Annotated in this window: 51 protein-coding genes and 7 pseudogenes (1 of these 58 running past the window's edge); 36 read left to right on the top strand and 22 right to left on the bottom strand. The window is 42.6% G+C overall.

Annotated elements, in window-relative coordinates:
- Window positions 1–186: the 5' portion of a hypothetical protein gene (locus C8U37_RS11135; protein WP_108033297.1), read on the bottom strand. The gene continues 111 nt to the left of window position 1, outside the view; 186 of the gene's 297 nt are visible here — the first part of the coding sequence; it begins with the start codon at window positions 184–186; its stop codon lies off the left edge, out of view.
- A gap of 223 nt (window positions 187–409) precedes the next feature.
- On the opposite strand from C8U37_RS11135, the pseudogene C8U37_RS14695 reads away from it, so the two are divergent.
- Window positions 410–618, top strand: a pseudogene (locus C8U37_RS14695) (hypothetical protein); the annotation flags it as partial.
- Between the two features lie 320 nt (window positions 619–938).
- On the opposite strand, the pseudogene C8U37_RS11125 reads toward C8U37_RS14695, so the two are convergent.
- Both C8U37_RS11125 and C8U37_RS11120 read right to left on the bottom strand, forming a co-directional pair.
- Window positions 939–1,145: pseudogene (locus tag C8U37_RS11125) on the bottom strand (PTS transporter subunit EIIB); the annotation flags it as partial.
- Window positions 1,146–1,186: 41 nt separating this feature from the next.
- Complete coding sequence (locus C8U37_RS11120) at window positions 1,187–3,391, bottom strand: alpha-galactosidase (protein WP_108033296.1); 2,205 nt, start codon at window positions 3,389–3,391, stop codon at window positions 1,187–1,189.
- A 129-nt stretch (window positions 3,392–3,520) separates the two neighbouring features.
- Between C8U37_RS11120 and C8U37_RS11115 the strand changes: the two genes are divergently transcribed.
- Window positions 3,521–4,429 carry a helix-turn-helix transcriptional regulator gene (locus C8U37_RS11115; protein WP_108033295.1) on the top strand — a complete coding sequence of 303 codons (909 nt, stop codon included), beginning with the start codon at window positions 3,521–3,523 and terminating at the stop codon, window positions 4,427–4,429.
- A 171-nt stretch (window positions 4,430–4,600) separates the two neighbouring features.
- On the opposite strand, the pseudogene C8U37_RS11110 reads toward C8U37_RS11115, so the two are convergent.
- The 3 genes and pseudogenes from C8U37_RS11110 to C8U37_RS11095 form a co-directional block, all read right to left on the bottom strand.
- Window positions 4,601–4,756: pseudogene (locus C8U37_RS11110) on the bottom strand (transposase); the annotation flags it as partial.
- Between the two features lie 472 nt (window positions 4,757–5,228).
- On the bottom strand, window positions 5,229–6,014 hold the full coding sequence (heR, locus tag C8U37_RS11105; RefSeq protein WP_108033294.1) for a heliorhodopsin HeR: 786 nt from the start codon (window positions 6,012–6,014) through the stop codon (window positions 5,229–5,231).
- Between the two features lie 1,322 nt (window positions 6,015–7,336).
- Window positions 7,337–7,621, bottom strand: a complete 285-nt coding sequence (locus C8U37_RS11095; protein ID WP_108033292.1) for a hypothetical protein — start codon at window positions 7,619–7,621, stop codon at window positions 7,337–7,339.
- Window positions 7,622–7,727: 106 nt separating this feature from the next.
- Here C8U37_RS11095 and C8U37_RS11090 point away from each other — a divergent pair, with 106 nt between their 5' ends.
- The 3 genes and pseudogenes from C8U37_RS11090 to C8U37_RS14495 all read left to right on the top strand — a co-directional run.
- On the top strand, window positions 7,728–8,273 hold the full coding sequence (locus tag C8U37_RS11090; protein WP_211306207.1) for a helix-turn-helix domain-containing protein: 546 nt from the start codon (window positions 7,728–7,730) through the stop codon (window positions 8,271–8,273).
- 242 nt (window positions 8,274–8,515) lie between these two features.
- Window positions 8,516–8,914 (top strand): transposase, encoded by a 399-nt coding sequence (locus C8U37_RS14850; RefSeq protein WP_108033291.1) that lies wholly within the window; start codon window positions 8,516–8,518, stop codon window positions 8,912–8,914.
- Between the two features lie 52 nt (window positions 8,915–8,966).
- Window positions 8,967–9,128: pseudogene (locus C8U37_RS14495) on the top strand (PTS sugar transporter subunit IIA); the annotation flags it as partial.
- 252 nt (window positions 9,129–9,380) lie between these two features.
- Here the strand turns inward: C8U37_RS14495 and C8U37_RS11080 are convergent.
- The 3 genes from C8U37_RS11080 to C8U37_RS11070 all read right to left on the bottom strand — a co-directional run bounded on the left by C8U37_RS11080 (window position 9,381) and on the right by C8U37_RS11070 (window position 11,279).
- The gene (locus C8U37_RS11080) at window positions 9,381–9,995 is read right to left on the bottom strand and encodes a DUF4867 family protein (protein ID WP_108033290.1); all 615 of its coding nucleotides are present in this window, start codon (window positions 9,993–9,995) and stop codon (window positions 9,381–9,383) included.
- Between the two features lie 166 nt (window positions 9,996–10,161).
- On the bottom strand, window positions 10,162–10,611 hold the full coding sequence (gene rpiB, locus C8U37_RS11075; RefSeq protein WP_108033289.1) for a ribose 5-phosphate isomerase B: 450 nt from the start codon (window positions 10,609–10,611) through the stop codon (window positions 10,162–10,164).
- 20 nt (window positions 10,612–10,631) lie between these two features.
- The gene (locus tag C8U37_RS11070; RefSeq protein ID WP_108033288.1) at window positions 10,632–11,279 is read right to left on the bottom strand and encodes a ribulose-phosphate 3-epimerase; all 648 of its coding nucleotides are present in this window, start codon (window positions 11,277–11,279) and stop codon (window positions 10,632–10,634) included.
- Window positions 11,280–11,492: 213 nt separating this feature from the next.
- Here C8U37_RS11070 and C8U37_RS11065 point away from each other — a divergent pair, with 213 nt between their 5' ends.
- Window positions 11,493–12,503, top strand: a complete 1,011-nt coding sequence (locus C8U37_RS11065) for a LacI family DNA-binding transcriptional regulator (protein ID WP_108033287.1) — start codon at window positions 11,493–11,495, stop codon at window positions 12,501–12,503.
- A 553-nt stretch (window positions 12,504–13,056) separates the two neighbouring features.
- Here C8U37_RS11065 and C8U37_RS14690 read toward each other — a convergent pair.
- Complete coding sequence (locus C8U37_RS14690) at window positions 13,057–13,266, bottom strand: hypothetical protein (RefSeq protein WP_245879826.1); 210 nt, start codon at window positions 13,264–13,266, stop codon at window positions 13,057–13,059.
- A 41-nt stretch (window positions 13,267–13,307) separates the two neighbouring features.
- Window positions 13,308–13,922: pseudogene (locus C8U37_RS11055) on the bottom strand (transposase); the annotation flags it as partial.
- Window positions 13,923–14,253: 331 nt separating this feature from the next.
- On the opposite strand from C8U37_RS11055, the gene C8U37_RS11050 reads away from it, so the two are divergent.
- From C8U37_RS11050 to C8U37_RS11020, 8 genes and pseudogenes are all read left to right on the top strand, one after another.
- On the top strand, window positions 14,254–15,453 hold the full coding sequence (locus tag C8U37_RS11050) for a helix-turn-helix domain-containing protein (RefSeq protein WP_108033286.1): 1,200 nt from the start codon (window positions 14,254–14,256) through the stop codon (window positions 15,451–15,453).
- A gap of 128 nt (window positions 15,454–15,581) precedes the next feature.
- The gene (locus C8U37_RS14570; protein WP_211306205.1) at window positions 15,582–15,761 is read left to right on the top strand and encodes a hypothetical protein; all 180 of its coding nucleotides are present in this window, start codon (window positions 15,582–15,584) and stop codon (window positions 15,759–15,761) included.
- A 21-nt stretch (window positions 15,762–15,782) separates the two neighbouring features.
- Window positions 15,783–16,763: pseudogene (locus C8U37_RS11045) on the top strand (IS110 family RNA-guided transposase); the annotation flags it as partial.
- 285 nt (window positions 16,764–17,048) lie between these two features.
- Window positions 17,049–18,509, top strand: a complete 1,461-nt coding sequence (locus tag C8U37_RS11040; RefSeq protein WP_108033285.1) for a PTS transporter subunit EIIC — start codon at window positions 17,049–17,051, stop codon at window positions 18,507–18,509.
- 12 nt (window positions 18,510–18,521) lie between these two features.
- A pseudogene (rpiB, locus tag C8U37_RS11035) lies at window positions 18,522–18,968 on the top strand (ribose 5-phosphate isomerase B).
- A gap of 101 nt (window positions 18,969–19,069) precedes the next feature.
- A complete protein-coding gene (locus C8U37_RS11030) occupies window positions 19,070–20,536 on the top strand; it encodes a glycoside hydrolase family 1 protein (protein ID WP_108033284.1) in 1,467 nt (488 codons plus the stop codon).
- Between the two features lie 28 nt (window positions 20,537–20,564).
- Window positions 20,565–22,109 (top strand): carboxylesterase/lipase family protein, encoded by a 1,545-nt coding sequence (locus C8U37_RS11025; protein ID WP_211306203.1) that lies wholly within the window; start codon window positions 20,565–20,567, stop codon window positions 22,107–22,109.
- 22 nt (window positions 22,110–22,131) lie between these two features.
- Window positions 22,132–23,019, top strand: coding sequence for an ROK family protein (locus C8U37_RS11020; RefSeq protein WP_108033283.1), 888 nt, complete (start codon window positions 22,132–22,134; stop codon window positions 23,017–23,019).
- Between the two features lie 473 nt (window positions 23,020–23,492).
- On the opposite strand, the gene C8U37_RS11015 is transcribed toward C8U37_RS11020, so the two are convergent.
- Window positions 23,493–24,083 (bottom strand): recombinase family protein, encoded by a 591-nt coding sequence (locus tag C8U37_RS11015; RefSeq protein ID WP_108033282.1) that lies wholly within the window; start codon window positions 24,081–24,083, stop codon window positions 23,493–23,495.
- A gap of 462 nt (window positions 24,084–24,545) precedes the next feature.
- Between C8U37_RS11015 and C8U37_RS11010 the strand changes: the two genes are divergently transcribed.
- The 4 genes from C8U37_RS11010 to C8U37_RS10995 all read left to right on the top strand — a co-directional run bounded on the left by C8U37_RS11010 (window position 24,546) and on the right by C8U37_RS10995 (window position 27,451).
- Window positions 24,546–25,124 (top strand): histidine phosphatase family protein, encoded by a 579-nt coding sequence (locus tag C8U37_RS11010; RefSeq protein ID WP_108033281.1) that lies wholly within the window; start codon window positions 24,546–24,548, stop codon window positions 25,122–25,124.
- Between the two features lie 139 nt (window positions 25,125–25,263).
- A complete protein-coding gene (locus C8U37_RS11005) occupies window positions 25,264–26,247 on the top strand; it encodes an aldo/keto reductase (RefSeq protein ID WP_108033280.1) in 984 nt (327 codons plus the stop codon).
- 176 nt (window positions 26,248–26,423) lie between these two features.
- A complete protein-coding gene (locus tag C8U37_RS11000; protein ID WP_170100267.1) occupies window positions 26,424–26,984 on the top strand; it encodes a general stress protein in 561 nt (186 codons plus the stop codon).
- 218 nt (window positions 26,985–27,202) lie between these two features.
- Entirely contained in the window at window positions 27,203–27,451 is a 249-nt protein-coding gene (locus C8U37_RS10995; RefSeq protein ID WP_108033278.1) for a GlsB/YeaQ/YmgE family stress response membrane protein, read from the top strand.
- A 222-nt stretch (window positions 27,452–27,673) separates the two neighbouring features.
- Here the strand turns inward: C8U37_RS10995 and C8U37_RS10990 are convergent, their stop codons facing one another.
- A complete protein-coding gene (locus tag C8U37_RS10990; protein ID WP_108033277.1) occupies window positions 27,674–28,522 on the bottom strand; it encodes a VOC family protein in 849 nt (282 codons plus the stop codon).
- Window positions 28,523–28,799: 277 nt separating this feature from the next.
- On the opposite strand from C8U37_RS10990, the gene dnaX reads away from it, so the two are divergent.
- The 12 genes from dnaX to C8U37_RS10930 all read left to right on the top strand — a co-directional run bounded on the left by dnaX (window position 28,800) and on the right by C8U37_RS10930 (window position 40,142).
- Window positions 28,800–30,743 carry a DNA polymerase III subunit gamma/tau gene (dnaX, locus tag C8U37_RS10985; protein ID WP_108033276.1) on the top strand — a complete coding sequence of 648 codons (1,944 nt, stop codon included), beginning with the start codon at window positions 28,800–28,802 and terminating at the stop codon, window positions 30,741–30,743.
- Window positions 30,744–30,809: 66 nt separating this feature from the next.
- Entirely contained in the window at window positions 30,810–31,124 is a 315-nt protein-coding gene (locus tag C8U37_RS10980; protein WP_086986555.1) for a YbaB/EbfC family nucleoid-associated protein, read from the top strand.
- 117 nt (window positions 31,125–31,241) lie between these two features.
- A complete protein-coding gene (gene recR, locus C8U37_RS10975; protein WP_106450961.1) occupies window positions 31,242–31,838 on the top strand; it encodes a recombination mediator RecR in 597 nt (198 codons plus the stop codon).
- A gap of 35 nt (window positions 31,839–31,873) precedes the next feature.
- Window positions 31,874–32,185 carry a YaaL family protein gene (locus C8U37_RS10970; RefSeq protein WP_108033275.1) on the top strand — a complete coding sequence of 104 codons (312 nt, stop codon included), beginning with the start codon at window positions 31,874–31,876 and terminating at the stop codon, window positions 32,183–32,185.
- A gap of 464 nt (window positions 32,186–32,649) precedes the next feature.
- Window positions 32,650–34,131 (top strand): MFS transporter, encoded by a 1,482-nt coding sequence (locus C8U37_RS10965; RefSeq protein WP_211306198.1) that lies wholly within the window; start codon window positions 32,650–32,652, stop codon window positions 34,129–34,131.
- 143 nt (window positions 34,132–34,274) lie between these two features.
- The gene (locus C8U37_RS10960) at window positions 34,275–34,715 is read left to right on the top strand and encodes a MarR family winged helix-turn-helix transcriptional regulator (RefSeq protein ID WP_108033274.1); all 441 of its coding nucleotides are present in this window, start codon (window positions 34,275–34,277) and stop codon (window positions 34,713–34,715) included.
- Complete coding sequence (locus tag C8U37_RS10955) at window positions 34,715–36,532, top strand: ABC transporter ATP-binding protein (RefSeq protein ID WP_108033273.1); 1,818 nt, start codon at window positions 34,715–34,717, stop codon at window positions 36,530–36,532. Before C8U37_RS10960 ends, C8U37_RS10955 begins: the two co-directional genes overlap by 1 nt.
- A gap of 343 nt (window positions 36,533–36,875) precedes the next feature.
- Entirely contained in the window at window positions 36,876–37,517 is a 642-nt protein-coding gene (gene tmk / locus C8U37_RS10950) for a dTMP kinase (protein ID WP_108033272.1), read from the top strand.
- 64 nt (window positions 37,518–37,581) lie between these two features.
- On the top strand, window positions 37,582–37,911 hold the full coding sequence (locus C8U37_RS10945; protein ID WP_108033271.1) for a cyclic-di-AMP receptor: 330 nt from the start codon (window positions 37,582–37,584) through the stop codon (window positions 37,909–37,911).
- Window positions 37,912–37,925: 14 nt separating this feature from the next.
- A complete protein-coding gene (gene holB / locus C8U37_RS10940; RefSeq protein WP_170100266.1) occupies window positions 37,926–38,915 on the top strand; it encodes a DNA polymerase III subunit delta' in 990 nt (329 codons plus the stop codon).
- A gap of 25 nt (window positions 38,916–38,940) precedes the next feature.
- On the top strand, window positions 38,941–39,732 hold the full coding sequence (locus tag C8U37_RS10935; RefSeq protein WP_108033269.1) for a PSP1 domain-containing protein: 792 nt from the start codon (window positions 38,941–38,943) through the stop codon (window positions 39,730–39,732).
- 59 nt (window positions 39,733–39,791) lie between these two features.
- Window positions 39,792–40,142 carry a DNA replication initiation control protein YabA gene (locus C8U37_RS10930; protein ID WP_068562380.1) on the top strand — a complete coding sequence of 117 codons (351 nt, stop codon included), beginning with the start codon at window positions 39,792–39,794 and terminating at the stop codon, window positions 40,140–40,142.
- A 202-nt stretch (window positions 40,143–40,344) separates the two neighbouring features.
- Here the strand turns inward: C8U37_RS10930 and C8U37_RS10925 are convergent, their stop codons facing one another.
- The 3 genes from C8U37_RS10925 to C8U37_RS10915 form a co-directional block, all read right to left on the bottom strand.
- Window positions 40,345–41,814 (bottom strand): glycoside hydrolase family 1 protein, encoded by a 1,470-nt coding sequence (locus C8U37_RS10925; RefSeq protein WP_108033268.1) that lies wholly within the window; start codon window positions 41,812–41,814, stop codon window positions 40,345–40,347.
- Between the two features lie 26 nt (window positions 41,815–41,840).
- On the bottom strand, window positions 41,841–43,700 hold the full coding sequence (locus tag C8U37_RS10920; protein ID WP_108033267.1) for a beta-glucoside-specific PTS transporter subunit IIABC: 1,860 nt from the start codon (window positions 43,698–43,700) through the stop codon (window positions 41,841–41,843).
- Window positions 43,701–43,797: 97 nt separating this feature from the next.
- Window positions 43,798–44,634, bottom strand: coding sequence for a PRD domain-containing protein (locus C8U37_RS10915; protein ID WP_108033266.1), 837 nt, complete (start codon window positions 44,632–44,634; stop codon window positions 43,798–43,800).
- A 238-nt stretch (window positions 44,635–44,872) separates the two neighbouring features.
- Between C8U37_RS10915 and C8U37_RS10910 the strand changes: the two genes are divergently transcribed.
- The 6 genes from C8U37_RS10910 to C8U37_RS10885 all read left to right on the top strand — a co-directional run bounded on the left by C8U37_RS10910 (window position 44,873) and on the right by C8U37_RS10885 (window position 50,831).
- A complete protein-coding gene (locus C8U37_RS10910) occupies window positions 44,873–45,670 on the top strand; it encodes a MerR family transcriptional regulator (RefSeq protein WP_108033265.1) in 798 nt (265 codons plus the stop codon).
- A gap of 68 nt (window positions 45,671–45,738) precedes the next feature.
- The gene (locus tag C8U37_RS10905; RefSeq protein ID WP_108033264.1) at window positions 45,739–47,664 is read left to right on the top strand and encodes an oxidoreductase; all 1,926 of its coding nucleotides are present in this window, start codon (window positions 45,739–45,741) and stop codon (window positions 47,662–47,664) included.
- Window positions 47,665–47,860: 196 nt separating this feature from the next.
- A complete protein-coding gene (locus tag C8U37_RS10900) occupies window positions 47,861–48,613 on the top strand; it encodes a tRNA1(Val) (adenine(37)-N6)-methyltransferase (protein WP_108033263.1) in 753 nt (250 codons plus the stop codon).
- Entirely contained in the window at window positions 48,600–48,872 is a 273-nt protein-coding gene (locus C8U37_RS10895) for a GIY-YIG nuclease family protein (protein WP_108033262.1), read from the top strand. The genes C8U37_RS10900 and C8U37_RS10895 overlap by 14 nt, the downstream gene beginning before the upstream one ends.
- Window positions 48,873–48,919: 47 nt before the next feature.
- Complete coding sequence (gene rsmI / locus C8U37_RS10890) at window positions 48,920–49,792, top strand: 16S rRNA (cytidine(1402)-2'-O)-methyltransferase (RefSeq protein ID WP_108033261.1); 873 nt, start codon at window positions 48,920–48,922, stop codon at window positions 49,790–49,792.
- 16 nt (window positions 49,793–49,808) lie between these two features.
- The gene (locus C8U37_RS10885) at window positions 49,809–50,831 is read left to right on the top strand and encodes a YdcF family protein (protein WP_108033260.1); all 1,023 of its coding nucleotides are present in this window, start codon (window positions 49,809–49,811) and stop codon (window positions 50,829–50,831) included.
- A 312-nt stretch (window positions 50,832–51,143) separates the two neighbouring features.
- Here the strand turns inward: C8U37_RS10885 and C8U37_RS10880 are convergent, their stop codons facing one another.
- From C8U37_RS10880 to C8U37_RS10855, 6 genes are all read right to left on the bottom strand, one after another.
- Window positions 51,144–52,034 carry an HAD family hydrolase gene (locus tag C8U37_RS10880; protein ID WP_170100265.1) on the bottom strand — a complete coding sequence of 297 codons (891 nt, stop codon included), beginning with the start codon at window positions 52,032–52,034 and terminating at the stop codon, window positions 51,144–51,146.
- Window positions 52,035–52,258: 224 nt separating this feature from the next.
- Window positions 52,259–52,654 (bottom strand): large conductance mechanosensitive channel protein MscL, encoded by a 396-nt coding sequence (mscL, locus tag C8U37_RS10875; RefSeq protein WP_108033258.1) that lies wholly within the window; start codon window positions 52,652–52,654, stop codon window positions 52,259–52,261.
- 89 nt (window positions 52,655–52,743) lie between these two features.
- Window positions 52,744–53,871 (bottom strand): NAD(P)/FAD-dependent oxidoreductase, encoded by a 1,128-nt coding sequence (locus C8U37_RS10870; protein WP_108033257.1) that lies wholly within the window; start codon window positions 53,869–53,871, stop codon window positions 52,744–52,746.
- A 100-nt stretch (window positions 53,872–53,971) separates the two neighbouring features.
- Window positions 53,972–55,222, bottom strand: coding sequence for a glutamate-5-semialdehyde dehydrogenase (locus C8U37_RS10865; protein ID WP_108033256.1), 1,251 nt, complete (start codon window positions 55,220–55,222; stop codon window positions 53,972–53,974).
- Window positions 55,223–55,235: 13 nt separating this feature from the next.
- The gene (proB, locus tag C8U37_RS10860) at window positions 55,236–56,051 is read right to left on the bottom strand and encodes a glutamate 5-kinase (protein WP_108033255.1); all 816 of its coding nucleotides are present in this window, start codon (window positions 56,049–56,051) and stop codon (window positions 55,236–55,238) included.
- 307 nt (window positions 56,052–56,358) lie between these two features.
- Window positions 56,359–57,204 (bottom strand): Cof-type HAD-IIB family hydrolase, encoded by an 846-nt coding sequence (locus C8U37_RS10855; RefSeq protein ID WP_108033254.1) that lies wholly within the window; start codon window positions 57,202–57,204, stop codon window positions 56,359–56,361.
- Window positions 57,205–57,671: the final 467 nt, after the last annotated feature.

Raw genomic sequence — 57,671 nt, 5'->3', positions numbered from 1 at the left:
ATACTGTTCAAGTAAAAGGAGAAGAGAAATCGAAAGCTGAGCAATCACCAGAAGGATATTCATTTTCATATCATTCCTAAAATACTCAACGCCCCCTATAATAAACAAGGCCGTGACAGTAACAAATAAAGTAATCTTAGCAGATTTATTCGCTACCCGCTGCTCCATTTCATCTTTTTTCCGCATACGATCAGCCCCCTTATGTCAAAAGTTCTTTTACATTTCAAGTGTACCTAATACAAGCGATAATGTCGAAAACTTTTTTACATTTTTGAACGGTATGTCGTTTGAGATGCTGTATTCATAAAAAAGAATGGAGGCCGTCACACTACGATGCTCTTCCCAAATTATTTTTAATATGGAGACGTTAGCGATATACTAAGAGGGTCTTAGAAAACGTTTGAATTTGTTGGCGAAGGCAGATCCAATCAAACAGAAAGAATTCAAAGAAAAGACCTTTCCAGATTAAAAAAACTGCTCAAGGAGGAGATTGACTACCTTCTGTTTCAAGATGAAACCATGATTCGTGATTATCAAGCCATTCAATGTACCTGGTTTTTAAGAGGGCAACAAAGAATTATCCCCACTTACGGAAAACATCAGGGTGTCAATCAAGTGCTCAATGTAGTAATTGACCGCTTGCGCGTCAAAATGTAAATCATAGATTCAACTTATATAGCAGTTTTTACATTTGAAAAAATAATGACTCAATTTACGCACTTGAAAACTGTCTAAATCCTTGATGTATTGTATTAATGCTTTGAAAAATTCAATGTCACAAACAATAGTAAAAATATAAATCGCATGAAATCAACGTTCTTAGTTTGATTTCATGCGATTTTTTCTATTTTATATTTTCCTAGTCAAATTAAGTAAGCAGTCTTAATCTGACGTAGTTGTTATTTTCGTAACGCTTTCTCGGATGAGGAGTTCATTTTTTATACTGATAGAAACGCTGCTTTTTTTACCATCTTCTTGACGTAATTTATAATCTGAAACTGTCCGCTATTTGCGAACTGTCCCTTTACCAATGGCACATTCAGAATAGCATCTACATCTGCTTTCTTTTCATCTTTCAGAACAAGACGAAGTCTCGTCGCACAGTGGCCTGCGCTTATAATGTTATCCTTTCCGCCCACAAATGTGAGAAGTTGTTCAGCCGCTTCCTGTTAACGTTCTTCTTTTGTCATCTCTCTTCCTCCTGTAATTTATGAAACACATATATATAACTTACAAAGTCTTGTCTTACCCTTGGACTTGTAATCCCTGCGTTCATCAGTTCATCTCCCCCAAAACAGATGTCATTAGCTTCCAGCCTATAAACACCGTTTTCATCAAGCCCCTGCATTTGTACGGGAATTCCAGTATAAACTGGTTCCGCAAGAATACAAAAATAACACAATAAAGCAGTTTCTCCGTCTTCCGACACAAAATTCCAAGCTGCTTCATTCCCTTCCTGTGGATTCTTCAGACGATAGAATGTTCCGTTCTGTATTACCTTACGAATGAGTTTATAAAACGTAATCTGTCTTTTTATTTCCTTTTTTTCTTCCTCTCCAATAAAACGCAAATCCATTTCATATCCCAGATTCCCGGACATTGCCACAGCGAACCTTGTCTCCAAAGGTGTTGTTCTTCCGACCTGATGATTCGGTACAACCGAAACATGCGCTCCCATGGTAATAGGTGGGAAGAGAATGCTTGTTCCATATTGGATACTCATTCGGCACACTGCATCTGTATTATCACTTGCCCATGTTTGTGGCATATAATAAAGCATACCCGCATCATATCTCCCCCCTCCGCTGGAACAACTTTCAAACAGCACTTCCGGAAACCGTCTATTCAGTTCTTCCAGAATATGATATAAACCAAGCACAAATCTATGTGACAACTCTCTCTGATTATTTTGAGCCAGATAGAAGGAACCAAGATCCGTAAGATGCCGATTCATATCCCATTTCACGTAAGATGCCCCTGTTTCAAACAGCACTTTCCCAACTGCTTCAAGCACATACGCACACACTTCCGGGTTTGAAAGATCTAACACATACTGATTTCTGGACAACACCGGCTCATAATAAGGACTTCTTATTATCCAATCAGGATGTGCTCTGAAAAGATCGCTCTCTGGCGATATCATTTCCGGTTCAAACCATATTCCAAAATCAATTCCGAGTTTTCTTACCTGCTGTGCAAGTCCTGAAATTCCACTCGGGAACTTTCCTACATCCGCTGTCCAGTCCCCCAGTGCTGTACAGTCTGTATTACGATTTTTAAACCACCCATCATCAACAACAAACAATTCAATTCCCAGTTCTGCTGCCTGTTTCGCCATCTCAAGACAATTTTTTTCATTGATATCGAATTCAAAAGCCTCCCAGCTATTGAGGAGAATTGGCCTTTCCTTGTCACGCCATGAACCTCTGCACAGTCTTTTTCGGTAAAGTCTGTGAAAAATCTGTGACATTCCATTGAGTCCGCTGTCAGAATATGCAAGAACTGTTTCCGGTGAAACAAAACGCTTCCCCTGCTCAAGTCGCCATCCAAAAGTAAGGGGATTCATTCCTATCTGCACTCTCGTAGTCTGATACTGTCCCACTTGCACGCTTGCCTGAAAATCACCGCTATATATATAATTGACTCCAATGACTTCTCCTTGTTTTTCATTTGCATCTTTATCCATCAGAATCACACACGGCGTTGACTGAGGACTGCTTGTTCCACGGATACTTTCTATTACTACAGAATCTCCTTTCACTGCTCTACGGTTTAAATTTTTCTCGTTTGTGTGGGAACCACACAGCGTCAGCACATCATAGTCTGCCTTTGGGAGATCGATACTCATACTCATCAGACGTTCAACATATAGTTCCTGTTTACCAAGATTTACAATTTCTGTATGGCGGCAGATTACGTCATAATCTTCAAACACCGTATAATATAGGTGAATTTCCGCTTCCATAACTTCATCTGCTAATATAATGCAAAGTGTTTCTGCCTCACTATTTTCTTCTGCATAAATAGCAGGCAGATCTTCCATGCTCGGTTTCCCTGGCAAAATTTCGTGGCTCTTATAATAGAATCGGCTGACTCTTTTCCCGTCTCCTGTCTGTATTACATATGCCGGATTCCGAAAATCTCCCTGATTCATATCGGGAAATTCCTGTGGAAGAGCGTCCAGAGAAAATGTTCTGTCTGTAGGTATCGGATTAGAACAGAATCCACGGTCATACATAAAAGCTTGATTAGATCCCCTGTATTCTTTCACACCTTTCCCAAAATACTGATGCATTAAATACCGTTCTTTTTCGACTCCAAAACAATAACTAATTCTTCCATTCGTGAGATGAAATGTATTATCTTGCTTGTTGAATTTAATTTGAATCATAATTCCTCCCCCTTTCATACACATTTTATCTCTACTTTTCTCATTAAAATATAGTAACTACATGCCATTCATAGTAAATTATTGCCTTTATATTTTTTTGTGTTAAATTAGTTAAAAAGGAGGTCTTTTATGATTCAGTCATTACCTCATCACTCTGTTGGTTTTCGTTTCAGCTCGGATCTTTCACTCTTAACATTGAAAGGTGTCGGACTCAATTATATTGATTCACACGCCTATTCATGGGATAACCGTACAAGAAAAGATACACACTGTCTGATTCAGTACTGTATTGATGGGGAAGGAACACTGGAAATAGATAATATCTATCATCCGATTCTTCCGGGAGATGCGTTCATCATAAACATTCCCGGCAAAAGTCGATATTTTCTTCCGGAACACTCTGACCATTGGGAATTTCTTTATCTTGAGTTTACAAAAGAATGTCTTCCGCTTATGTTGAAAATTCACAGAAATATAGGGCCGGTTATTCATCTGAAAAATCCTTCCGGAATAACGGAACAAATGTTCTTGATATATAAGAAAGCCTTGAACAACGAACTCAAGACTTTTTTTGAAAATGCGAAACTCGCTATGACTTTTTGGCTGGACATAACTGAATATGTCCTTACGCTGGCAACTGATGAACTTTCAAAAATAGATATTGCAAAATCGTATATAGATCAGAATTATTTCCATGAGAATCTGAATCTTGATATGATTGCAGAAAATTCCAATCTTTCAAAATACTATCTTTGTAAGGAATTTAAAAGAAAATATGGCATTCCCCCGGGAAAATACCTGAAAGAACTGCGGATTTCTCAGGCATGTCGTCTATTGAGTACTTCCTCAGATTTTTCAATGATGGATATCGCTCATATGATTGGCTATTCCAATGATAGTTACTTCGGGAAAGTTTTTAAAGCGGTAAAGGGAATCACTCCGGACCAATTCAGAAAGCAGACTACTCAGTATGATTTGGTCCGTGATCTCTACGAAACACCGAAATATATCTCCTCACAAAATAACACGAAACACTAGGATGATAAATCAATTTTTCGGCTTGAAATATGCGAGTAAGAACAAAAGCTCGTATTGCTGGAGGATAATTCGTACTTTAATTGTTTTGCTTTGAGATTAAAACAGAAGGTTGCGTAATGACTCCGGATTTGCACGTATGCCAATGAACATGAGGACAAATTCAATCGTATTTTCTACACCTTTTCTTTCGCATAACTGCCTTAGTATGACTCCTATATCTTGTTTTATCTTTCCGTAAATTACTTGTCTCCGATATTTGGGTGCAAAAACTATGTGATACTTACAGTTCCGAGTGGTATGTGCTAAACTATTTTTGTCTTGAGACATATAAAGAATCCTCCTAAGTCATGAATATTGGTTGGCGAACCAAATATATTCTAGTACTTAGTGAGGATTTTTTAACCTAGATTCCCAAAAAATTATAACGTGGTCGGTGGCACAACACCTAAGGTGTTATATAATTGCGACTGCTTCTTTTCTTTATCCCAATAGTTGGTTGATTCGTAAACATAGGTAGTGCCGTTATTTTTGTTTGTTACATACACTAAACTCATTAGATCATGCCTTTCCACGTTATAATTACAACGCGGAAATTGCGAAATTCCAATAGGAATATCCAGGTAAATACTTTTATATCAACGTTTTTGAGCATTCCTCGTTATAATTAACACGGGGATGAAGGTTTTAAGAGTCCAATTAATCCTGCATCTTCTTTTTCAGTAAAAGGTTGCTAGAAAAATAAAAAATAAAAAAGAAGATGCTCAGGCCAGCACCTTCTCCCAATTTGTTATAGATTTGGTTATGAAATGAGCGACGCAGCGAAAATCTGCCAAGCCAACAGGGACTTCGCCACAAGGCTGAGTACCAGATAAGTCTTCTCACCAAACGCATAGTTGGCCCAGCGGCCGATTTCTTGGTATTGAAGCCACTGGTTGAGTCCGAAACAGAAGAACAAGACTCCTTGAACGCCCAGGATGATGAATATGTAATCCGGCGCGTCCGAGTAAAGTGGAATATTGATGCCCATTGCAACCCATGGAGTGATTCCCACGAGCGAGCCAAACCAGAAGGGAAGCATCGTGGTTGAGGTTCGGCCGGGAGGGTTCATCCGTTCTTGCAAGTATCCAAAAAGAATCATCGCTACATTGGCACCAGCGACCACGATGAGCGCATTGATCGTGACAATTCCCCAATACAGCGCAATCACGATAACCATAGCCGTTGCGCTAAAGGAGTACTCAACCCAACGGAATCGATTCATCCCTTGTTTGAGATCACGCTCATAAACTTTGCGTCCGAAGGTTGCCGTCAGTAAATGATCCAAGCCGGCCAGGGAAAGAAAGAGCACAACGACCCAGCCAATCCTCAGGTCAAAAAGCGTTGCAGAGACAAGGGCGCCATCTCCTGGAGGGCCATCAATGTAAGAACTAATCACCGGAATTGCAAAGTCGGTCGTCAGGAACAGAATCACAGCAGCCTGTCCAAGGTGCAGGATCGCAAGTCCAATGTTCCAAATGCGAAGGTTGCTCAGGCGTTCGGGAGTCACTCCCGTTGCAAGTGGCGTTTGTTTCGTGTTGGCAGTCATCGTATTCCTCCTAGTCATCGTATTTTGTTGTCATTTGTTGAAGGGAACTTTGTGATGACGTCTCGGGGGTGATGGAACTCACATCAATTAACATCCTAAGATGCCGTTGGCTTTCCTGAGGTTTCGCCATTTCTTCCTGCTGTAAAATCCCTGCTCGTCGACCACAATTTCCTTGTAGTCAGCAATTGGAACAAATTTATAAGGTTTCTAACCGATTCTATAAGTAATTTATATAACTAAACCCTTTTTTTGTCAAATCCTTTGATTTCTTCGTAGATTTCCTTTATTCATATAAAATATTTCCGGAGCGATTTACCTTCATTTATGTCGCATCTGCTTGCAGATGCGGAGCAAGGGTGTCGTGCGGCAAACTTTGAAAAACACGAAGTTCTGATGAATCTCTACGCAAATTCCTTTATTATTTTATTTGTTATTTAAAATAAAGGGCTATATTGAGGGACAAAATGCTCAAAATAACCAAACAATTTATCAATTGACTCAACTGAGAAAAGAAGCTAAGGGAAGTGAAGAAAGGAATCGAGAAGAGTAGCTGCTTGTATCTGTCCATGGTAATCGCAGGGAGGGTGAACTTCCCGACTGAGAATTAAGGAGTGGACAGATTGCTGCGCATCCAGGACCCTCTCGGCTTGAAAGCAAACCTCGTTTTGCTTTCTGCCTACCGGCTAGGGGGGAAAGGTTTGAAAACTCGTTTTCAAACCGTCGGAGACGACTAAAAGTTTTGGCGTTTGTCCCTTTTTTAAAAGGGGCAAGGTCTGAGGTTTGAACTTCGTTTTTGAAGGTTCGCGCTGAAACATCCCGTAGGGTGTGTAAGTGCGCCCTTTATTATTTTTGTTTTAGGTGTTTTTTCTAGCAATGATTTCAGAATTGGAGTTGCTGCGGTTGAATAGCGAGAAGAGCATAAAGAGATTCTGGCGCCAGATTGTCAAAAAACGATGTTTTTTTTAATTTATAAAAAAGACTTAGTACCAACGGTTACAGAGGTTTTTAGGAGGATTTTTGCTCTTTTTTTACAGAAAAATAAAAAAAAGTAGAGGTCAAATTATTTTTCAATCCCTGCTTTTTTAGTTTTATTTATGTAATTATTTTTTAAGATAAATGAGATCTATTTTTGTCAGAAATGTTGTCTAATTCAATTATTATTTCATTAGCTTTTTTTACTTCATCCTTATATATAGCGGAATTTGTTTTTGTTTTGCCTAGAATTAATGGGATCCGTTGAGTAGTCTTTTTACCAGAGTGTAGATCTAGTTTGATTTCCGCCATCAGCATATTAACGTAGCTAGCATCTTTTTCTGTACCTGTTAGCGCTCCAACGACAGACCAGCACCACCAAATAACGCTCCGCCTACTAAGGCTCTACCTACTCCAGAACGTTTTACTAGTTCTTTACCATTTTCAAAGAGACTATAACTTTCTAATTCGTTAAATTTTGATAAGTATTTAGGTTTTATGCCAACCTTTGTTTTTATCATAAACAATTCATTTGTGTAATCTATCCATAAAAGGTTATTCATATTCTTTTCTACTCTAAAATTCTTCAAATCTTGTGTATCGGTTTCGTTATTCTTTCCAAAAAAGCTAAACAATATAATCTCTCCTCTATATTAAATAATTTTATTGTACCCTAGTTTAGTGTCTCATTGAAAAATAAGTAAGCTATTGAGTCTGCATCTATGTAGAGTTCCCCTCGTTGTGGCGTATAATAAAAATAAAACGGCGGTGTTTAAAATGGGCAGAAACAAGAAGTATGTTATCTCATTAACAGATGCTGAAGTCCGCAAATTGGAAAGCGTCAAGCGGAAGAAAACAACTACTAAGACCATAAAATGTAGATGCCAAATTTTATTAGACCTCGATGAAGCGAACGGGAAACCGTCTACCCAACAACAATGCGTCAAAACTATAGGTGTTTGTTACGCGACTGTTTACAATGTGATTATGTACTTTGTTGACGGTGGCATTGAGAGAGCGCTCTACACAGGCCGGAGTGTCAACTCGGACAACGCCCGCCGAAAAGTCGATGGACGCGCGGAAGCGAAACTTATTGAAATCGCCTGCGGCCCAGCTCCGGACGGTCGTTCCAGATGGACGTTGCGTCTTTTGGAAGAGCAAGCGAAAGTTGAACTTGCCATTCCGGTTGGCAAGGATGCCATCGGAAGAGCCTTAAAAAAAACGAATTGCGACCTCACAAAAAAGAATACTGGTACATCCCGCCAAAAGAAAACGCAGCATTCGTAGCCTGCATGGAAGATGTCCTCGACGTCTATGAACTGCCGTACAATCCTTGTCAGCCGGTCGTTTGTATGGACGAAAAACCTTATCAACTTCTGGGTGAATCAAGACAACCCCTTCCCATGCGGGAAGGCAGTGACCAAAAAATTGATTCTGAATACGTGAGACAGGGGACTTGTAGCATCTTCGTTTTCACCGAACCACTTGGTGGGACCCGTCACGTGAACGTCCGCACGTAGCGAACTGCAATAGATTGGGCCGAGGAGATTCAATACCTTGTAGATGTTCGTTATCCGGCTGTCGAAAAAATCATTTTGGTTCTGGATAACCTGAACACCCATACAATCGCTTCACTCTATAAAGCATTTCCGCCCGAAGAGGCACGGAGAATAGCTCGGTGTTTAGAAGTTCATTTCACGCCAAAGCATGGCAGTTGGTTGAATATTGCCGAAATAGAGTTGAACGTGATGACCAAGCAATGTTTATCTCGCAGAATTGATAATATCGAGACACTCGGTTCGGAGTTGGCTGCATGGGAGAGAGGACGGAATGCCCGATCAGCAAAAATTCGATGGCATTTTACAAATACTGAAGCACGGACAAAAATGATCTCTTTGTATCCTAAAACTGTTCTTTTGAACGTTTAAAAGGAATTGAGAATAGAATTTTTATTTCTAAATATCAACGAGACACTACACTAGGATGAATTTAGAGATGGTTAAAGAACTAAGTGAAAAGTCACTAACAATTTATGATGTGCCAATAGTTGAGGGATCCTATACCGCAGCAGCACTTTTACAAGCGGGAGTATCCCAAAGTGATATTGAAATACAATTAAAAGAATTACATATTGAGAAATGACGATAAAATATTTTATAGAAGATAATAAATTTAATGAAAATAAAAAAACTGATTATGCGACATCATAATCAGTTTTTTATTTTGTCAGGGTCCATAAATTAGACAGGTATAGTCATAACTTAAGAGTATTGACTTTTATTCCCTGGTCCAGCGAAACCAAGTGATGCAAAGTGCCATAACTAGGGTGATCCTATTTTAGTCAAAATATTTTATACTTTCATACCATAAAAACACACTAACATTAGTATATTTTTAAACACTCAACGTTGTGTTCACGAACCCAGGGATTGCGCCAGCTTCGACCTTGTCCATTCTTGAGGGATGAACAATCATATATTTATTCTTTTTTAACAACAATGGATTTTTACTCGGATTTTCTAGGTCCTCATTCGTTCCTTTCAGTAAGGCGACCAATGTAAAATACCCCTCAGAATCAGGTTCAATCGGGCTGTAATGCAATGTTGTGCCATACAGTTCAACTGCTTCGCCTTTCTTCAGGAAAAAAGGTTCCATCAATTCGGCATCATAAGTATTGCCATCCATATCATAGGTATGTCCTAACGGTAAAATACAATCAGTTATTGCAATGACAACCTCGCTTCCAGCATGATACTCCACTGCAGTTGTATTTTTATTGTGGCCGGCGCAAGTGCCTATTTGAATGTCGAGACCACCGTATACATTCGAGCGTATCCATTCAAAAGCTTCAAATTCCTCAAGCTTCTTTACGCTGGCGCGATAGACATTTCCCGAATGCGGAATGGAGATATCTACCGTCTTTCTTACTTCCTTCACATACTTTTCAAAATCAAAATTCTCTAGTTTTTTTCCGTATACTCTGAAGCTTCGATCTGCTACATTTTTCATGAAAAAACTCCTTTATTCAATTTTTTACATAATATAGAAACAGCAATCAGGGAATACCTGATTGCTGTTTCTATATCGCTTGCTGGATTATAAATCGTATCATATTTAGATGAAACATTAATTTTGTCACTTAGCGTATTTTGATGACTTCTTTATCATTCCGTTATTAACGGGAATATTCCATTTCAATATCCGCAATCATTTCAACGCGCTTTCCGTGTCGGCCGCCTTCAAATTCTGCTTCCAGCCACTCTTTCACAATCATTTTAGCTAACTCACTTCCGACCACTCGAGAGCCAAATGCAACAATATTTGTATTGTTATGTTCCTTAGAAAGTTTGGCTGAATAAGGCTCACTACAGACAACTGCTCTTATTCCGTCGACTTTATTAGCAGAAATTGAAATTCCAACACCTGTTCCGCAAATTAGAATTCCACCATCAAAATGGCCTGCAGCCACTTCCTCAGCTACTTTTTTCCCATAAATCGGATAATCAGTTCGTTCATCAGAAAATGGCCCAAAATCCTCCACTTCATGGCCTAACAATTGCACGTATTCAATAATTGTTGGTTTTAATTCGATGCCGACATGATCACTACCAATTGCTAATTTCATAAGTTATTCCTCCAAATAGTTTAATTCCTTAATTTTTCAAAGGTTTTTTCGTATGATATTTCTTTTCCGAATAAAGCTGAAGTCCCGAGGACAAATCCCGTAACGCCCATATTGCTGAGCAGATCTACTTTTTCAGGGGAAATAGCACCGTCGACCATTACTTTGAAATCAAATATCTTACCTAATTCAACCAATTTTTCGATTTTGGGGTTTACGTAATCCAAATATTTTTGGCCAGCAAACCCAGGATTTACAGTCATGACCATAATGTAATCAACTAATGGCAATAGTCCCTGAATAGTCTCTACAGAGGTTCCAGGGTTGATGGCAAGTCCTGCCTGCTTCCCTTTATTTCTAATCGTATCGAGTGTCCTAGCAACTTGTTGATCGGCTTCAGGGTGAATATAAATGATATCAGCACCTAAATCAGCAAACATTTCAACATATTTGCCGGGGTTTTGTATCATTAAATGAACATCGACTAATTTTTTTGTGGATGAACGAACTAGCTCGAAATCCTGCAGTCCCATTCCAAAATTGGGTACAAAACTTCCGTCCATAAAATCAATATGAAAAATATCTGTTCCTGCTTGATCCAACTCTTTCGTATCTTTTTGTAAATTTGAAAAATCAGCACACATCATTGATGGACATAATAATTTCCCCATCGTTACTCCGCCTCCTTGAGATATCGATTACTCACGTAATAAAAAAAATATTGGGTAATCGATTTACCTTTATGGATTTTATATTATCACTAATTACTTTAATTGTCAACGCATTATTCGCTAGTCTATCCTTGTCATTTATGACTATATATGAGAAAATATGAGTAAAATTACCGATAATTGAGTTATCGGTTACCCAAGGAGTAATACAGTATGAAAAAATATTCAATCAAGGACATTGCGGAACTCAGTGGCGTATCTGTAGCGACTGTTTCTAGAGTCATCAATGACAACGGCCGTTTTTCCGAAGAGACACGAAAAAGAGTTCTGCGAGTAATTGAAGAGACTGGTTATAAAATGAACTACAGTGCAAAAAGTCTTCGTATGAATAAATCTTTTTCTATAGGAATACTGGTCCCAGATATCAGCAATTACTTCTTTTCGGATGTCGTCCAAAAAATTGAAGAAATCCTTTTTGATAAGGGATATTCTACCATTATTTGTAACACTGCAAGAAATCAAGAAAAGGAAACTGCGTACTTGCACATGCTTGAAGGAAAAGGTGTCGATGGTCTGATTGTAATTTCCGGAGCAGAGGCATTCGAATTCGACTATTCACAAATAGAAAAGCAGATACCTTACATTTGTATCGACCGAGAACCGAAAGAAAAGAGCCGGACTATATTCATTTCTTCAAATCATTACCAAGGTGCTTTTGAAGCTACGGAACAGCTAATTCATTCCGGTTGCAAACAGCCCATCATTGCAGTTCATAATCGGAAATCAACCTCTACCAAAGAGCGGCTTAACGGGTTTAAAGATGCGTTAAAGAAAAATAATATTGCGTTCAACGAAAATAGTAACCTATTGAATGTGGACATAAGAAGTTCCTTATTTGAAGCGGATCTTATATCGTTTCTCGCAAGAAATCCAGCTGCTGACGGTATTTTTTCACTCAATGATTCTATTGCATTAGAAATACTGTTAGTTTTGAGAAAAAATATCCGTTCCGTCCCTAAATATATCAAATTAATTGGATTTGATGATATGCCCGCTGGTAGATATTCTTCGCCAACGCTTTCAACAGTTAAGCAAGACACTTCTAAAATTGCCTTAACTGCGGTAGAGAGCCTATTAAATTTAATATCGTTCCCTAGTGACACAGGTAAATCTATTATCATTCCAGTTTCTTTAACTTTACGGGAATCTACCCAAGGTAATTAACATCTATGGAGCGTGGTGCGGTTTTTAAAACTGAATTTAAATAATAATTCCTAGTAATTCTCTTTATATTGATAATGATAACCGCATTATAATGGACTATTGTGATGCGGTTATTTTAATGGAGATATTTTGTGAGCCTCGCTGTCGATATACATTTAGAACCCACGCCGATCAGCTGATTATGCTTGTTTAGAGGCGCTACACCCATATCTACATATACAAAAGTTTGATTATATTGGGTTATTCATGTGGATAATAACTGTCGGATAAACAAGGTAGTGCCAAAAATTCTATGGAAACTGCCCAAAATAACGAGGTGATGTGAAAAACCAAGCCTTGCTATTCAAAGTTAGGTGAAACAAACGCTCTTGACAACCGAGCCAATGGTTTCTTCCTGTGCCGTCAAGGGCGACGGTATACAAAAGGAGCAGCACAAAGTAGCCCTTGGCTTAAAAAATTTTAAACCATTGGCTTTTCGGATTGTAAAGAGTACGCTCCGCCGTTTGTTTAGTTTATTGGTTCTCTCTTTTTTAGAGGGCTCCGGTGCCAAAAGTTAAGGGGTTTGGTCCATCAGCCAATCTTGGGATAAAGAGATTAATTTTGTCCATTTACCTGGCATATTAGGAAGCTTATCCAACTCAGGCACAGTGTCCATCTTTTTGAATACTTCGCGCAATGCGTAAATGGCGGATTCTGTATCCCGATTTGGAGAAACATAACTCGACAAAATGATTTTCTTTACGGCATCAAAGAAGAAAAACAAGTAATTCCAGCGACCGCTTACTCGAATGTAGGTCTCGTCTCCACAAAAGCGCCAATGCCAGTAGACGTGTAGACATTGCCAGAACGAAGTTCTGCTTTTAAGAAATCTCCCGTCAATCCATCGAAAGCAACTAACGGATGGTAGCCATTGGTTTGATAATGCGCATTGTAATCAGTTTTCTCTTGGTTTCCATACGTATCTGAATGGGTCGAATCCAATTCGAAAATCATTTCCGTCGTATTTCTTGCCAACCGTACCTTGTCGATCATGGCTTGATTAAGCTCTTGCAGCTGAGAAATATTTTCTTCGCTTATGCGATCCCAGAATCGGGAAAGTGAAGCCTGCGAGGCAAGATTGGATTTATCCAAAACCACCTTAAAAATAGGGTCTTGCTTCAATAGGTTTGCGGAGGAGTCGGTCGAATAGCCGGCGATGTTTTGATAAATCAACTGTTCCATCAAAGAAAAATTATCATGGGTATGATAGAGTCGTTTGTCCTCTATTTCCAGGTGCTGTTTTGATAGGTCGGAAAAATTAAGGGAATCCATAAATTCTTTGACGAGAATCAGCCCAGAGTCGGTGGATAGATTTCCACCTGTATTTGAAACCGTCAATTTAGAGTTGAATTTCACCTTTTTTTCATGTAATGTAGCCATTGAGAGAACCCCTTTCTATGGTTGTGTTGTGGTGACTTAACCATATCAGATTGGGGTTCTTTTTGTACACCCAAAGGGTGTTTATCGAACAAGCGAAAAATGTTGTTGCAGCAATGCTAGTAATAGCTGTTTGAAATTGTATGAATTATTCAGGATATAGTGAGTATAGAAAAATAGTAATCTTAGATAAGAGTTTCTTATTTATTGCAGTCATTTGTTTTACTTTTAAATTAGTCTGTCACATCATCACTATATTTTCAAATATTTGAAAACCGCGAGAAATACTTAAGGCGCTATTTACAACAGCGGCTTATTTTTATAAGGAGACGAAATGATTAGTAAAAATGAATTAATGATTATGCTGAAAGTGATGCAAATTACTTTGGTACAAGTTTCTCACGAAAATGTAATCAATTATAATCCTCAAATTCAGCTTAATCCATTAACAACGGTTAGTTTCAGAAATAAAGTTGTTGATTTTCACAAAATCAATTCTAGGAAAAATCAAAATGTTAATAATGTTTTTCCGACAATTTTTCAAGATAATTTCGGTGTTTGCTTTGCCTATTTTCAGCAAGATAAAGCAAGTTATTACCTAGGACCAATGAGTTTAACTAATTTTTCGAATCAGAGTTTGCAGGTTTATGCGGATTATTATGGTTTGAACGTTGACCTAATCCCTCCAAAGGCTTTTTTGATGGAAGAAATTTTTGAGATGATAGGGTTAGTGTGTAGCTTTTTAACAGGGAGTTTTTGGACAGTTGATGAGTTGTTAAGAGCTAATCAACACTTGGCATATAATAATCAAGTAGCAATAAAAAAAAGAATTAGTTATGATATTCGCGTTGAGGAAGTATCACAGGCTCACCACACATTGAATGAAGAACGGTATCTCTTAGATTGTGTCAAACGTGGTGCTGTTGAGGAGGCTCTGGCCGCTCAAAACGCAATGGATACGTCAGTGGGGCGCTTATCAAATAGAGAAGTTAACCACTGGAAAAATCTAGCTATCGTTGCCATAACCTTAACGACTAGAGCGGCTATTGCTGGTGGCTTACATCCTGCTCTGGCATATAAAATTAGCGATAATTATATTCAACAATGTGATCGTCAGCAAACAATTGCTCAGCTTATTACGATACGAAATCATGCTGTTCAAGAGTTGACGGAAAATGTTCGTCAAAACCAGAAAATTCAAACCCAGTCTAGTTATATCAAGGCTTGTATGGCTTATATTGACCGTCATTATCGTGAGAAGATTTACCTGGAAGATGTCGCTAATTATATTGGTCTGAGCGATACTTACTTTTCGAAAGTATTTAAAAAAGAAGTCGGTATGACCTTTCAAAGCTATGTCATTCAAGTCCGATTAGAACATGCGGCTAACCTGTTGTGCTACTCAAATGAACCCATTCCTGTCATCTCAGAATATGTTAATTTTCCTACACAAAGTTATTTTGGACGCTATTTCAAAAAATATTATCATATTACTCCAAAAGAATACCGAAATTTGTACCATATTTATGATTAAAAACATACTAACATTAGTAGTACAAACCACGGCCATGGTTTGTGCTACTATTTTTTTATAGTAGAAGTGAGGGTAATGTAAAAATGAAGCATGTTATCGCACTTGATGTCAGTAAAGGAAAGAGCACTATGGTGCTGTACAATCACTACCAGCAGTGTGAGTTCGAAGGTGAGTGCCTGCATACGCGTGCTGGATTTGATCAGCTGCACCAACGGATTATCGAATTAACGAATCAAGACGGGCAAGCGCCTGAAATTGTGTTCGAAGCAACGGGCGTCTATTCAAAGGGATTGGAGAAATTTCTCTAAAACAATAATCACGCCTATTACCGTCTGAACCCATTGGAAGCAAATATTCAAATGGCCACCATGCGACGCAATAAAACAGATATCAGTGATGCCCATGAACTGGCAAAAAACCATTTTAAAATCGCGCGTACAATCACCTACCAACAAGATCACTATTACGAAGAAATGTGTGCTATGACGCGCTATTATGATGAAGTCGATGCGGAAATGACTCGCCTTCGCAGTCGCATGCATGCCATTCTGCAGCTTTCCTTTCCAGAATTAGAAACGCTGCTCACGCCCAGTTCTGCCTTGTTTTTAAATATTGTGCAACTTTACCCACGTCCATCGGATGCACTAGCCCATTCAAAAACGGTGATTAAAAATCGGTTAAAGCAGAACACAAGAAAAAGATTGTCGATGGCACGCGCGGAACAAAAAGAAATGCTGCTGTTAGAGGCTGCGGAAAACGCCTATCCGGCGATTGAACCTACAGATTTTCGTTGCGAACAAGTGAAGGACTATGCGCTGCGGTTGACAGAATTGAAGGAGAAAAAGGAACAGCTTGTGGCGCAAATGGTGGCAATCTCGGTGGATAGGAAAGAGTACAAAGTATTCCGCTCATTCCCAGGTATCGGGGATACAACAGCGTGCCGTTTAATCGGGGAACTAGGGGATATTCGCCGTTTCAAAAATGCCAAGCAATTGAACGCATACGTAGGCATCGATATCATGCGCTATCAATCAGGCAACACCTATTACAAAGACCGCATCAATAAACGCGGCAACAACAAACTGCGGAAAATTCTGTTCTTTATGATCAGTACGATGATTACCTTGCGGAAAAGGACGGATAATCATTTGGTCGATTATTACGATAAATTAAAAACGCAACCTCAGAGGAAGCCCCATAAGGTTGCGATTGTGGCGTGCATGAATAAGTTCTTGAAGATAGCACTTCACCTTATTAGACACGACCTGCTTTACGATTATGAGTCCGCACTACCAGCTCAGAAATCGTAAGAAAAGTTAACCTACCTATACCACAAAGGCCTTGCGAAAAAAATTGGAAATCGTTAGGTCTATTTGGCTTACGAAAATTTTTTTGATTGGGGAGGGGTATCCCTCCCCAATCAAAAAAAACTTCATCTCTCTTAATAAAGTTTTGATAAAACACTTGACTGAAGGTAAGAAGGGATAGGGATAAGATATAGCTAAAAAAAGCAAAATAAAAGTATATCCATGTCATGGAAAACGATACCATTGTTACATGAAATAAAAATAAATAATTAAGAAGGAGTTTTTCTCATGGCTAACAAAGATTATTCAAATTTAGCACAAGACATTATTGAACATACGGGTGGGGCAACTAACATTATTGATTTAAGTCATTGTGCAACTCGATTACGGTTTCAACTGAAAAACAGTGAAAAGGCAGACACAGAGTATTTGCGAGACTTGGATGATGTTATAACTGTTATTGAAGCTGGTGGTCAATATCAAATTGTGATTGGCCCACATGTTGCAGATGTCTATGATGCTGTATTGGCTCAAGGGATATCTGAAGAAGGATTACAAGAAGATAGCATTGAGAGGGCAGGTAAACGAAATTTACTTGAGGTATTTATCGATGTCATCTCAGGTATTTTTCAACCATTTTTAGGAATTCTAGCTGCTGTAGGGATTTTAAAGGGAATTGCTTCCTTACTAACGGTAGTTTTAGGCTGGAATATTAGCAATAACGGTGTTTTCATGATTATCAACATCATGGGTGATGGCCTGTTCCAATTCTTGCCAATTGTATTAGCGATTACAGCAGCTAGGAAATTTAGAGTAAATGAATTCACAGCTCTAGCGATTGCTAGTGCCTTGGTATATCCAAATTTAGCTACGATTGTAGCTACCTTAGGCGAAAACAATGCAGCGCATTTCTTCGGATTACCGATTCAACTACCACCAGGCGGAGGCGGTTACTTGATGACGGTTACGCCAATTATTTTGTCAATTTGGCTAACTTCTTATGTTGAAAGATGGATTAAATCTTGGATGCCTGATGTTATCAAGACATTTATGGTACCGTTTCTGACTTTACTAATCATAGTACCAGTGACTATTTTAGCTGTTGGACCATTGGCTAATGCAAGTTCTGAAGCTATTGCAAGTACTCTAACGGTTATTCGTCAATTTAGCCCATTGGTTTATGGTTTAGCAATTGGAACTTTATGGCAAGTCTTGGTAATGTTTGGTTTGCATTGGGGCCTAGTTCCGTTAGCGATTTTAGAGTTAACTCAAACTGGAACTATGGAAATTTTAATGCCTGTACAAATAATAAATTTTGCTCAAACAGGAGTATTGCTTGCTATTTTGATGAAAACTAAAGAGCAAAAAGTAAGGACTATTGGTATTCCAGCTCTTGTAACGACACTCTTTGGTGGTATTGAACCAGCGCTATACGGGATTGTTTTACCGATGAAAATACCATTCTATATTACATGTGGAGTAGGAGGTGTAGTTGCAGCCATTATAAGTGTCATGGGGGCCAAGGCATACGTTTTTGGTGCTCAAGGAATCTTCCAATACCCGGCCTATATTAATCCTGAGACAGGTAGTATGTACGATGTTGGTGTAATGCTTGCGGCAACTGCGATAGCACTCTTGCTTAGTTTTGTTATTCAACTAATTCTTCCGGTGCCAAAGATTTTTGCCAAAGAAAACATTGATAAAGTAAACTTTGATAAAGAAATCGTTGCAGAGCTAAGAGAACTCTAGAAAGAGGTAAAGATGAAGATTGCAATTGGTAGTGACCACGTAGGAATTGAATTAAAGCCTACTATTATTGATTATCTTAAAGAATTGGGCCATGAAGTTGAGGATTTTGGCCCCTATTCCTCAGAACGTACAGATTATCCTATTTATGGCAAAAAAGTTGCTTAAGCAATAGCCATTGGCCATTTTCACAAAGGGATTCTTATTTGTGGAACAGGTGTTGGTATTTCGATTACAGCAAACAAAATCAAGAAGATTCGTGCGGTTGTATGTAGCGAGCCATATTCAGCTAAGCTATCTCGTGAACATAATAATACTAATATTTTGGCTTTCGGGTCACGAGTAATAGGTAGTGAATTAGCCAAAATGATTGTTAAAGAATGGCTTGAAGCTGAGTATGAGGATGGACGACATGCCCAACGTATTGAGATGATCGCAAGTCTTGAAAATGAAACTGAATGATACAGTACATTTTATCAACGATTAATAAGTTAAGTATGACTATTATTGAGGTAAGGTAGTTAACATTCTTGCCTCATTTTAAAGGAAGGTAGGTAATAGCTATGGTTTTTCCGGAAAAATTTTTATGGGGTGGCGATATAAGTGCAGCGCAATGTGAAGGAGCTTGGAATGAGGGTGGCAAAAGCCCAATAGAAGTGGACTTTATGCTTAGTGGCAGTAAGGATAAGTTGCGTCAGGTTACTTATCAAAATCAAGACGGTAGTTTTGGCAAACAACCTGCTACGATCACAAGCAAGTTACCAGAAGGTGCAAAATATGCAATCATCGAAGGGGAATATTATCCCAATCACAAAGGTGTCGATCATTATCACTATATGGAGGAAGATATTGCTTTATTTGCGGAAATGGGGTTTAAAGCGTTAAATTTGTCTATTAGTTGGGCGCGCATTTTTCCTCGAGGTATCAAAAACGGGGTAAACCAAGAGGGATTAGACTTTTATAGACGCGAACTGGAAGAGTGTAGGAAGTATGACATTGAGCCCATTGTTACCTTATATAAGTATGATATGCCTGTCTATTTCATTGAAGAAATGGGTGGATGGGAGAATAAGTTATTAATTGATGAGTTTGTAGCTTTTGCCCAAGTTGTCATGGAATCTTATAAAGATCTTGTTCACTATTGGATTACTTTCAATGAAATCAATCTTATGCTATTAGCTTCTGCTGATTTGGGTGGTCATTCAAAACAAATCGCATTTCAAGAGTTACATCATCAACTTTTGGCATCGGCTAAAGTCGTTGAAATCGGGCATACAATAAGTTCACGATTCAAAATTGGTAGTATGAATGCTGGTATGCTTGATTATCCATTGACATGTAGTCCCGAAGATGCACTTGAAACACAAAAAGCCATGCAAGAGGGATTGTTTTATTCTGGGGATGTGCAGGTGAGGGGGCACTATCCATCTTATGCTACTCGTATTTGGAAACAACATGATGTTACTTTGAACATAACGGCAGAAGATAGGGAAAGTCTACAAAATGGTAAAGTTGATTTTTTTGCTTTTTCTTACTACATGACAAATTGTAGGACTACCCATTCAGATGTTGAAATGAGCGGAGGTAATCTGACATCAGGAGCTAAAAATCCTTATCTTGAACAAAGTGATTGGGGCTGGCAGATTGACTCACTTGGTTTAAAAAATGCTCTTCATATGCTTTATGATAGGTATCAAATTCCACTTTTAATAGTTGAAAATGGAATTGGTACGTATGATACATTGGAAAATGAAGGTGAAATTCACGATCAAGCACATATTGAATATTTGGCAAAGCATATCGCACAAATGAAAGAAGCAATCGAAGAAGGTGTGGATTTACTTGGTTACACCATGTGGAGTGCTATTGATCTTTGTGCAGCTTCTACAGGTGAAGTTTCCAAGAGATACGGTTTTATTTATGTTGATATCGATGATTTTGGAAATGGCACACTTCAAAGATATAAGAAAGATTCATTTTATTGGTACCAAAAAGTCATAACAACTAATGGTGGAGATTTATCATATTGACCAGTGATTTCTCAAATGGAGGAAAATAATGATTCAACGGCACATTGTAACAATTCAATCTGGCAAAGTCAGAGGCCATGAAAGAGATGGAATAATTGAATATTTAGGAATTCCATATGCTCAACCGCCACTCGGGAAATTGAGGTTTAAGCGGTCAAAACCAGCTTTACCATGGGAAGGTGTATATGACGCTAAAAATTATATAGCAGAGGCGGTTCAGCTTGACGGAGAATATATCATTGGGAATGAAGATTGTCTAAGTGTGAATATTCAAGCTCCAAAAGGTGCCAAGAATTTACCGGTTTTTGTCTATATTCACGGTGGTGGCTATGCTACAGGAGGTAGCAACGTTCCTCTATATAATGGTCGAGAATTTGCCGAAAAGGGGATTGTTTATGTTTCCTTTCAATATCGATTAAATATTTTTGGCTTTTATGATTTTACGACCTATAAGAATGGTCAAGAATTTGATAGTAACTGTGGTTTATCCGATCAAATCTTAGCGATGCAATGGATTCGTGATAATATCAAGAAATTCGGAGGAGATCCCACACGTACGACTATCTGTGGTGAATCAGCGGGTGGTTCTTCAGTTATCAATCTACTTGTAGCTCCATCTGCAAAGGGAACTTTTCAACAAGCTATCATTCAAAGTAGTTTGGTTAATTGTATCTCAACACATCAGCAAGCTAGAGAAAATATTGATTTATTCATCGAAGGTATGGGTTGGACAGAAGAAGATTTATTACAATTAAAAACTTTGGAGTCTAGTCAGCTTATGAAAGGGCATCAATATGTCAGTAAACATAGTCAAGCCAAAAATCCAGGCTATTTTTTGCCTGGTCCTGTCCAGGATGATTTACTTCCAATGCGTCCGCTTGAAGCCATTCAAAAGGGAAGTGTAAGAGGAATTAGGATTATTTTAGGATGTAATGCTCATGAGGGTACAACTTTTGTACGTCCTATTAGAACAGGATTTCCCAGTAGTTGGGAGATGGTCAGCGAAATGTTTAAGAACAATGACTTGTTACAGGAACTACCAAGCATTGTCCATTATTATTCACCGTCTGCTGAGGTGAAATGGCATGACAACAAATCTCTTCTAGAAGTCGTGGATAATAGTGATATTACCGAAAAAATTAATAATCCTTTTACACAGCTTGTAACAGATTATGTATTCCAAATGCCAACGCTTAAATTAGCAGAAACATTTAAAGATAATTCTAATGAGGTCTGGCTCTATCGCTATGATCTTATCACGGCATCTGGCAAACAGAATGGTATGGGAGCATCTCATGCATACGATTTACCAGCCATGTTCGCAAACCAAGACTTTGAATTTAGTCGCTATATTTTTGAGGGTGAAAATGAGGAAGTGGTTCATTCTATCATTGAAAACATGCATGGTGATTGGGTTAGATTTATAAAATCTGGTAATCCAAATCTTAACTGGGAGTGTTATAAAGGTTATGAGACCCCCCTACGTATTTATGATCGAGAGAGTTATTTTACTGACAAGAACTTTTCTAAATTAATGGAAGTATGGAAAGATATGAGATTTTATGAAGGATAGCAACACATAAGGGAGAGTTAAAATGCGATATTTAAGTATTGACATAGGAGGAACTTATACAAAATATGCCGTTATGAGTGCTCAAGGGAAGTTTCTTGAAAAAGGGAAATTGCCAACAGTAAAAACAGGCTTATCAGACTTTTTAGATAGTCTAAAGGGTTTGATAGTAGGATTCCAAGAGGTTATCGACGGAATTGCCATTTCAAGTGCAGGTGTAATTGACAGCAGTGTTGGTATAATGCGAAATGGTGGCTCGCTAGATTTCATTAAAAATTTTGCTATTGTAGAAGAACTAGAAAAAATTTATCATATTCCCGTCAGCATCGAAAATGATGCTAACTGTGCAGCCCTTGCAGAATTACAGCAAGGAAGTCTTTCTGATTGTCAAACTGCTGTTTCTATGATTATAGGAACAGCAGTTGGAGGAGCAGTTATCATTGACCGAAAGATTATCAAAGGGAAACATTTGCTTGCAGGTGAATTTTCCTATATTCTGACAGATGCGAGTGATAGCCTAAATGGTCAGAAAAACTTGGCAATCGCTGGGGGTGTCCCTTCTTTGATAAAACAGGTGGAAAAAGTCAAAAATTGTGCTACTGACACGCTTACTGGTGAGGATATTTTTGACTTGGCGAATTCAGGGGACAAAGAGGTATTATACACTCTTCGTACCTATGCTCATCTGATAGCCACTCAAATTATCAATTTGCATTTTACTATCAACCCAGATCGGTTTGCAATTGGCGGTGGAATTAGTGAGCAAGAACTATTTCTCAAGTTTGTTCGAGAAGAAGTTGATAAACTCATCTCTAATTATCCGTTTGAAGTAGCAACCCCTGATATCCGAGCTTGCCACTATAACAACGACGCTAATTTACTAGGTGCATTGTATAATCATCTAGAGAAGTAGCCTGGTGATTATGGGGTCACTGGAAGATCTATACAGAAAATAGAGCTATAAAACCGAACAACCACCTGAAAATCAGCTCTTTGTCAATAAGGGCTGATGAGTTGAATAAAATTAAACTTGGGACAGAATGAACGAGATTCTGTCCCAGGTTTTTTGTTATTTCACTTTGATTAATTTATTGATCAAAAACTAAAGTTTCTATTCAAGGAGATGACTACTCGATTATTTAGAACTAAAATCTTTAAAATTTCTTCCAATCTTTTATAAGAAAAATGAATTAAGGTAAATTTTGTCAAAGAGATACGAGCTAGCTTTGTCTCTATCTTTCGTAGATAATTTTACTTATACTCGTTCATAATATAAAAACATGACACCAGAATATATGCTTTTGGTTTTCAGTTAATCTTTTAGCTATCGAACATTCCTGGTGATCAGATTTCCACGGCAAACGATTTTTATCGAGCACAATATAATTAATTAGATGATAAATGGGGTTCAGCATTCGTTTCTTCTAATTTATTGAGGTAACGATAAATGGTTGTACGGGAAACATTCCATCTTTCGGCAATCGTTTTAATAGGCGTTCCATTATCGATTAACGTCTTCATTAGTTCCAAGTCACTTTTACTCAACTTTTCTGGGCGTCCACCAAATCTACCTCTTGCGCGTGCAGCAGCAAGGCCGGCTGCCGATCGTTCCAGAATCAGATTCTGCTCAAATTCCGCAAATGCTGCAAACAGATGGAACATTAATTGGCCCGTCGAACTTGATTTATCCATCGTGATGTTTTCTTGTAAGCTGTGAAAGCTCACGCCACGATTATTCAAACGATTGACGATCGTAATCAAGTCTTCCATATTCCGCCCAAGCCGATCTAATCGCCACACAACGAGTGTATCCCCTGATCGAACAAATTCAATTGCTGTTTCTAATCCTGGGCGATTGCTCTTTGCGCCACTCATGTGATCTGTAAAGATTTTCTCACAGCCAAATTTTTCCAGACTATCTTCCTGGAGATCCAAATTCTGTAATCCAGTAGAAACACGTGCGTATCCAATTTTCAAAAAATCACCTTCTTTTTTATTTCGTTGTACCATAACTTTATCCAGGGTGATCAATTGGACATAGAATTTGCGACGGGTTTATGGACACGTATTTCAGATCATTTAGAGAAAAATCATACCAAAAAAGAAGTGTCCAGAAATGAACCATTTTCTGGACACTGATTTTGCTTTTAAGACAAGACTCGCAAAAATGTCATTTTATCCACGCAAGACGCATTGAACGCGATTAAGCTTTTATTCGAGAAGGGCGTGAGGACTTAATCAAAAATAACGTAATAGTCTAAATTCCATCCGTTTCCTCCTATGCTTTTTAGGTATAGTTAAGCATTCAATATAGGTAATTGATATTTAACTTCTAGCGCCGTATGATTAGCTCGAAGAGACAAAGCAGTGTTCTTCGTTTTAATATGAGGGTACTTTAATCTAAAAACCTATAAAAAATAATATTTTAGGAGAGGTTAAATGGCAAAAAAATTGTATTTAATGAGACATGGACAAACACTTTTTAACATTCGAAGAATGATTCAAGGTGCAAGCGACTCTCCATTAACAGAAGTTGGAATTAAACAAGCACAAATTGCGAAACAATATTTTGAAAATAACGGTATTGTGTTTGACTATGCCTATTCATCAACGCAAGAAAGAGCAGTTGATACTTTAGAGTTAGTCACAGACATGCCGTATAAACGTTTAAAAGGATTGAAAGAATGGAACTTTGGCACATTTGAAGGTGAAAGTGAGGATTTGAATCCTAAGGTTCTATCAAATCAGGGTACCTACGGTGACTTTTTTACACATTATAATGGGGAATCTGATTTAGAAGTGCAAAATCGTATGGTTCAGACATTAACTGAATTGATGGAGAAAGAAGATCATCAAAATATATTAGCTGTAAGTCATGGTGGTGCATGCACTATGTTTAGAAAAAAATGGACAGGTACATTAGGTAATACCCGAAATTGTAGTATTTTAGTTTTTGAGTATGATGAAGGAGCATTTACTTTTCAAGAAGTAATTGACCATGATTTTAGTTTACTATAAAGTCATTGCCTAAATAGTGAAGAAGCAAGGAAAGCGCTTGCCTTAAAGTGAACTTTAACAAGTAAAATGAAGTTAAGTACTAGGAAAATGGTGCTTAGCTTCATTTTTTGTTCTACAAAAATAGAGGGGGAGTAACGATATGAATAAACGTACTTTAGGAATCGAAGGATTAGTGACATCGGAATTAGGCTTTGGCTGTATGGGATTGAATCATCACAGAGGACCAGTCAAGGATCGAAATGAAATGATGAAAGTTGTGCAGCGTGCTTTTGATGCCGGAGTGACAATGTTTGACACCGCAGAAGTATATGGTCCCTACACCAATGAAGAATTAGTCGGCGAAGCTATTCAAACATTTCGTAAAGAGATTCAACTAGCGACAAAAGGCGGCTTTGACATTAATGGAAATTCCTACTACCCAGACAGTAATAAAGAAACATTGAGAAATTCTTTAGAGGGCTCTTTAAAACGTCTGGGAACGGATTATATTGATTTGTACTATATTCATCGGGTGGATCCTAATATTCCGATTGAAGAAGTGGCCCGGACTATGCAGGAATTTAAGAAGGAAGGGAAAATTCTGCAATGGGGATTATCTGAGGCGAGTGCAGAAACAATTCGTCGTGCACATCACATCGAACCTTTAGCAGCTGTTCAAAGCGAATATTCTATTTGGTGGAGAGAATTAGAAAAAGAAGTGATCCCGACTTTGGAAGAGTTGAAAATTGGTTTAGTTGCCTACAGTCCTTTGGGTAGAGGATTTCTTACCGGAAAATTGACAAGAGATGCTATAGCTAGCGAAAATGATAATCGTGCAGAACTTCCACGTTTTACAGAAGAAGCTTTCAAAGCTAATCAAGTAGTTCTGGACTTATTACAAAAAATTGCCAATGAAAAAGAAGCGACGATTGCACAAGTATCGCTTGCGTGGTTATTGGCACAAAAAGATTGGATTGTACCCATTCCAGGAACAACAAAATTGAGTAGAATAGACGAAAATGTTGGTGCAACGTCCATTCATTTTAGCAAACAAGAGCTGAATGACATTAACCATGCAGTGGATCAATTAGAAATTGTAGGAGACCGTTATAATCAAGAACAAAACAAACGAACGGGTAAATAGTGTCTGCTGAATATATCCCTAATTTTAGGTTGCTGTAGATAGTGATTTCCCTCTAATTGGTTCGATTACTGAACTCTATTTAATTCTTGAAAAGAGTTAATCTTTGCTAGTGAAGCTAATTTTCTATACAATGAATCTGTAGTAGCGTAACGAAGAAGAAAGTGGAGGTAATGAATATGGCTAAGTTTGTAAAAGGCTCCTACCGCACCATTTCAGAAGTTCATACTGTTTTAGAGGGTTTGCGACAAGAAGGATACACTGAATCGAATATTACACTTATAACAAATGAAGCTAAGAAGTATGAGGAACTGATCAATTCTACAGAGGCTACAATAAAGTTAGATGACACTGTCGATGAGCATCTTACCCTCTGGGAGAAAATCATGCAGGCTTTCCCTATCTTCACCAGCAGTGATTATGCGAGCAACAAAGAGGACGCTGAATTGGAACCAGAAGAAGACACGCTACTGGAAGGGTATCAGAAGCAATTAGATGATGGTGAGATTGTTGTGATAGTGGACGACCTTTTTAACAAAGAAGCTTCACTGAATTTGGAACAAGTGGACGTAATTGCAACAGATACGGTTGATGCGGTTGAGTCCAACCAAATTCTTCAAGAGACACCGGAGACTGATTCTCATCCTGATGTTGAGTCAATCGCAGATGTTTTGGAGCAGGAAACAACAGTTGTTCCAGGTAACGCTGATACAGATGAAGATTCACGTATTGAAAGCTAAATAAGGCAAGCATCCAAAACTCCCGAATCCATTCTTCGGGAGTTTTTTATATTGCTGTAGGAGTTTAGTCTGAAAAGTTCAAGGTTCCCTTTTAAACCAGCTCGCTTCGAGTGCAAATACTTTATAATATAGGTCATTCCTTATATAATTGCAGTGTAACGAGTAAGGTATGGACACATGGTTACTGCAGGCTTCTTTATTAGAAGGAGGAGTAAAAAATGGACTTTCTTTGGTCTCTAATTGTCGGTGGTGTCTTAGGCGCACTCGCTGGAGCTTTTTTGGGTAAAGATGTTCCAGGTGGCATTATCGGGAATATCATTGCAGGTTTCGTTGGGTCATGGTTAGGAGTAACTTTATTCGGAGCTTGGGGACCTGCAATCGGAGGATTCTACATCGCACCTGCATTAATAGGAGCAATCATCCTGATCCTCATCCTTTCCCTTATTATGAAAACGATGAGAAAATAAGCTTGTTCTGCACATCAACCAGACGCGTAGTATCCGAACGAATTCAAAAGCACATAATATCAGTACTATAAACCATAGGCGTGGTTTGGGCTGATAGTATGTGCTTTTGAATTTTTTTAGAGTAAAAAAATTATCACATTGGACCCACCTGAATGCTCTATATCAAAAAGCGTAACCGGTAGGAATACCCACCGGTTACGCTATAAGATGCTGATTCAATGATTACCCTTGATGAATGGCAGCGTGGATTTCGATGCCGCTGTTGTCTTTGAAGATCAGTTCGTTCGCACTTTCCTCGAACGAAATCCCTTCATTATTCAATCTGCCTTTCAATGCTTCATAGGCAGCATGATCGGCAACCACCCACGTGAAGTAGGCCAAACCTGGTTGGTTCTCTTCGGCAGCCGGCAACTTTTTGCCAGCCCACATATTCGAACCAATGTGGTGGTGGTAGTTTCCGGCTGCGAAGAATTTTGCTTGCCCGAAGAAGTCCGACTTCAGTGAGATGCCGAGAACATTTTCGTAAAATTGTTGGGTTTCGACCAGATCGTGAACGGTCAAATGGACATGCCCCATTATGGAGCCGGAAGGGATACCATCATAAATTTTGACCATCGCACCGATTACGCCATCAGCGTCCATTGCTTCCGTAACGCCCTCTATTTTGCCATCCGGTCGGACATCCCAAATCGACCTCTCTTTGTCGCGGTAAATCTCGATGCCGTTGCCTTCTGGATCGGTTAAGTAAATCGCTTCGCTGTAGCCGTGGTCACTCGCTCCATCAATGGCATATTTCTTCGTCAGCAAATGATACAGGATGGATCCCAAGTCCGCTCGAGTCGGCAAAAGGATTGCCAAATGGAAAAGTCCGGTCGTCAGTTTCCGATCGGAGGGTGCATCGAGTTGGATCAATTCAACCAAAGGCGTGTTGTCCGCGGCAACCCCCAATACGGCTGCATTTTCTTTTTGCTCCAGCAGATCCAATCCGATCGCTTCCTGGTAAAACTGCGTCATTTTCTTCAGATCATTGACTTTCAAGGCAACCTTGCCCAAATCCCAAAATGCTGTCATGTTTTTTCCTCCATTATTGTCGTGTGTATTTTAAGTTCATTCTTGCTGGAATAGTATCACAAATTTAATTAATACGAATTCGAACTATCTGATAGGATTACTATAATTCATCGCTTACTTTTTGTCAAATGTTATTATTTTATCTGAGTTGAATACCCTCCAAACTAAGTAAAATCCAACCGTAAATTACACAGGAAAGCCATAGAGCGATGCCTTTCTATTTTACTGTTTTTCCCTTATAATAGATGGACGAAGCAAAAGTGAAAGAGGGAAACGGATGAGCTATCAAGCACTATATCGGGTTTGGCGCCCGCAGCGGTTCGGAGACATCGCAGGCCAGGAAGCGGTCACGCAGACGCTGAAGAATGCCTTAATACAGGGGAAAACGAGCCATGCTTACCTTTTTACCGGGCCGCGCGGAACGGGTAAGACGAGTGCAGCCAAGATTTTTGCGAAAGCCATCAACTGTCATCATCGCGTCGATGGGGAACCATGCAACGAATGTGAAACGTGCCGGGCCATCACCGAGGGACGCTTGAACGATGTTATCGAAATCGATGCCGCCAGCAACAACGGCGTGGAGGAAATCCGGGATATCCGCGACAAAGCGCGGTATGCGCCGACCCAAGCCGACTACAAAGTATATATCATCGATGAGGTGCACATGCTCTCGACCGGAGCCTTCAACGCGCTCCTGAAGACGCTGGAGGAACCGCCGGAAAATGTCATCTTCATTTTGGCGACGACGGAGCCGCACAAGATTCCGTTGACGATCATTTCCAGGACGCAACGATTCGACTTCAAACGGATTTCCTATCAGGACATCATCAACCGGATGGCCTATATCCTGCAGGAGGAGAAGATCGGCTATGATGAGCAGGCGCTGCATATCATCGCGCGCTCCGCGAACGGCGGGATGCGGGATGCGCTCAGCCTGCTCGATCAGATCATTTCCTATGGTTCGGATGCGGTCACTTTCGAAAATGCGGTGAAAGTGTCCGGCAGTCTGACGGAGGAAATGATGATTTCCTTCTCGAGCGCGTTGCTGCACGAAGAGACGGAATCGGCGCTGCAACTGTTGCAGGAAATTCTGAGTGCCGGCAAAGAGGCCGGCCGTTTCCTTGAGGAGATGATCCTGTTTGCGCGGGATGTGCTGGTCTATCAACAGACGAAAGGCAAGGCCTTTGCGGATAATACGCAACAATACAGCGAAGCCTTCCAGACTTTCTCGCAGGAGGCGCCGGCAACGTTCCTCTACGAGATGATTGAAGCCTTCAACGAGACCCAAGGGGAAATGCGCTTCTCGACGCAACCGGACATCTATCTGGAAGTGTTGGCGGTGAAGCTGTCCCAATCCAAGGCGCATGCACCGGCGGCAGCCCCAAGCGCACAAGCGGCACCGAACGGAGAGATCCAGAGGCTGGCGCACGAATTGGAGCTCGTCAAAAAGGAACTCGCGAAGCTGCAGGAACTGATTGCTTCGGGGAATATTGCCGTTTCTCAGGAAGGGGCCAAAGCGGCACCGGCCAAAAAAGAAACCACCCGTCCATCGAACACGTCAGTCGGATTCAAACCCAACATGGGGCGGACTTACCAGATTTTGGGCGAGGCGACGAAGCAGGATCTTGCCCGCGTCCGTGATTTCTGGACGGATATCCTGGACGTGCTCTCGGTCACTCAGCGTGCCGTGCTGAAGCAAGCCAATCCGGTGGCGGCTAGTCCGACCAGTTTTATCCTGTCGTTCCAGTATGATATCCTTTGCCAAAAAGCGACGGAAGATGCTGAACTGCAGGCGGCTGTGGATGCGGCAACGCAGCGGATGCTGCAGCGCCCCGGCGAATTGGTGTGCTTGACGGAAGAGCAATGGACTTTGGTACGACGCAACTACATCCAGAACCGGAACGACAGCCCGGCTGCTGAATCCGTTGGTGAACCGAAAAAAGCCGCGCCAAAGCAGGCGGCACCAACACCTACTGCGTCTAAACAGCCGGCTCCGGTAACTGTCGATGCGGATAAGCCTGTCGATCTGGATCTGCCGCCGGAACCGCCGATGCCGGAAATGGAAGACGGCTACCGCGGCGACTATCACCCCGGGAATTTCGCCGATGATTTTTCGGTCGAGACCGATCCGATTGTGATCGAGGAACAAAAGGAACAGGAAGTCATCGATCAGGCGCTGAGCCTTTTCGGGGATGAAGTCGTGACCGTCGTCAATGACTGACGGAAGCAAACAAGCAATGAAAATAAATAATAAAATAAAATACACAAACAGAGAGGGAGTCATTTAATGCGAGGCGGAATGGGAAATATGCAAGGCATGATGAAACAAATGCAAAAAATGCAGAAAGAAATGGAGCAGACACAAGCAGAACTCAATATAACGGAGTTTGTCGGTGCGGCTTCCAATGATTTGGTCAAAATCACGATGACCGGCAACAAGAAGGTGACCGATGTTGTCATCGCACCTGAAGCGGTCGACCCGGAAGATGTGGAAATGCTGCAGGATCTGATCCTGATGGCGACAAATGACGTGCTCAGCAAGATCGATGAGGCGACGAAAGCGAAGTTGGGCAAGTTTGCCAGTGCGATTCCGGGCTTCTAAGCCAGGCTGCAGGCAATAACCGAAATGAATGAGGGGAGCGAGGGTGAGACAAGTCGAGCAGTGTTGACTTTAGTCCCAGCCTCCTTTCTTTTGAGAGAAGAAAAGGGGATTTACTAAATGCAATACCCAGAACCCATAGCGAAATTAATCGAGAGTTTCATGAAATTGCCGGGCATCGGGCAAAAGACGGCAGCCCGGTTGGCCTTTTTCTGTCTGGATATGGACGAAGAGGCTGTGTTGGCGTTCGCGGACGCGTTGATCCGTTCCAAAAGGGATTTACACCAGTGCGCCATCTGCGGTAATATTACCGAATCAGATCCATGCAACATCTGTTCGGACAATACGCGGGACTTGTCCATTATCCTGGTGGTCGAAAATCCCCGTGACATCATGTCGATGGAGAAAATCCGGGAATACCACGGGTTGTACCATGTGTTGAATGGCGTCCTTTCGCCGATGGAAGGGACCGGACCGGAAGATCTGAACATTGCCAGTCTGATCAAACGGCTGCAGGATGAGACCGTCAAAGAAATCATCATCGCGACGAATGCGACAGCCGAAGGGGAAGCGACGGCCATGTACCTTTCGCGCCTGATCAAGCCGGCGGGCATCAAGGTGACGCGTCTGGCTTACGGGCTGGCGGTCGGCAGCGACATCGAATACGCGGATGAGATGACCCTCTTCCGTGCAATCGATGGACGCCGAGAACTGTAACAAGGGCAGGAACAACGGGGGGAACGGAAAACAAAATGGCATTCCATTTGAACAGCGCAAGCAAGAAGCAGGGACACTTAAAGCAGAAATACGACGAAAAGTTGATCGACTTGATCAGCGATGTCCATCAACATTACACCACCTTGGCCCAACTGCAGCAGAATGCCTATGATTTGCCGGAAGAGTTGCGCATCTTCGAGAAGATAGCAGAAGCGAAATATCTGTTCCTGCTGCGTGAAGCCAAAGAAAGACAGATCCAAGCGGATATTTCCGCACCGAAAAAAGCCAAGCAATTCCGTTGGCGCAAGCGTACGAACCGCGCAGAAGACATTTTCCATTCAGACTAAGAAAGAACCAGGCCAACAGCGGCCTGGTTCTTTTGTCGTTTTGTAGAGAAAAAGGGCGACGGCATAAATCAGGCCGCGAGTAATTGTCAGCACACGTTGGATTTAATACTCGCCAGCGCACTTACAATCAAGAAAATTACGACCAAAACGCTTACGGTCAATGGAATATTACGGAAATTTGAACACTAAAAATAATATTCAAAAAAATGAAAGCGTTGTATTGTTTTGGGAGCGCTTTTAATATATTATGTTGTATATCGGCTCTGAGTTTTACATTATGATACGTTGTATCGCTTGTTAGTAATTATATTCTGTTCCGTAAAACTCAGGGTACTTTTGATTTAGGGGAAGGTTGTGTGTGGGGGAGGCCAATGTGACCGGTGTGCCTGTCATACGGCAATTTGTAAACGTTTTTATTTGAAGGGTTTGCAGTTACAAGAAATAAAAAATTGGAGGTATTCATATTGGAAACTACAGTAAAAAAAGTGGAAATACCAAAAGAATCTCGCTACAGACGCGCAAAAACATGGCAAATAGGTGCTTTTGCATTGAATAACAGTGCAACAAACATATTCCTATATTTAATGATGTTCGTATCCTATTATGCAACCGGTGTTGTCGGCTTGGGTACCGTCATCGTATCTACCCTGATTACGATGAGCCGTATCTGGGATGGCGTCACGGATCCAATCATCGGACTCTGGATCGATAAGACGGACGGTAAATTTGGTAAATTCAGACCGTTCATGATTTTGGGTTGGGTGGTAATGACGATCATTACGTTATTGATGTTCTTCACGACGCACTTGGTTCCTCAAAATCTGCGTCTGATCTACTTCATTCTCCTATATCTGGTCTATATCGTCGGCTATACTTTCCAAACGGCCTGTACAAAAGCCGGTCAAACGGTTTTGACGAATGACCCGCAGCAACGCCCGTTGTTCTCGACATTCGACATGTCCTATACTTCGCTTTTGTTTGCGGGTGCTGCAGTGTATGTATCGAATTACATGGTGCCGAAACATGGCGGCTTCACAGAATCTTTCTTCCATGAATTTGTGATCACCGTGGTCATCATTGCCGGAATTATGACGGCACTTGCTGTAATCGGATTATGGGAAAAAGACAGAACCGAAAACTTTGGTACAGGCGGCGTCCAACAACAAATCAAGTTAAAAGATATGTTCAACATCATCAAAGGCAACCGTCCGTTGCAGATGCTTATCGTAGCAGCTTCAACCGATAAATTGGCAGCGACCGTTTCCAGTAACTCCATCGTAATGGTCATGCTGTTCGGCATCGTCATCGGTGATTTTGGTGTCTTTGGTTCCATTTCAGCCATCACGATGATCCCGGTTCTGATCCTGATCCAAATCGGAACGCGTTATGCCCGTAAATTTGGCTCCAAAAAAGCGCTCGTTGTTTCCACTTGGATGTGTATCGCCCTCTATACCGCAATGTTCCTGTTGCTTTGGTTGGGTGATCCTACCCAAATCCGCATGACGGATATGAACGCTATGTCCATCGCATTCATAAGCCTATACATTTTGGCGACAGGAGTTAGAAATGTTTCAGGAGGAATCGTTATCCCGATGATTCCGGACATCACGGACTATGAAGTATACAAAAACGACCTTTATGCTCCAGGTGTTATGGGGACCATCTTCTCCTTCGTTGATAAAATGATTTCTTCTCTTGGGCAAACAGTCATCGGCATACTGTTGGCATACATCGGCTTCAAAGAAGTGTTCCCTTCTGTGGATACACCGCCAAGCACAGCTATTTTCTGGGTAACGATGTTCCTGTTCGTAGGCATGATGATCTTGGGTTGGGTAGCTTCTCTGATTGCGATGAAATTCTACGAATTGGATGACAAACGCATGGCGGAAATTCAAACGGAATTGGCAGACCGCAGAGATGCAAAGAAAGCAGCAGCTGAACAGTAATTGAAAAGAATTAAATGTAATGCAAAAGAATGCGGTCGTGGACAAACTGTCCCGGGCGCATTCTTTTCTTTTGCATTTTAGTTAGGTACCTAGTATAATAGGCAAGATAGATAGGTACCTAATCATCTGGAGGAGGAATCATCATGAAAGAGCATAATGAAGATGTCATCAGCAGCGCGATGAAGCTGATGCGCACGTTAAGGCGCAAAGAGAATCCAGCCAAGCACGAATCGCGCGGCGCCGGACGGCTGTTGCGGCTATTGCAAGAGAATGATGGGATGAGCGCGCGGGAATTGGCGGACCGGATGGGGATCCGGCCGGCTTCCTTGTCGGAGATGCTGAACCGGCTTGAGGCGGACGGGATTTTGACGCGCCAGCCTGACCCGGCCGATCAGCGCAGAAACAGGATTTTTATCCAGGAAAAGGGGTATGTTTTATTGAAAAAAATGAAGGCGGTGCGCCAAACGGAACGGGAGCACATCAATCAAAGTTTGACGCTTGAGGAGCAGGAGCAATTCGTTGCGCTCTGTGAAAAACTGACAAAATCCGTGGAGGACTTCAGAAACAAAGCAGGTGAGTCCTAATGGGCGGCAACGGGTTCAAAGGGGGCCGCGGCGGCTTCTTGACGGAGGAGGAGAAACAGAACAGCCCCAAAATAACGGCGCCGTTATTGAAGCGGATGTTCAGCTATCTCGTGCCGTATTGGAAACAGCTCATCGTTTCCGTGCTGGCGATCATCATCTCTTCGGTATTCGGCGTGTTTCCGACGATCCTAACGGGCCGCATCATCGATGAAGGTCTGTTGCAGCAAGACCTGCCAGTGCTGATCCGTCTGATTGGGCTTTCGTTCGGGGTGTTGATCATTTCCAATTTGATCAGCGTCGTGGAGAGTTATGTCAATGTCTGGATGGCGGAAAACATCACCTATGACATGCGCAACAAGATGTACAGCCATCTGCAGCGGATGTCGCACCGCTTCTTCACGACCAGCAAGCAGGGCGACATCATCACCCGCATGACCAGCGATATCGGCGGCGTTCAGAGCGTTCTGACGGGCACGTGGACGAACATTCTGCAGAATTTCGCTACGTTGACGGTTGCGCTCGTCACGATGTATACAAAAAGTCCTTTGCTGGCGACGATCGGCATCGTTGTGGTGCCTCTGTTCATCCTGCCGACCAAGCGTGTCGGCAAAAGGCGTTGGGAGATCACGCTTGAGTCGCGGAAGCACAATGACGACATCAACCAAATCCTGAATGAGACCCTCAGCGTCAGCGGCCAATTGCTTTCGAAGCTTTTCGTCACGGAAAACTACGAGTTCGATCGCTATCAGGAAGCCAACAAACAGATGATTCGCTTGAACATCAAGGAAAGCATGGCGGGCAAGTGGTTCCGGGTCGTGATCAACATCTTCACGAGCATCGGCCCGATGCTGATCTATCTGGTCGGCGGGATCCTCATCATCGAATACGGCAACACCGACCTGACCATCGGGGACATCACCGTCATGGTGGCGCTCCTGGGCAGGATGTACGGGCCAGTCAATTCCTTGTTGAATATCCAGGTGGATGTGATTCGCTCGATGGCGCTTTTCGATCGCATTTTTGAATACTTCGATCTGCCTGTGGAAATCGACAACGATCCGGAGGCGCTCAAGCCTGAGACGTTTACAGGCGAGTTGGTTTTTGACGCTGTTTCCTTCCACTATGATCCGGAACAGCCGATCTTGAATAATGTCAACTTCGAACTGAAGCCGGGCTCATCCGTCGCCATCGTCGGGCCTTCGGGAGCGGGCAAGTCGACCATCATCAACCTGATTCCGCGCCTCTATGATGTGACCGGCGGCAGGGTTTTGTTGGACGGAGTCGATATCCGCAAACTCGATTTGGCCTATCTGCGCCAGCACATCGGCGTGGTGACGCAGGACACGTATTTGTTCAACGGTACGATCAAAGAGAATCTGCTCTACGCCAAGCCCGATGCCACGCAGTCCGAAATCGAGAAAGCTTGCCGCGAAGCCAATATCCACGCGTTCATCAGCGGGCTGCCGAAAGGCTACGACACCGTTGTGGGCAACCGGGGGATGAAACTTTCCGGCGGCGAAAAGCAGCGGCTTTCGATTGCCCGGATCATCCTCCGGAAACCGGGGCTGATCATCTTCGACGAAGCCACTTCCTCCTTGGACTCTATCTCCGAGCATGCCATCCAGGAAGCGATTGAGCCGATTCTCGCCAAAAGCACGAGCCTGATCATCGCCCATCGGCTTTCGACGATCCTGTCGGCTGATGAAATCTTGGTGCTGGAAAAAGGTAAGGTAGTTGAGCGAGGGGACCACGAAACGCTCGTCAAAAAAGGCGGCATCTATACGATGCTTTACGAAACGCAGATGAGGCACGCATAGGATTAATAGGAGGGCAGCCCGTATGCAACGATGCTGTCCTTTTTTAGTGCAGGCGGAGATTGATTTATGGAAAAGATGGATAAGTCGGAAGAATCCATGTTTTGGATCGGAATGTCGGTCGAAAAGATGGATAACCAACATTTATTCATCTTTTCGGCCTGACAGGATATGCCTAGCAGAGACATACATGGACCCGGACACATTTTCAGGGTTCAGTTTTCGGAAAAAGCCGACAAAGACAATTATTTGTTGCAAAATTGACAAGGCTATATCGGATTCGTCTGTATAAAAAAACTTTCATTTAGCGTATAATGGAAGTATTAGAATCGTAGGAGTGTGCAAAGTGAGAGGGATTTTCATCACAATCGAAGGGCCGGATGGCTCAGGGAAGACAACCGCGTTGCAGCAAGTAGTGCCGCGTCTGCAACAAGAGATGAACCGTAAAGTGGTAGCGACGAGAGAACCGGGTGGAAGCCCAATCGCGGAAAAGATCCGCTCGTTGATACTGGATCCTTCGCATACGGACATGGATTCTAGGACAGAAGCTTTATTGTATGCGGCAAGTCGCCGCCAGCATCTGATCGAAAAGGTGTTGCCCGTTTTGGAAAGTGGAGACGTCATTTTTTGTGATCGTTTTGTAGATAGTTCAATCGCTTATCAAGGTTACGCAAGAGGCATCGGTGAAGAGGGTATCCGTGAAATCAACCAATTCGCAACAGAAGGTCTCGAACCGGATGTGACGTTGTACATCGATGTCCCGGCCGAAGTGGGCATTCAAAGGATCCATGCGAATCTGGACGAACGGGAATACAATCGTTTGGACCAAGAAAAGCTCGCTTTCCATGAAAAAGTCCGAGCTGGTTATCAGCAATTGGCGAAGGCTAATCCGGAACGGATAGTGGTCGTCGATGGGACGATGAGCCGTGAAGCTGTAGCAGAAGCTTGCTATCACATCATCAAAAACAGATATCCAAGCTATTTTTAGAGCAAGATTAGTTTTCAATCATTACTGATCGACCTTTTTAATATATAGAAAAGAGGGATTTGTTATGAAATTAATTATGGCTATAATTCAAGATAAAGACAGTGCTATCCTGTCCGATGAGTTGGTGGAAGCGAATGTCCGCGCTACGAAATTGCCTTCTACAGGTGGTTTTCTGCGCGCCGGCAATACCACTTTCATGATCGGTGTGGAAGACGAACGGGTCGATGAAGTGTTGCGCATCATCAAAACCAACTGTGAGGCGCGTGAGCAATTTGTAGCGACTCCAGTAAGCATGGATGTGCCCTTGGACAATGCAATCGCCTATCCGATGGAAGTGCATGTAGGCGGAGCGACCGTGTTTGTTTTACCGGTAGATAGTTTTTACAGATTCTGATGACGAAGGAAAGGATGGATGGTGTGACACAGCTTTTGATGAGGCAACAGCCGGAACTGCTCGAAAGGTTCCAACGAACGATTCAGGAAAAACGACTGGTCCACGCCTACTTGTTTGAAGGAGCGCGGGGAACCGGGAAAGAAGAATTGGCGCGTTGGATAGCTCAGATGCTATTTTGCGAGGAGTTGCAGGATGATCAGCCTTGCGGGCACTGCAATCATTGCCTTCGGGTTGCGGCAGGAGAATTTCCCGATGTGACGGAAATCAGCCCGGATGGCAATACCATCAAAGTCAACCAAGTCCGTGAATTGAAGGCAGAGCTTTCCAAAAGCGGGATGGAAGGCAGCCGCAAGGTCTATCTGATTTATGACGCCGAAAAAATGACGGTCAGTGCTTCGAACAGTCTGCTGACGTTCTTGGAGGAGCCGCAGAACGATACGTACCTGATTCTGATGACCACGGCTAAGGAGAACATTCTGCCAACCATCCGCTCGCGTTGCCAAATCGTCCATTTCCAGGTCGTAAACAAGCAAGCGTTAGGAGAAACCTTGGAGGCGCAAGGGATACAGCATGAAAATGCGGCGTTGTTGGCGGCCATCACCAATAACCAAGAAGCAGCCTTGTTGCTGAACCAAGAGGAAAGCTTCCACGAATCCAAGAAGCGGACGTGGGCGTGGTTCCAGTTGATGACCGATAAAAATCCCCAAGCATTTGTGTTTGTGCAGACCGACCTGATGGACGGTCTGAAGGACAAAAATGATGGGCACTTCTTTTTGGACTTGCTATTATTCTATTACCGTGATTTACTGTATACCAAGTACAGCAATAAGCAAGCTATCGTCAACAAAAATCACGGAAAAGAGTACGAGCGCATTGCAGAAAAACTGCATCCTCAGGAAATCACCCGGCATATGGAAAATATCCTCAATGGAAAGAAACATCTGGAAGCAAATGTTCAGCTCCAAGGGGTACTGGAAGAAATCGCGCTCGGGAATAGCCTATAGATAAAGCTTCTGGAGGAGAAAGAAAATGAAAAACGTAATTGGTGTTCGTTTTATGCCTGTCGGGCCCATCTCTTATTATGAAGCAGGCCAGACAAAGTACAAATTGGGCGAAAAATTGATCATAAATAATGGGAATGCTGTCGATATTGGCCAAGTCGTCATTGTCGATAAAAAAAGCAATGAAGAAGGCGGCATCCTTTCGCATAAAAACATCATCCGGGTTGCGACAGAAAAAGATCTCGAGCAGGATGAAAAGAATCGCGCGGAGGCGAAAGAAGCCTTTGCCGTGTGCAAGACGAAAATGAAGAAGCTGAAATTGGATATGAAGCTGATCAAAGCGGAATACACTTTCGATCGCAGTCGGTTGACTTTCCATTTCAGTTCGGAAGGCCGAATCGATTTTCGGGAATTGGTCCGCGAGTTGGCGGCTATATTCCGTACGAGGATCGAATTGCACCAAATCGGTGTCCGCGATGAGGCGAAGATTCTTGGCGGGATCGGACCTTGCGGAAGGACGCTCTGCTGTTCGACCTTCTTGGGTGATTTTGTGCCCGTTTCGATCAAGATGGCGAAGGACCAAGGTTTGTCCTTGAATCCTACCAAAATATCCGGTTTGTGCGGACGTTTGCTGTGTTGCCTGAATTATGAGAACGATACGTATGTTTCCCTCAGAAAAGCGATGCCTGATTACGGGCAGGAAGTGATGACGCCGGAGGGCAAGGGCAAAGTTGTGGAATTGAATGTACTCAGTCAAGTCATCAAGGTGCGTCTGTTCGAGCACAATAAGACGGTTGAATTTGCCAGTTCAGAGTTATAGGAAATATGGCTTTGCAGGATAAGATAGAAAAATATGTATGGAAAATGCGAGTGGATAAAATGGATAAACGTGCCTTGTATGATCAGTTCCATCGGGTGGAAAGCCGTATTTCATCGATGGGAGCAGATGTTAAAGAGATTCAAGAGAAGATGGATGACCTGATAGAAGAGAACGCAAATCTTCAAATCGAGAACCAGCATCTGCGTGATCGGATCGATTTCCTTACGAAGGAAAAAGAGGACGCGCAGAAGCAAGAGCCAGAAATGTCGAAGTCCCGTCTGAACTTACAGAAGCTGTACGAGGATGGTTTTCATGTCTGCAATGTTTATTATGGTTCCCGCCGTCTCAATGATGAGCCCTGTGTTTTCTGTATCGATGTCATCTACGGCGAAAGAGATCGGAAAAACTGATAAGTATCCCGCTATCAATTAGGGAGATTGTTCGGAGAGATTGTTGCTGTACAACCCGAAGAAGCTGTTCAGAACTAGCATGTTTCACGCTAGTTTCTTAAACAGCTTCTTTTTTTATCCATAGAATACCATACACTAATGAATAATAAATCAAACAGGAGGTTACCTCATTTGAGATAACCTCCTGTTTGACTTTTTGTTTTTAATCGTTGTACTCGAGTTCAGCAGCGTTTGTTGCAATCACATTTTTGTACCAATCATAACTGTCCTTTTTATATCTATTTAAGCTGCCCTTACCGAAATCATCTAAATCCACATAAATGAATCCGTATCTTTTGGACATTTCGGAAGTTCCCGAAGAAACAATATCTATTGACGACCAAGTTGTGTATCCCAAAATTTCTACACCATCTTTAACAGCCTCAAGCATTTGTTCTATATGCCGACTTAAATAATCAATTCGATAAGTGTCATGAACCTTATTATCCTCAGTTAAAATGTCTTCCGCCCCTAAACCGTTCTCTACAATGAACAGCGGGATTTCGTAACGATCATAAAACGTGTTCAATGAATAGCGCAATCCTACAGGATCAATTTGCCAGCCCCATTCAGAAGATTCAAGAAATGGGTTTTTTATGGAGCGCTTTAAGTTGGATTCTGTTTCTTCCAACCCTCCTTGATGTGCTGCTGTAACCATTGACATGTAGTAGCTGAACGCAAGGAAATCGGCGGTATTATTCTTTAGGATTTCCAAATCGTTGTCGGCGAAAACCAAATTAATATTTTCTTTCTGGAAATATCTCGTCATATATCTTGGATACTTCCCTTTAATCATAACATCGGTATAAAAATAATTATCCAATTGTTCATCGATGTGCATTTTCATCACATCATCCGGATGGCTAGTGGCTGGGTAGGTAGTGAATCGAGCGATCATGCAGCCTACTTGATTATCTGGATTGTGCGTATGGCAAATTTTTGTGGCCAGCGCTGCTGCGATGAATTGGTGATGGACGGCTTGGTAACAATCTTGTTGGAAATTTTCAGACTTATCTTCAACAACACCCGTTGACTTGAAAGTAGAGAAACGTCCTGCGTTTATTTCGTTGAAAGTAATCCAATATTTGACTTTTTGCCCGTATCTGACAAATAAAGTTTCAGCGAATCGAATATAATAATCAATCAGCCTGCGATCAGCCCAACCATTATATTTATTTACTAATGCAAGAGGCATTTCGAAATGAGAAATTGTGACTAAAGGTTGCATGCCCTGCTTCACGATTTCGTTGATTACATTATCATAGAATTCAAGGGAATCTTCCGAAGCTGCTGCTTCTTCTCCCGTCGGAAATACTCTGCTCCATGCTATTGAGAATCGGAAAACCTTGAACCCCATTTCAGCGCACAGAGCAATATCTTCCTTATACCTGTTGAAAAAATCAATGCCATGACGTTTCGGATAAATATCAGTTCCATTATAGTTCATAGCTGCAGTAATTTTTTCCGTGGTCATGCTTCTGTGAGCTTCTAAATTTTTACGATCTATAGCTGTACTGAAAATTGCTACATCGGATACCGAAAGCCCTCGGCCTCGTTCATCGTATGCGCCTTCTGCTTGGCAGGCTGCGATTGCGCCGCCCCATAAAAAATCTTTTGGTAATTTGTATTCCATTGAAATAATACACCCCTTCTAATCGATTATTTTAAATCAAGTTCCAATAGTGGTTGCCCTTCTTTTATGGAGCCTTCAGAACTGGATATTACTGAACTGTATGAATGGATATTTGTGACTACGACAGGTGTAGTGATTTCGTAACCTGCTTCCTTTATCTTATCAATGTCAAATTGCAGAAGAATATCTCCTTTTTTGAAATGATCTCCCTGTTTAAAATCGCTTTTGAAATATTTGCCTTCAAGGTTAACCGTGTCGATTCCGACGTGAATAAGCAGCTCAATACCGGATTCAGAAATAAGTCCGAGTGCATGCTTAGAATCAAAGAAGACTGTAATTTCACCGTCAAATGGTGCAATGACTCTTCCTTCTACAGGAATAATAGCGTTACCGATTCCGATTAATGATTGACTGAATACTTCATCATTTACTTCGGATAAAGGAATAACTTTTCCGCTGAGTGGACTGTCCACAATCGTTGTTTCCTCTGTAGGGATAGCTGTTGTTTCAGGAACAGGCTGTACCTGTTTGCCTGAAATTTCCTCAGAAGGGATGCCGAATAGGTAAGTCAATACACAAGCCAACCCAGCAGAAATTACCACTCCTATAACAAGAACGAGGAAGTTATCTGCACGGAACACTGGTAGTGTTAATAGGCTTGGTGGCACATAAGCTGTAGCTTGGGTGTTGAATAAGGATAAGAACGCTGCCCCGATGGCCGAAGACAAAAGCGCAAATGCAAATGGACGTTTATATCTTAAGTTAACACCAAACATAGCTGGTTCTGTAATGCCGAGGAAAGCAGAAAGGGAAGAAGTTGCTGCCAACGACTTAACAGATTTGTCTTTGCTTCTTAAGAAAACCCCCAAGGCAGCCCCAGCTTGGGACATATTTGCTGTCAACGCACTCACCAAGATATAAGACCCGCCGGTTGCTGCAATCTCCTGAATCTGCAAAGGCCCAATCGCATAATGCATACCCAACATTGTGAGCAGTGATCTTGTCCCACCCAAGGCGAAAGCTGAAAAAATTCCACCGAACGTATAGAACCAACGGATAAATTCGGCCAAATATTTTCCGATATAGGAACCAAGTGGCCCGATGACTATCAATTGGGTCGGTACCATAATCAACAATACAATCATGGCTGAGAAAATAATTTTCAAGAAGTCAGGAATGACTTTTTCAACAGCTTTATTCACGTAACTTAACAACCATACTGATAAGATAATCGGAATCACTGTGGATTTGTAATTTACCAATAGAATCGGGAGGCCGAAGAAACTTAGGGATGAAATGCCGGTCTCTGCAATTTTATTGGCTGCATCCAAAATGGTAGGATACATGTAACCTGCAGCTAAGCCTAACGCGATAAATTCGTTCGTCTTGAATTTTTTTGCGGCGCTTAGTGCTAAGAAAAAGGGTAAGAAGTAGAATACCATATCTCCGGTCATGCTTAAGATAGCTACTTCTGCAGATTGTGGATTGATGAGGTTGTAGGTCGCCAACAAGGATACAACAGCTTTTAGCATACCTCCAGCGATGATCATAGGAATTGCTGGGCTAAAGATACCTGAAATTACTTCGATGACCTCAGCAACCTTCCCCTTTTTTTCTGAAGAAACTTCATCTGTCTGGTCTATATTCACTAATTTGGTGATTTCTTGGTAAATTTTTTGTACTTTGGCGCCAATGATGATCTGCGTCTGCCCATTTTGCAGCTGCGCTTTCAGAATACCATCAAGATTGGAGATGTTATCAAGGTTTGCCTTACTGTTGTCTTTCAGGTTAAAACGCAATCGTGTAGCACAGTGTGTTAAATTCTGAATGTTATTTTCTCCGCCGAGTTCTTGAATAATTTTTCGTGCCAGTTCTTCGTTTGTCATTTTTAATTCCTCCTTTTTATATAAAAAATGACCAATACTGAATAGAGTAGTCTCCATTAGTATTGGTCATGCCTGATCGAATCAGTAACAGTCCAGATTAAGTATTTTTGGATAGCCTTTTGAGATGCAACAATAAATACAATTGTTCATCCGTAGTTATATGCCATCCGTAGTTATTATCTAAGTATAAGCAAATTCTTTTTACGCATTCCAGTTCAGTTGTGGCAGCTTGGCTGACGATATCGTATAAATCGGTTTGTTCGTTCAATGATTCATTGTTGAATTGACGGAAAATGAAATATCTGAGATGTGTGATAAAACGTGCAAAATTTACTGAGTCTTCATTGATGTTTCTTTTCAGGTTGTATTTCACAATCGTCACTATGTCTTTGATGATTTGGGTAACTTTTGCGGTTTCAGAAAATTCAGTTCCTTTTTTCAGTTGTGCATTAACAAAATGCAGGGCAATAAAACTAGCTTCTTCTTTAGGGAGGGAAGCGGACAGTTCTTCGTTAACTAAAAGGACAGCTTTCTCTCCGATTTTTGTTTCAGTGGGATAAATATGTTTTAGTTCCCAATGCAAAGTATTTACCAGCTCTTCGTTAGAATTTGTTCGTTCGATCGCATTTTGTATGTGATCGGCCAGAGAGAGCAGCAACATATCATTCAATGGAGAATTTAACATTTTTTTTCCTTCTTCTATTATCTTTTCGCTTACTAAGATAGTTTGAAGCGGGATTTTGGAAAATATCTCCATATATCTTTCGGTATCACTATCATTTTGAACAAAGACTTTCTCGATGATAGGATCCGACTTGTTGAGAATGAAAGGCGTTTTTTGAAAGCCTAAACCTTTGCCTACAACGAAAACCTCAGAACCATCCTCAGTCAGTGCAAGTACAACGTTGTTGTTTATTTTTTTAGTAACTTTCATTGTTATTCACCTCCCATTAACCTAGTAAGAAAAGAAAAAAGACCACAATTCCAGCACAAATAACTGGAAAAATGGTCATGCCTGATCGAGTCAGTAACAGTCCATAAACCGAAAGCGGTTTAATACTTAACGCAATGTTAATGGATAAGTTATTAATTGTCAATAACTAAAATAAAAAAACATTCTTGAGTAGAGAATCCAAACTATATATAATGTGTTTGAAAGAGGGGAGTCGACCATGAAGTATAAAATCAGTGAAGTATCAAAAATTTTGAATATGCCTATTGATTCCATAAGATTTTACGAAAAAAAAGGGATTATTTCCCCTCAGAAAGATAAACAAACGGATTATCGCGTATATGATGATTGGGACATTAATTATTTGTTGGAATATAAGCGGTTTCGCAAAATGGACTTTTCTGCGCAAGAGATAAAAAAACTACTCCATGAAACGAATTTTTCTGACTACTTGAAATTATTGGAAAAAAATCAGGAGTCGATAAAGAAAAAAGCGGTATATTATCAGCTGTTAGAGAAGAAGAACGAAGAATTGATAAAAAAACTGGTATCTTTAGATTTTGAAGTCCATATTGAAACGACCCCATGCAAATTATTCTTCTCACATCGGGAAAATTTTGAATACAGCTCAGCTAATCAGTTGAGAGAAATTTTTGATCCGTGGATGGATTATTATGCACTACTTGATAACACTGTCGTTATAAGAAAAGAAGATTTATTCCAGGACAGCAGCAATTTCGAGTGGGGATTCTCGATAAATAAAAGTGAAAGTATTGCTTTGAAATTACCTATGTCTGAGAGAATAGAATGTTTTGAGGAGCAGACCTATCTGCGATTTATTGTGAATGCAGGTGCGCGGGGGAATTTTTCAAAGGACCTAATAAAGCCTGCAGTTTCACACATCGAAAAGAGTAACTATAAAATAAATGGAGACATTTCCGGTAGGCTGCTTGCAAGGATCAATGATGCGGAATATCTGCGGTATATTGAGTTTTTTATACCGATTGAGAAAAAGTGAACAAATATGGTTGACTCTGTAGTTACCACAGACCCTAAGATAAGATAAACAAATAGGGAGGTAATGAAATGTTTAAAAAATTATTTACACCTTTTTCAATTGGTGAATGTGAAATTCCGAACAGATTGGTCGTTCCGGCCATGGTAACTAATTATTGTACAGAAGATGGTGAAGCTACGGAGCAGTATATTGCTTATCATGAAGAAAAAGCAAAAGGGGGATGGGGTTTAATCATCACGGAAGACTATCCGGTTAATGAACATGCAATGGGATACAGCAATGTAGCGGGTCTATGGAAAGACGAACAAATTGCGGGTCATAAGGAATTGACCGATCGGGTCCACAAATATTCCAGTAAGATATTCTGTCAGATTTATCATGCCGGCCGTCAAAGTGGTCCTTCAGTTAATGGTGGAGTTACTCCTGTAGCGCCATCGGCAATTGCTTGTCCGTGGTTGCAAAGTGTTCCAAAAGAGCTGACGAAAGATGAGATCAAGGAAATCATTACTCAATTTGGAAACTCTGCTTTAAGAGCAAAGAAATCCGGATTTGACGGCATTGAAATTCATGCGGGGCATGGCTATCTGATCGCTGAATTTCTTTCGACTTATGCAAATAAGCGTAGTGATGAGTACGGTGGCTGTTTTGATAATAGGGCTAGGTTCTTGAAAGAGATTATCAGTGAAGTCCGTATGAATGTTGGGGCAGATTTCCCTATTCTTGTCCGTTTCTCTGCAGACGAATGTGTACCTGGCGGAAGAGATATATCAGAGTCCAGAGTTCTAGCGACACTACTTGAAGAATGGGGGGCAGATGCTTTACATGTTTCATCAGGTGTATATGGAGACCACAATAAAGGGATTGTTTCTCCGATGTATGTCAACCATGCTTGGACGGTGGATTTTGCCAATGAAATTAAGCAACTAGTGGATATTCCAGTCATTACAGCCAATCGGATTAACGATCCTAGGATGGCTGATAGTATTCTCGTAATGAACAAGGCTGACTTTATTGCCATGGGCAGAGGGTCTTTAGCAGATCCTTATTTGCCATCAAAAGCGCAGAGTGGTGATTTGACTTCAATCCGATATTGCATCGGCTGTCTGCAAGGATGCGTAATGAAGCTGACTGCCGGTGAGGCAGTGACGTGCTTGGTAAACCCTTCTTTGGGGCAGGAATATCGCATTGATTATTCGAAGACTGATGCACCTAGAAACATGATAGTAATCGGTGGGGGTCCGGCAGGGCTGGAAGCCTCCCGAGTTCTGGCTATGAGAGGGCACAAAGTACAGCTTTTTGATAAGAATAACTTCCTTGGCGGACAATTCAAATCCGCAGCTTTTCCACCAGCGAAGGGTGAATTATCGACATACATAGCCTGGTTGATCAGCGAATTAGAGAAGTATGACGTATCAGTGAACTTGAATAGTGAAATAACCAAGGAAGATATCGATAGCTTACAACCTGATGTCGTTGTAGTTGCTACCGGGGGTGCGCCTGTGAGACCTCCAATCAAAGGAATTGATGGGAACAATGTTTATTTTGCGGAAGATGTGTTGCTTGGTAATGTATCGATCGGAAATAATGTTATCATAGCAGGCGGTGGAGAAGTGGGGTCCGAAACTGCCGCACATCTAGCTCTACAAAGTAAAAAAATCTCAATAGTTGAAATGAGAGAAGATATTTTACTTGATTTGGATGGTGTTAATGCCTTCAATCTTACTTTGATTTTAGACGAGTATAAAGTTAACAGATATACTGGCAGCAAAATCGTTGAAATAATGGAAGATGGTGTAGTTCTGGAGAATGAAACAGGGACCCAGAAGGTAAACGGGGATTCTGTGGTATTGGCTTTAGGGTACGCTCCAAAAAATAATTTAGTGAGTGAACTAGCCGGATCAGCTTATGAAGTACAAGTGATAGGCGGAGCTACGAAGACTAGTAATGCATTAGTGGCAAGTCGAGAAGGATTCGAGTTGGCATTAAATTATTAATATGTGATGCAGCTGTGGATTAAGTCTGAATGAAGACTAAATCCACAGCTTTTTTTGATTTGGGAGGTATAAGTCCATGCGGGCAGCCACAAACGGATAAAGCGCCTCAAATGAATGATTTTCTTTAAGGATCTGCTTGTATTATCGGTAACAATACCATTATAATGTTTAAAAAAGTAAGCAAAGGGGTTAACGAATGGAAAACATGTTAAGAGAAGGCGAAAGGTTGGATGTGCTGAAACGGGAAAATATCCAGATCATCCAAAGTTCAGCCGTGTTCTCTTTTTCGCTGGATGCGGTCCTGTTGGCGGATTTCGCGGAATTGCCGCGTGTGAAACCGGCGAAGATAGTCGATCTTTGTGCTGGAAACGGGGCAGTCTCGTTCCTGTTGACAGGAAAAACCAAAAATCCGATCGTCGGGGTGGAACTGCAGGACCGGTTGGTGGATATGGCCCGCAGGACAGTCCAGCTGAACCGGTTGGAGGAGAAGGTCTCCTTCCTGCATGCGGATGTGAACGACGTGACCCGCTTCATCAAACCGGATTCCGTCGATGTCATTACTTGCAACCCGCCTTACTTCAAGCTGACCGAATCCAGTTTTACGAATGAATTGGATGCTTTTGCTATCGCGCGGCACGAAATCCATTTGACGCTGGACCAATTGATGAAACAGACGAGCCATCTGCTGAAGATGAAAGGCAAGGCCTATTTCGTTCATCGGCCGGATCGTTTGATGGAGATTCTGGAAACGATGCGGAAAAATCGGATTGCGCCTAAAAAACTGCAGTTCATTTACCCGAAGCAGAACAAGGAAGCGAACATGATCCTGATCGAAGGCATCAAGGACGGTAAGGAAGACGGCTTCCGTGTGCTGCCGCCGCTCGTTGTGTACAATGAAGAAGGGGAATACAGCCAGAAGGTAAAGGATGTCCTCTATGGCGAGCAGTGAGCACTACTTTTATGTGCTGCAGTGCGGGGATGACTCGTTCTATGCCGGCTATACGACGGACACGCTTCGGCGCGAACGGGAACACAATAAAGGCATCGGCAGCAAATATACCAAGGCGCGCCGCCCTGTCCAAATGATTTACAAGGAAGTCTTCGGTTCCAGGACGGAAGCGACCAAAGCCGAGGCGGCATTCAAGAAACTGAGCCGCAAGCAAAAAGAAAATTTTTTGAAGGTGCGCGGCATCACGCTGTCTGATTAGGGTCAGCGGATGAATCAAATAAGAATCGAAATTAGAGGAGAACAAAAATGCAATCGCAAAAAAGTTATGAACAGCACGATAGCGGAACGCTTTATTTAGTGCCTACTCCTATCGGCAATCTGGAAGATATGACCTTCCGTGCCATAAAGATACTGCGCGAAGTGGATCTGATTGCGGCTGAGGACACGCGCAATACGCGGAAATTGTTGACACATTTTGAAGTGGATACGCCCCAAGTCAGCTTTCACGAGCACAATACCCAGGAGCGCATTCCGCAATTGGTGGAAAAACTCCTAGGGGGCCAATCCATCGCCCAAGTGAGCGATGCGGGAATGCCATCCATCAGTGATCCGGGCCATGATTTGGTGCGCGCCTGCATCAACGCAAACGTGCCGGTTGTGCCGTTACCCGGAGCCAATGCCGGTGTGACTGCATTGATCGCTTCGGGGCTGGCACCGCAGCCGTTTTACTTTTTCGGCTTTCTGGAGCGCAAGAAGAAGGATCAGTTAGCGCAGTTGGAGTCGTTGAAAAACAGGGAAGAGACGATGATTTTCTATGAATCGCCTTACCGGCTGAAGGAGTTGCTCAAAAATATCGCAACCGTGATGGGTGAAGGGCGCCAAGTCGTCATCTGCCGTGAGTTGACGAAACGCTTTGAGGAGTTCATCCGGGGTTCGGCGGAAGAATTGGCTGCTTGGGCCGAAGAAACGGAAATCAGAGGGGAAATCTGCCTGATGATAGCCGGCAATGATAACCCGGAAATGCCGGTTGAACAGACATTTGATGACCTCAGCGTCGCCGAATTGGTTGAGAAGCTGATGACGGAGCAGGGGCTTTCTTCCAAAGATGCGATCAAAGAGACCGCAAAAATCAGGGATCTGAAGAAACAGGAAGTGTATCAAGCTTTCCACGGCTTTTAAACAGGAGGGATGACCGTTGCTATTCTATTTATTGAGCGCATTCTCGTTTGGTGGGGGTCTGAAGCTCCGATCGATGGGGAGAAACAGGCAATTCCAAAGCTACTTGCTGGTTGCGGCGCTGCTTTTCCTTTTCGTGGGAATGCTGCAGGGAAACGACTCGCCCCAAGTGGCGTGGATCCGTTACGCGGTGATGCTTTTCCGTGTTTTGTTCGGCTTGATTTCACCGTTCGCTTTCCTGTTTTTTGGCCTTGCGCTTGTCTTAAATGGGGTGCTGTTGATCAAAAAAGAGGGGTGGGCCAAACGTTACGGCCTGCTGTTTACGGTGGGGGCCTTCATTTTATTGATGGATCTGCTGTTCCTGCTGAATTATTTTGTGTTCCATCATTACCTGATTTGGCGCTTCATGCGCTTGATGGGCTACTTCATCATCTACTTCGGTGTGGTGCTGATCTTGTTTTTTATCGCGACAGCCTTTTACGGCCTCATTCCGGTTGCCCTCGATAAAGATTTCGTCATTGTCTTGGGAGCGGGCTTGCTGCCGGGTGGAGGCATCAGTCCGCTGTTGCGGAGACGGTTGGACAGAGCGATCCGCTTTTTCAGGCATCAGACAGAGCGCAAGCAGAAGCGGCCCTGCCGTCTGATTGTGAGTGGAGGGCAAGGTGTGGATGAACCTTTTTCGGAAGCCTATGCCATGAAACGCTATCTGATGGAGAACGGTATTCCGGAAGAAGTGATTCTTGAGGAAGACCAGTCCGTCAATACTTACCAGAATTTACTTTACTCGAAGGGCATGATGGACGCCTGCAAAGAAGGCTACAAGTGCCTCTTCATCACGAACAACTTCCATGTTGTCCGCAGCAGTCTCTACGCGAATCGGGTCGGACTGGAAACGGACGGCTTGGGTGCCTGGACGCCGCTTTATTTTCTGCCATATGCTTTTCTGCGCGAATTCATCGCGGTTGTGTTTATGCAGATCAAAGGGCATACGCTGTTGCTGGCGCTCGTGCTGGTGTTTGGATTGTGGAGGATCTATTTGTGAGAGTGAATAAATTTTATTTTTTTGTGATAGGAATGCATCGATCCACTGGTTTTGACGCAAACTGGATTTGACGCGCAAAAAAAGGGCTGTAAAAAACCAGAATAGGGTTTTCTGGTTTTTTACAGCCCTTTTTTGTATGAAAATTGAATTTATGCTCAGAGAAAACCCGCCAAAACCAACTTGGCGGGGAAAAAGCCCACGGATAGCACGAGATTCCCCGTCAAAACCAACTTGGCGGGGAAATCCGCTAAGAACTCGAATACACAACCGCAAAGAAGAGGCTGCCTCGAAAATGAGACAGCCTCTTCTCGTTTAGAGCAAACCTGCTGTAATCAATTGATTCAAGCCATGATAGACACCTTCGTCATCATTGGAAGACGTTGCATAGTTTGCCACGCCCTTGGCTTTCGGCAGTGCATTAGCCATTGCGAAGGAATAGGGTCTTCCAGCAAGCATCGATATATCATTTTCGCTGTCGCCAAAAACCGCCACTTCTTCATTGGAAATACCAAGTTTTTCCAATAATGTATCCAAGGCTTTGCCTTTGTTGATGCCTTTTTTGGTGATTTCAAGTTTCCTTTCATCAGAAAAGACCAACTCGTACTCGTCATGCAGACCTAAATGAGGCAATGACTGCGTCACGGCCTCCATAAAATGCGGGTCTTGGCTGATTGAAATTTTGTTGCAAGAAGCTGGAGCTTCGTTCAGATCAAGAATCAGTTTTTGTTCCGGATAGCCTTCGCGCATATCGCATAACCAGCCGTACATGCCGCTAGCCCAAGGATAATCGTCGGGCAGTCTCATTTCGCCGCGGATTTTTTTCTTTAAGGCATACAGAGAATCCGGTAAATAGGTATATAATCCGGCATCTTGGGAGAACTGGATCTCAACATTGAATGTACGGAAGACGGATGTGACTCTTTGGATGTCTTGGGAATCCATTATCCCTAATCTTTCCCTGGTTTGAGAGTTGCAATCATAAATGGAACTGCCGTTTACATCAATCAAATAACCTTGATGGGAATCCATCTTCAGTTTTAGGGCATCCGGCATCAAACGCAAGTAACTTCTCCCGCTGGCCAATATCAGCGTGATGCCTTTTTGCTGGAGCGATAGGAGTATCTCCTGGGTGTTGGTGCTGATGTCATGGTCAGCAGTCAGTAGTGTGCCGTCCATGTCGCAAACGATCGCTTTAATGGGCATTAATTTTCCACTTCCTTTTTTGTATAGGATAGCATAATTTCCCCCAGTGAAAAAATATTGCTTGTTAACTCTCAGCAAAATAAAACTATACATTTTGAACATATCATGGGAAGCGAATGCGAGTGGAGGCCCGGTGCTATGGAAAATATATTTCCAATTGACTGAGACGCACAAAAAATAGCCGAGTACACCCGCGAACCATTGCGCGCGTATTCGGCTATTTTCTATTCGGCTTTTTTACTTTGATCCACCATCAAATCGCGAATCTCTTTCAGGTAAAGTTCGACAACCGGTACTTCGGCTTCGACTTCCACGGGTTCTTCCGCAGGCATTTTGCGTTTGAGTTTGTTGATTACCTTGATCATCAGGAAGAGGACAAGTGCAATCAACAAGAAGTTCATTAAAGCTTGCAGGAAATTACCATACGTGAAGTCCGCCTGTCCGATTTTGAAGGAGAGGCCGGTCAGATCCGCATTGCCGGTCAAGGCTACGATGATCGGTGTGATGATGTCTTTAACTAATGAATTGACGATTGCTGTAAATGCACCCCCGATGACAACCCCGACGGCAAGATCAAGCACGTTTCCACGCATAATGAATAATTTGAATTCTTTCCACATATTTTACACCTCCGTTTAACATAATTATATTTCAACTTCATCGGGATAGCAAAAAATAGTGCACTAGCGGATAATATTTTTATGGTTATCTAATGACCGATCGACTTCACGTAAGCGGCGACCGGATAATCCTCGGTCGGCAGGCTGCTTTCTCTTCCTTGCGCCAATTCAGCCAACATATACCCAATCAGCGGACCGGAAGTCAATCCGGATGAGCCGAGTCCGCTTGCCGCGAAGCAGTTTTGCAGACCCGGTACACTGCCGAAGAAGGGACTGAAGTCGGAAGTATAGGCCCTTGTGCCGATGCGGATATCCGCGATTGCCGCTTCTTTCAGATGGGGGAGCCAAGTGCGGGCTTGTTCCAGCATCGGATCCGTAACGGAAGCATCAGGCTGCAGATCATACTCTTTGTCGTTCTCATGGCTTGCGCCGACGATTGTTTTCCCGTGGCCAAACGGAAGCAGGTCGATTTCGCCTTGGGGCATGATTACCGGGTAATTCTGTGAACCGCGGTCGTCTGTTTGGAGGACAACCAGCTGCCCTTTTTGACCTCGGACATCGACCGTGTACCCGAGCGGCTGGAGGAGCTGGGGTAGCCAGGCGCCGGCTGCAAGGATGATCGCATCGAAGTTTTGCGGTCCTTCCAGCCTCATGACGGATAAAGTGCCATCGTTATCCTTGGCGAGGGAGACGGTCTCTTTGTGGATGGTGCCTCCGAAGTGGGTTACCGCCTGCAACAACGTCTTCGTCAATTCATGTCCGTCCACGCGGGCGCCACCTGCTACACGAAGGGCTTGTTCGGTATTTGCAAGAGGAGGGAAGGCCTTTTCGAGTTCGTGGCCCTTCAGGATAGCAACGCTGCCGATCAACGGAGCTAGCTCGCGGCGTTCCAATGCACGGTCGTGGACCTCCTGGATGTAGTCGGCGGATTGTCCCAGTATCAGGGCGCCGCAGCGTGCGTAGGCATCTGTACTAAAGCCGTCGGAAGCCAAGTCCGCCAACAGCTGGTCATAAAAAGCCGCGCCTTCGGAGACGAGGCGGTACCATTTTTTGTTGCGGCGCCTGGATAGCCAAGGGCAAATGATCCCTGCCGCCGCGGCTGTTGCTTGGCCGTTGCCGCTGTCGAATACGCTGACGCTGTGGCCGGCTCTTGCTAAATAATAACTCGCGGTGGCGCCGACGATGCCGCCACCGATGACTGCAATCTTCTTTTGCATGTTTGGAATCCTTCTTTCTCCGGTAGCCGGTTGTTGCATTGTGGACAGAAAAAGCCGGGAACGGTGTCCCGGCTCTGAATATTTTTGGTGAGGATCCCTTTTAGGATCTGATTTGGCCTTCGCCGTAGATGATGTATTTGTAGGAAGTCAATTCCTTCAATCCCATCGGTCCACGAGCATGGAGTTTTTGCGTGCTGATGCCGATTTCTCCACCGAAGCCGAAACATCCGCCGTCCGTGAAGCGGGAAGAGGCATTGATATAGACTGCCGCTGCATCGATATCGTTCAGGAAGTTCTGTGCTGTTTGGTAATGATCGGTGACGATCACTTCGGAATGGCCCGTGCTGTATTTTTGGATATGCGCGATGGCATCATCATAGGAAGAAACCACTTTTACCGCCAAAATGAAATCCGAGAATTCGGCAGCGAAATCTTCTTCTGTTGCCTGCACAGCTTCAGGCAGGATGCTGCAGGTCCTCGCATCGCCGCGCAATTCCACTTTATAAGGCGCCAAAGCTTCCGCGAAAACGGGCAGAAAGGCATCGGCAACTGCCTCGTGGACAACAAGCGTCTCAATGGAATTGCAGACGGAAGGGCGGGAACATTTCGCATTGACCAGAATGCGCGTAGCCATCTCCAATTCGGCATCCTTATCGATGTACAGGTGGCAATTTCCGACCCCAGTTTCGATGACAGGCACTGTCGCATTCTTCAGAACGTTCTGGATCAGTCCGGCTCCTCCGCGAGGGATCAGGCAATCCAGGTAGCCGTTCAGTTTCATGAATTCATTTGCCAATTCGCGGGACGGATCAGGGATCAACTGCAGCGTTTCGTTGGCGAAACCGGCATTCACGAGTCCGGCCTGCAGTGCGATCATGATGGCTTTGTTGGATTCCAATGCCTCTTTTCCGCCGCGCAGGATGACGGCATTACCTGATTTGAAGCAAAGGGCACTCGCATCCGCTGTGACATTTGGACGAGATTCATAAATGATTCCGATGACGCCAAGCGGAACACGCTGCTTGCCGATCATCAAACCATCGGCTGATTTCGTCATTTCCTCCACGTAGCCGATCGGATCAGGCAGTTGAGCGATTTCCTTGAAACTGTCCGCCATCCCTTTGATCCGTTGTGGATTCAAAGTCAAACGTTCGATCATCGGCGTCGGCAAGCCATTAGCCTCTGCTGCTGAGATGTCATTCGCATTGGCGGCCAGGATGGCATCCTGATGCGCGTAAAGGGATGCTTCCATCGCCAAAAGTCCCTCATTCTTTTGTTTGGTTGATGCTTTCCTCAGGCTGTTGGCTGCGGCTTTCGCGGCAATGCCCATTTCTTGCAATAAACTGTTCATCGAAAATCCTCCTCTACTTGTCTTCCTTCACAAAATAAGTGCCGATTTCTTTTCCCGCCAGCACATCGAACAATACGGTCGGGTCTGCAGCTTGGGTCAATACCATCTGTTGCTTGTTTTTCAGGATTTGTTTGGCGGCCTTCAATTTGGTTGCCATTCCCCCGGTGCCGAATTTCGAACCATTTCCCCCAGCCAAAGCCATTTCTTTTTCCGTGACTTTATGGAGGGTATGGAAGAGGACGGCATCGGGATGGGCCATCGGATTTTTGTCATAAAAACCAGGTACATCGGACAGCATGATCAAAAGATCGGCAGAGATGATTTCCGCAACGGTTGCGGAAAGGCGGTCGTTATCCCCGAACTTTGTCTGGTGATCCAATTCTTCGACCGAGACGGCATCGTTTTCGTTTACGATCGGGATGATGCCCATCTTCAGCAATTGCTCGAAGGCGTTCTCAGCATTCTTGCGGCTTTCCGGAAACTGCACGATATCAAGGGTCATCAATATTTGCCCGACGATCTGATTGTAATGCGAGAAAAAGCGCGTGTAGAGGTTCATCAATTCAGCCTGCCCGACGGAAGCGACGGCCTGTTGTTCCGGTATGGATTTCGGACGTTGGGGCAGATTCAAACGATCGAGACCGACTCCAATCGCGCCCGAAGACACCAAAACGATTTCCTTTTCCTGTTTGCGCAGAACAGTCAAGACATAAGCGAGGCGGTCGATCATTTGGTAATTGACCGAGCCGTCAGCGCGCATCAAGGAACTTGTTCCGATTTTGATGACGATTCTTTTGCAGTCCAGAATTTTGTTGCGAATAGGTTCCATGTGCACATCCCCGTTTACGATTTGATTTTTTGCATCTATATAATGTAGGTTTTTTTAATGATGTAGAGCTTGCGTCCAACGCGATATTAATACCTATAGTATCATGGAATGGCGAAAAAATTAAGATATAGCAAAAAAAAGCTGCCTGAAGTTATCAGGCAGCCCTAAAGGAGTTGCTCTTTACTTTGGAGGAGTAAAGAATTTGAAAAAGATTGTTTGTGATTGGCCTACAGTTAGGATAAATCTCAAGTATGAAGAAACTGTGAAGATTTTTTTATGAAATGGATAAGATTATTTGATGCCGTAATCAGATAAGCCCGAAAGTACGGAATGCCTGATGAAGGCCATCTTCATCCACCGAGCTCGTGACATGATCCGCGACAGCCTTCAATTCTTCTTTGGCATTCCCCATAGCGATGCCGATTTCGCAATAGTCGAACATCTCCAAGTCATTCAGCCCATCGCCGATTGCGATTGTCCGTTCTTTTGAGCGGCCAAGGTGCGTCAACAACGCTTCGATGGCGGTCGCCTTGTGTATGCCCGGAACCATCAGTTCGCCGCTTTCGTCGCCGAATGGAGGGACCGTGCATTGGATCGTATCGAAGGCATTTTCGAATTCCGCTTTGATCTGTGCGAAAGAGAGCGTGTCGCTCTGGAGGAAACAGGCTTTATTGACGTCAGATTTGTATAGATCCTCTTCGCCATAGATTAATCCTTCAATAAAAGGATGCGGATTCTCTTCTTTGCGCTTTTTGGCTTCCAGATCGTTTTCGATGTCGCCGTAAATGCAGCGTTCCACATGTGGCAGGAAATTCTTGCTGGCGAACAGCCCGCCGTTTGATTCCAAGTAAAAGTCAACGCCATGCTGATTGAAGAAATCCACCATCCGCCTGACTTCGCTGGCTGGGACCGTTTTATGGTACAACATTCCATCATTCAGCTCAACAAAGCCGCCGCCAGCGCCGATGATGCCGTCAAAGCCGATTTCCATGATGAAATCATAGATTTCCGGTTTTGAGCGGCCGGTGCACAAATAAATTTCATGCCCGTTCAGTCGGGCTTGCCTGCATGCGTCCGCAGCCGATGGTGGAACCCAACCGTCGTCCGCCACCAAAGTACCATCAATATCCAAAAATATGATTTTTTTATCCAATTACTATCCTCGCTGTCTGCCTTTAAAGGCTGTTTTCCGAATTTCAAGTTCGAATCTACTATATAATGGAATTTCCTGAAATGCCAGCCGGATGTATCGCGAACGGCCGTAGAGACAACAATTTTAGAAAAACTTAAAAGAATCGTTGACAGCACGGAGCCCGGATGATATTATATAGAAGTTGTCCGCCAGAATCGACTTTGAAATGATTTGAAAAAATTGTTGACAGACGATTTAGAGCGTGATATTATATAAAAGTTGCTGATCCAAGCATCTGAAAGCCGATATTGCTTCTGAAAAACTTTCAGAAAAGGCTTGACGGAGAGCCGGAGCCGTGATATTATAAATAAGCAATCACGTAACACGTGATACACGATTGACCTTTGAAAACTGAATAAAGAATGAACGAACCAAATGTGCAAGGAGCTTAGACTTCGGTCGAAGCAAACGAAGACGATACTTTGTAT

It is taken from the genome of Trichococcus patagoniensis, from assembly GCF_003051085.1.
GTDB classification, from domain to species: Bacteria; Bacillota; Bacilli; order Lactobacillales; family Aerococcaceae; genus Trichococcus; species Trichococcus patagoniensis.
The sequence above is the reverse complement of the archived record's forward strand: the minus strand, read 5'-3'. Positions and strand labels throughout refer to the sequence as shown.

What these genes read in the sequence shown, in the direction of transcription:
- C8U37_RS11120 (WP_108033296.1), bottom strand. Translation starts at nt 3,391, where the DNA reads ATGATTCAAATTAAATTCAACAAGCAAGATAATACATTTCATCTCACG.
- C8U37_RS11115 (WP_108033295.1), top strand. Translation starts at nt 3,521, where the DNA reads ATGATTCAGTCATTACCTCATCACTCTGTTGGTTTTCGTTTCAGCTCG.
- heR (WP_108033294.1), bottom strand. Translation starts at nt 6,014, where the DNA reads ATGACTGCCAACACGAAACAAACGCCACTTGCAACGGGAGTGACTCCC.
- C8U37_RS11080 (WP_108033290.1), bottom strand. Translation starts at nt 9,995, where the DNA reads ATGAAAAATGTAGCAGATCGAAGCTTCAGAGTATACGGAAAAAAACTA.
- rpiB (WP_108033289.1), bottom strand. Translation starts at nt 10,611, where the DNA reads ATGAAATTAGCAATTGGTAGTGATCATGTCGGCATCGAATTAAAACCA.
- C8U37_RS11070 (WP_108033288.1), bottom strand. Translation starts at nt 11,279, where the DNA reads ATGGGGAAATTATTATGTCCATCAATGATGTGTGCTGATTTTTCAAAT.
- C8U37_RS11065 (WP_108033287.1), top strand. Translation starts at nt 11,493, where the DNA reads ATGAAAAAATATTCAATCAAGGACATTGCGGAACTCAGTGGCGTATCT.
- C8U37_RS11050 (WP_108033286.1), top strand. Translation starts at nt 14,254, where the DNA reads ATGATTAGTAAAAATGAATTAATGATTATGCTGAAAGTGATGCAAATT.
- C8U37_RS14570 (WP_211306205.1), top strand. Translation starts at nt 15,582, where the DNA reads ATGGTGCTGTACAATCACTACCAGCAGTGTGAGTTCGAAGGTGAGTGC.
- C8U37_RS11040 (WP_108033285.1), top strand. Translation starts at nt 17,049, where the DNA reads ATGGCTAACAAAGATTATTCAAATTTAGCACAAGACATTATTGAACAT.
- C8U37_RS11030 (WP_108033284.1), top strand. Translation starts at nt 19,070, where the DNA reads ATGGTTTTTCCGGAAAAATTTTTATGGGGTGGCGATATAAGTGCAGCG.
- C8U37_RS11025 (WP_211306203.1), top strand. Translation starts at nt 20,565, where the DNA reads ATGATTCAACGGCACATTGTAACAATTCAATCTGGCAAAGTCAGAGGC.
- C8U37_RS11020 (WP_108033283.1), top strand. Translation starts at nt 22,132, where the DNA reads ATGCGATATTTAAGTATTGACATAGGAGGAACTTATACAAAATATGCC.
- C8U37_RS11010 (WP_108033281.1), top strand. Translation starts at nt 24,546, where the DNA reads ATGGCAAAAAAATTGTATTTAATGAGACATGGACAAACACTTTTTAAC.
- C8U37_RS11005 (WP_108033280.1), top strand. Translation starts at nt 25,264, where the DNA reads ATGAATAAACGTACTTTAGGAATCGAAGGATTAGTGACATCGGAATTA.
- C8U37_RS11000 (WP_170100267.1), top strand. Translation starts at nt 26,424, where the DNA reads ATGGCTAAGTTTGTAAAAGGCTCCTACCGCACCATTTCAGAAGTTCAT.
- C8U37_RS10995 (WP_108033278.1), top strand. Translation starts at nt 27,203, where the DNA reads ATGGACTTTCTTTGGTCTCTAATTGTCGGTGGTGTCTTAGGCGCACTC.
- C8U37_RS10990 (WP_108033277.1), bottom strand. Translation starts at nt 28,522, where the DNA reads ATGACAGCATTTTGGGATTTGGGCAAGGTTGCCTTGAAAGTCAATGAT.
- dnaX (WP_108033276.1), top strand. Translation starts at nt 28,800, where the DNA reads ATGAGCTATCAAGCACTATATCGGGTTTGGCGCCCGCAGCGGTTCGGA.
- C8U37_RS10980 (WP_086986555.1), top strand. Translation starts at nt 30,810, where the DNA reads ATGCGAGGCGGAATGGGAAATATGCAAGGCATGATGAAACAAATGCAA.
- recR (WP_106450961.1), top strand. Translation starts at nt 31,242, where the DNA reads ATGCAATACCCAGAACCCATAGCGAAATTAATCGAGAGTTTCATGAAA.
- C8U37_RS10970 (WP_108033275.1), top strand. Translation starts at nt 31,874, where the DNA reads ATGGCATTCCATTTGAACAGCGCAAGCAAGAAGCAGGGACACTTAAAG.
- C8U37_RS10960 (WP_108033274.1), top strand. Translation starts at nt 34,275, where the DNA reads ATGAAAGAGCATAATGAAGATGTCATCAGCAGCGCGATGAAGCTGATG.
- C8U37_RS10955 (WP_108033273.1), top strand. Translation starts at nt 34,715, where the DNA reads ATGGGCGGCAACGGGTTCAAAGGGGGCCGCGGCGGCTTCTTGACGGAG.
- C8U37_RS10945 (WP_108033271.1), top strand. Translation starts at nt 37,582, where the DNA reads ATGAAATTAATTATGGCTATAATTCAAGATAAAGACAGTGCTATCCTG.
- holB (WP_170100266.1), top strand. Translation starts at nt 37,926, where the DNA reads ATGGATGGTGTGACACAGCTTTTGATGAGGCAACAGCCGGAACTGCTC.
- C8U37_RS10935 (WP_108033269.1), top strand. Translation starts at nt 38,941, where the DNA reads ATGAAAAACGTAATTGGTGTTCGTTTTATGCCTGTCGGGCCCATCTCT.
- C8U37_RS10930 (WP_068562380.1), top strand. Translation starts at nt 39,792, where the DNA reads ATGGATAAACGTGCCTTGTATGATCAGTTCCATCGGGTGGAAAGCCGT.
- C8U37_RS10925 (WP_108033268.1), bottom strand. Translation starts at nt 41,814, where the DNA reads ATGGAATACAAATTACCAAAAGATTTTTTATGGGGCGGCGCAATCGCA.
- C8U37_RS10920 (WP_108033267.1), bottom strand. Translation starts at nt 43,700, where the DNA reads ATGACAAACGAAGAACTGGCACGAAAAATTATTCAAGAACTCGGCGGA.
- C8U37_RS10915 (WP_108033266.1), bottom strand. Translation starts at nt 44,634, where the DNA reads ATGAAAGTTACTAAAAAAATAAACAACAACGTTGTACTTGCACTGACT.
- C8U37_RS10910 (WP_108033265.1), top strand. Translation starts at nt 44,873, where the DNA reads ATGAAGTATAAAATCAGTGAAGTATCAAAAATTTTGAATATGCCTATT.
- C8U37_RS10905 (WP_108033264.1), top strand. Translation starts at nt 45,739, where the DNA reads ATGTTTAAAAAATTATTTACACCTTTTTCAATTGGTGAATGTGAAATT.
- C8U37_RS10900 (WP_108033263.1), top strand. Translation starts at nt 47,861, where the DNA reads ATGGAAAACATGTTAAGAGAAGGCGAAAGGTTGGATGTGCTGAAACGG.
- C8U37_RS10895 (WP_108033262.1), top strand. Translation starts at nt 48,600, where the DNA reads ATGGCGAGCAGTGAGCACTACTTTTATGTGCTGCAGTGCGGGGATGAC.
- rsmI (WP_108033261.1), top strand. Translation starts at nt 48,920, where the DNA reads ATGCAATCGCAAAAAAGTTATGAACAGCACGATAGCGGAACGCTTTAT.
- C8U37_RS10880 (WP_170100265.1), bottom strand. Translation starts at nt 52,034, where the DNA reads ATGCCCATTAAAGCGATCGTTTGCGACATGGACGGCACACTACTGACT.
- mscL (WP_108033258.1), bottom strand. Translation starts at nt 52,654, where the DNA reads ATGTGGAAAGAATTCAAATTATTCATTATGCGTGGAAACGTGCTTGAT.
- C8U37_RS10870 (WP_108033257.1), bottom strand. Translation starts at nt 53,871, where the DNA reads ATGCAAAAGAAGATTGCAGTCATCGGTGGCGGCATCGTCGGCGCCACC.
- C8U37_RS10865 (WP_108033256.1), bottom strand. Translation starts at nt 55,222, where the DNA reads ATGAACAGTTTATTGCAAGAAATGGGCATTGCCGCGAAAGCCGCAGCC.
- proB (WP_108033255.1), bottom strand. Translation starts at nt 56,051, where the DNA reads ATGGAACCTATTCGCAACAAAATTCTGGACTGCAAAAGAATCGTCATC.